The 57,671-nt window shown below is 35.9% G+C and carries 59 protein-coding genes (2 of these 59 running past the window's edge); 39 read left to right on the top strand and 20 right to left on the bottom strand.

All coding sequences use genetic code 11. The features are described 5' to 3' along the window. The 19 genes from AC1RNS_RS08205 to AC1RNS_RS08115 form a co-directional block, all read left to right on the top strand. A protein-coding gene (locus AC1RNS_RS08205; RefSeq protein WP_492991814.1) for a phage portal protein crosses the window boundary here: on the top strand, positions 1-686 show its 3' portion. The gene continues 508 nt to the left of window position 1, outside the view; 686 of the gene's 1,194 nt are visible here — the last part of the coding sequence; its start codon lies beyond the left edge, outside the window; the stop codon is at positions 684-686. Next, a complete protein-coding gene (locus AC1RNS_RS08200; RefSeq protein ID WP_492991813.1) occupies positions 673-1,329 on the top strand; it encodes an HK97 family phage prohead protease in 657 nt (218 codons plus the stop codon). The genes AC1RNS_RS08205 and AC1RNS_RS08200 overlap by 14 nt, the downstream gene beginning before the upstream one ends. Position 1,330: 1 nt before the next feature. Continuing rightward, positions 1,331-2,599, top strand: coding sequence for a phage major capsid protein (locus AC1RNS_RS08195; RefSeq protein WP_492991812.1), 1,269 nt, complete (start codon positions 1,331-1,333; stop codon positions 2,597-2,599). 17 nt (positions 2,600-2,616) lie between these two features. Continuing rightward, a complete protein-coding gene (locus AC1RNS_RS08190) occupies positions 2,617-2,895 on the top strand; it encodes a hypothetical protein (protein ID WP_492991810.1) in 279 nt (92 codons plus the stop codon). Continuing rightward, positions 2,892-3,218, top strand: a complete 327-nt coding sequence (locus AC1RNS_RS08185; RefSeq protein WP_492991809.1) for a head-tail adaptor protein — start codon at positions 2,892-2,894, stop codon at positions 3,216-3,218. The genes AC1RNS_RS08190 and AC1RNS_RS08185 overlap by 4 nt, the downstream gene beginning before the upstream one ends. Further along, on the top strand, positions 3,190-3,561 hold the full coding sequence (locus AC1RNS_RS08180; RefSeq protein ID WP_492991808.1) for an HK97 gp10 family phage protein: 372 nt from the start codon (positions 3,190-3,192) through the stop codon (positions 3,559-3,561). The genes AC1RNS_RS08185 and AC1RNS_RS08180 overlap by 29 nt, the downstream gene beginning before the upstream one ends. Then, positions 3,558-3,890, top strand: a complete 333-nt coding sequence (locus AC1RNS_RS08175) for a hypothetical protein (RefSeq protein ID WP_492991807.1) — start codon at positions 3,558-3,560, stop codon at positions 3,888-3,890. The genes AC1RNS_RS08180 and AC1RNS_RS08175 overlap by 4 nt, the downstream gene beginning before the upstream one ends. Further along, the gene (locus AC1RNS_RS08170; RefSeq protein WP_492991806.1) at positions 3,883-4,761 is read left to right on the top strand and encodes a major tail protein; all 879 of its coding nucleotides are present in this window, start codon (positions 3,883-3,885) and stop codon (positions 4,759-4,761) included. The genes AC1RNS_RS08175 and AC1RNS_RS08170 overlap by 8 nt, the downstream gene beginning before the upstream one ends. A gap of 3 nt (positions 4,762-4,764) precedes the next feature. Further along, positions 4,765-5,118, top strand: coding sequence for a hypothetical protein (locus tag AC1RNS_RS08165; RefSeq protein WP_492991804.1), 354 nt, complete (start codon positions 4,765-4,767; stop codon positions 5,116-5,118). A gap of 264 nt (positions 5,119-5,382) precedes the next feature. Beyond that, positions 5,383-9,828 carry a hypothetical protein gene (locus tag AC1RNS_RS08160; protein WP_492991802.1) on the top strand — a complete coding sequence of 1,482 codons (4,446 nt, stop codon included), beginning with the start codon at positions 5,383-5,385 and terminating at the stop codon, positions 9,826-9,828. Then, the gene (locus AC1RNS_RS08155) at positions 9,825-11,846 is read left to right on the top strand and encodes a phage tail protein (RefSeq protein ID WP_492991799.1); all 2,022 of its coding nucleotides are present in this window, start codon (positions 9,825-9,827) and stop codon (positions 11,844-11,846) included. Before AC1RNS_RS08160 ends, AC1RNS_RS08155 begins: the two co-directional genes overlap by 4 nt. Further along, positions 11,830-12,039: a hypothetical protein gene (locus tag AC1RNS_RS08150; RefSeq protein ID WP_492991798.1), complete on the top strand. Its 210-nt coding sequence runs from the start codon at positions 11,830-11,832 to the stop codon at positions 12,037-12,039. Before AC1RNS_RS08155 ends, AC1RNS_RS08150 begins: the two co-directional genes overlap by 17 nt. Continuing rightward, positions 12,039-12,854 (top strand): phage tail family protein, encoded by an 816-nt coding sequence (locus AC1RNS_RS08145; RefSeq protein ID WP_492991797.1) that lies wholly within the window; start codon positions 12,039-12,041, stop codon positions 12,852-12,854. Before AC1RNS_RS08150 ends, AC1RNS_RS08145 begins: the two co-directional genes overlap by 1 nt. Positions 12,855-12,866: 12 nt before the next feature. Beyond that, a complete protein-coding gene (locus tag AC1RNS_RS08140; RefSeq protein WP_492991796.1) occupies positions 12,867-14,513 on the top strand; it encodes a hypothetical protein in 1,647 nt (548 codons plus the stop codon). Positions 14,514-14,524: 11 nt separating this feature from the next. Next, positions 14,525-14,821 (top strand): hypothetical protein, encoded by a 297-nt coding sequence (locus AC1RNS_RS08135; protein WP_492991794.1) that lies wholly within the window; start codon positions 14,525-14,527, stop codon positions 14,819-14,821. After that, positions 14,821-14,979: a hypothetical protein gene (locus AC1RNS_RS08130; RefSeq protein WP_492991792.1), complete on the top strand. Its 159-nt coding sequence runs from the start codon at positions 14,821-14,823 to the stop codon at positions 14,977-14,979. Before AC1RNS_RS08135 ends, AC1RNS_RS08130 begins: the two co-directional genes overlap by 1 nt. Before the next feature lie 90 nt (positions 14,980-15,069). Continuing rightward, positions 15,070-15,357, top strand: a complete 288-nt coding sequence (locus AC1RNS_RS08125; protein ID WP_492991790.1) for a hypothetical protein — start codon at positions 15,070-15,072, stop codon at positions 15,355-15,357. Next, the gene (locus tag AC1RNS_RS08120) at positions 15,347-15,607 is read left to right on the top strand and encodes a phage holin (protein ID WP_492991789.1); all 261 of its coding nucleotides are present in this window, start codon (positions 15,347-15,349) and stop codon (positions 15,605-15,607) included. The genes AC1RNS_RS08125 and AC1RNS_RS08120 overlap by 11 nt, the downstream gene beginning before the upstream one ends. Further along, positions 15,607-16,347 (top strand): peptidoglycan recognition protein family protein, encoded by a 741-nt coding sequence (locus AC1RNS_RS08115; protein WP_492991788.1) that lies wholly within the window; start codon positions 15,607-15,609, stop codon positions 16,345-16,347. Before AC1RNS_RS08120 ends, AC1RNS_RS08115 begins: the two co-directional genes overlap by 1 nt. Positions 16,348-16,440: 93 nt before the next feature. Here the strand turns inward: AC1RNS_RS08115 and AC1RNS_RS08110 are convergent, their stop codons facing one another. Beyond that, entirely contained in the window at positions 16,441-16,986 is a 546-nt protein-coding gene (locus AC1RNS_RS08110) for a hypothetical protein (protein ID WP_492991787.1), read from the bottom strand. Positions 16,987-17,113: 127 nt separating this feature from the next. Between AC1RNS_RS08110 and AC1RNS_RS08105 the strand changes: the two genes are divergently transcribed. Then, on the top strand, positions 17,114-18,100 hold the full coding sequence (locus AC1RNS_RS08105) for a tyrosine-type recombinase/integrase (protein WP_492991786.1): 987 nt from the start codon (positions 17,114-17,116) through the stop codon (positions 18,098-18,100). 920 nt (positions 18,101-19,020) lie between these two features. On the opposite strand, the gene AC1RNS_RS08100 is transcribed toward AC1RNS_RS08105, so the two are convergent. From AC1RNS_RS08100 to AC1RNS_RS08090, 3 genes are all read right to left on the bottom strand, one after another. Next, positions 19,021-19,707, bottom strand: coding sequence for a DUF3600 domain-containing protein (locus tag AC1RNS_RS08100; RefSeq protein ID WP_492991785.1), 687 nt, complete (start codon positions 19,705-19,707; stop codon positions 19,021-19,023). After that, positions 19,700-20,224: a sigma-70 family RNA polymerase sigma factor gene (locus AC1RNS_RS08095; protein ID WP_492991784.1), complete on the bottom strand. Its 525-nt coding sequence runs from the start codon at positions 20,222-20,224 to the stop codon at positions 19,700-19,702. The genes AC1RNS_RS08100 and AC1RNS_RS08095 overlap by 8 nt, the downstream gene beginning before the upstream one ends. A 505-nt stretch (positions 20,225-20,729) precedes the next feature. Then, positions 20,730-21,818 (bottom strand): serine hydrolase domain-containing protein, encoded by a 1,089-nt coding sequence (locus AC1RNS_RS08090; RefSeq protein WP_492991783.1) that lies wholly within the window; start codon positions 21,816-21,818, stop codon positions 20,730-20,732. Between the two features lie 406 nt (positions 21,819-22,224). Between AC1RNS_RS08090 and AC1RNS_RS08085 the strand changes: the two genes are divergently transcribed. From AC1RNS_RS08085 to AC1RNS_RS08055, 7 genes are all read left to right on the top strand, one after another. Continuing rightward, entirely contained in the window at positions 22,225-23,010 is a 786-nt protein-coding gene (locus AC1RNS_RS08085; protein WP_492991782.1) for a CPBP family intramembrane glutamic endopeptidase, read from the top strand. Positions 23,011-23,546: 536 nt separating this feature from the next. After that, positions 23,547-24,113, top strand: a complete 567-nt coding sequence (locus AC1RNS_RS08080; protein ID WP_492991781.1) for a TetR/AcrR family transcriptional regulator — start codon at positions 23,547-23,549, stop codon at positions 24,111-24,113. A 113-nt stretch (positions 24,114-24,226) separates the two neighbouring features. Beyond that, complete coding sequence (locus tag AC1RNS_RS08075; RefSeq protein WP_492991780.1) at positions 24,227-27,409, top strand: bifunctional cytochrome P450/NADPH--P450 reductase; 3,183 nt, start codon at positions 24,227-24,229, stop codon at positions 27,407-27,409. Between the two features lie 51 nt (positions 27,410-27,460). Continuing rightward, positions 27,461-28,033 (top strand): RNA 2',3'-cyclic phosphodiesterase, encoded by a 573-nt coding sequence (gene thpR / locus AC1RNS_RS08070; protein WP_492991779.1) that lies wholly within the window; start codon positions 27,461-27,463, stop codon positions 28,031-28,033. 869 nt (positions 28,034-28,902) lie between these two features. Next, positions 28,903-29,937 (top strand): ABC transporter permease, encoded by a 1,035-nt coding sequence (locus tag AC1RNS_RS08065; protein ID WP_492991778.1) that lies wholly within the window; start codon positions 28,903-28,905, stop codon positions 29,935-29,937. A gap of 1 nt (position 29,938) precedes the next feature. Next, entirely contained in the window at positions 29,939-30,625 is a 687-nt protein-coding gene (locus AC1RNS_RS08060) for an ABC transporter ATP-binding protein (RefSeq protein WP_492991777.1), read from the top strand. 177 nt (positions 30,626-30,802) lie between these two features. Beyond that, on the top strand, positions 30,803-31,087 hold the full coding sequence (locus AC1RNS_RS08055) for a hypothetical protein (RefSeq protein ID WP_492991776.1): 285 nt from the start codon (positions 30,803-30,805) through the stop codon (positions 31,085-31,087). A gap of 224 nt (positions 31,088-31,311) precedes the next feature. On the opposite strand, the gene AC1RNS_RS08050 is transcribed toward AC1RNS_RS08055, so the two are convergent. Genes AC1RNS_RS08050 through AC1RNS_RS08035 form a run of 4 tightly spaced genes read right to left on the bottom strand, consistent with a single transcriptional unit; the run spans position 31,312 to position 33,436 of the window. Further along, entirely contained in the window at positions 31,312-32,127 is an 816-nt protein-coding gene (locus AC1RNS_RS08050; protein WP_492991775.1) for an SDR family NAD(P)-dependent oxidoreductase, read from the bottom strand. Positions 32,128-32,145: 18 nt separating this feature from the next. Beyond that, complete coding sequence (locus tag AC1RNS_RS08045; protein ID WP_492991774.1) at positions 32,146-32,547, bottom strand: hypothetical protein; 402 nt, start codon at positions 32,545-32,547, stop codon at positions 32,146-32,148. Between the two features lie 47 nt (positions 32,548-32,594). Continuing rightward, positions 32,595-32,840 carry an SGNH/GDSL hydrolase family protein gene (locus AC1RNS_RS08040; protein WP_492991773.1) on the bottom strand — a complete coding sequence of 82 codons (246 nt, stop codon included), beginning with the start codon at positions 32,838-32,840 and terminating at the stop codon, positions 32,595-32,597. After that, a complete protein-coding gene (locus AC1RNS_RS08035; RefSeq protein WP_492991772.1) occupies positions 32,837-33,436 on the bottom strand; it encodes a TetR/AcrR family transcriptional regulator in 600 nt (199 codons plus the stop codon). The genes AC1RNS_RS08040 and AC1RNS_RS08035 overlap by 4 nt, the downstream gene beginning before the upstream one ends. Positions 33,437-33,674: 238 nt before the next feature. On the opposite strand from AC1RNS_RS08035, the gene AC1RNS_RS08030 reads away from it, so the two are divergent. Beyond that, positions 33,675-34,766, top strand: coding sequence for an S-layer homology domain-containing protein (locus AC1RNS_RS08030; protein WP_492991771.1), 1,092 nt, complete (start codon positions 33,675-33,677; stop codon positions 34,764-34,766). A 64-nt stretch (positions 34,767-34,830) separates the two neighbouring features. Here AC1RNS_RS08030 and AC1RNS_RS08025 read toward each other — a convergent pair whose 3' ends face one another. Next, entirely contained in the window at positions 34,831-35,577 is a 747-nt protein-coding gene (locus tag AC1RNS_RS08025; protein ID WP_492991770.1) for an arylamine N-acetyltransferase family protein, read from the bottom strand. Between the two features lie 197 nt (positions 35,578-35,774). On the opposite strand from AC1RNS_RS08025, the gene nagB reads away from it, so the two are divergent. Further along, positions 35,775-36,488 (top strand): glucosamine-6-phosphate deaminase, encoded by a 714-nt coding sequence (gene nagB / locus AC1RNS_RS08020; protein ID WP_492991836.1) that lies wholly within the window; start codon positions 35,775-35,777, stop codon positions 36,486-36,488. 147 nt (positions 36,489-36,635) lie between these two features. On the opposite strand, the gene AC1RNS_RS08015 is transcribed toward nagB, so the two are convergent. Next, complete coding sequence (locus AC1RNS_RS08015) at positions 36,636-37,520, bottom strand: DMT family transporter (protein WP_492991769.1); 885 nt, start codon at positions 37,518-37,520, stop codon at positions 36,636-36,638. Between the two features lie 120 nt (positions 37,521-37,640). Here AC1RNS_RS08015 and AC1RNS_RS08010 point away from each other — a divergent pair, with 120 nt between their 5' ends. After that, complete coding sequence (locus tag AC1RNS_RS08010; protein WP_492991768.1) at positions 37,641-38,543, top strand: S66 peptidase family protein; 903 nt, start codon at positions 37,641-37,643, stop codon at positions 38,541-38,543. A gap of 51 nt (positions 38,544-38,594) precedes the next feature. On the opposite strand, the gene AC1RNS_RS08005 is transcribed toward AC1RNS_RS08010, so the two are convergent. After that, on the bottom strand, positions 38,595-40,181 hold the full coding sequence (locus AC1RNS_RS08005; RefSeq protein ID WP_492991767.1) for a catalase: 1,587 nt from the start codon (positions 40,179-40,181) through the stop codon (positions 38,595-38,597). A 467-nt stretch (positions 40,182-40,648) separates the two neighbouring features. Here AC1RNS_RS08005 and AC1RNS_RS08000 point away from each other — a divergent pair, with 467 nt between their 5' ends. Next, complete coding sequence (locus AC1RNS_RS08000; RefSeq protein WP_492991766.1) at positions 40,649-41,290, top strand: hypothetical protein; 642 nt, start codon at positions 40,649-40,651, stop codon at positions 41,288-41,290. Between the two features lie 69 nt (positions 41,291-41,359). Here the strand turns inward: AC1RNS_RS08000 and AC1RNS_RS07995 are convergent, their stop codons facing one another. Further along, positions 41,360-41,869, bottom strand: coding sequence for a hypothetical protein (locus tag AC1RNS_RS07995; protein WP_492991765.1), 510 nt, complete (start codon positions 41,867-41,869; stop codon positions 41,360-41,362). 15 nt (positions 41,870-41,884) lie between these two features. Then, a complete protein-coding gene (locus AC1RNS_RS07990; protein ID WP_492991764.1) occupies positions 41,885-42,574 on the bottom strand; it encodes a B3/B4 domain-containing protein in 690 nt (229 codons plus the stop codon). Between the two features lie 59 nt (positions 42,575-42,633). On the opposite strand from AC1RNS_RS07990, the gene queG reads away from it, so the two are divergent. Further along, a complete protein-coding gene (gene queG, locus AC1RNS_RS07985) occupies positions 42,634-43,764 on the top strand; it encodes a tRNA epoxyqueuosine(34) reductase QueG (protein ID WP_492991763.1) in 1,131 nt (376 codons plus the stop codon). A 191-nt stretch (positions 43,765-43,955) separates the two neighbouring features. Further along, the gene (gene trmL / locus AC1RNS_RS07980; protein ID WP_054772331.1) at positions 43,956-44,429 is read left to right on the top strand and encodes a tRNA (uridine(34)/cytosine(34)/5-carboxymethylaminomethyluridine(34)-2'-O)-methyltransferase TrmL; all 474 of its coding nucleotides are present in this window, start codon (positions 43,956-43,958) and stop codon (positions 44,427-44,429) included. 126 nt (positions 44,430-44,555) lie between these two features. Here trmL and AC1RNS_RS07975 read toward each other — a convergent pair whose 3' ends face one another. Beyond that, the gene (locus AC1RNS_RS07975) at positions 44,556-45,401 is read right to left on the bottom strand and encodes a VOC family protein (RefSeq protein WP_492991762.1); all 846 of its coding nucleotides are present in this window, start codon (positions 45,399-45,401) and stop codon (positions 44,556-44,558) included. Between the two features lie 415 nt (positions 45,402-45,816). Between AC1RNS_RS07975 and AC1RNS_RS07970 the strand changes: the two genes are divergently transcribed. Together AC1RNS_RS07970 and AC1RNS_RS07965 are read left to right on the top strand one after the other, a co-directional pair. Next, positions 45,817-45,990 (top strand): hypothetical protein, encoded by a 174-nt coding sequence (locus tag AC1RNS_RS07970; protein ID WP_492991761.1) that lies wholly within the window; start codon positions 45,817-45,819, stop codon positions 45,988-45,990. A gap of 84 nt (positions 45,991-46,074) precedes the next feature. Next, positions 46,075-46,905 carry an aldo/keto reductase gene (locus tag AC1RNS_RS07965; RefSeq protein WP_492991760.1) on the top strand — a complete coding sequence of 277 codons (831 nt, stop codon included), beginning with the start codon at positions 46,075-46,077 and terminating at the stop codon, positions 46,903-46,905. A 65-nt stretch (positions 46,906-46,970) separates the two neighbouring features. On the opposite strand, the gene AC1RNS_RS07960 is transcribed toward AC1RNS_RS07965, so the two are convergent. From AC1RNS_RS07960 to AC1RNS_RS07950, 3 genes are all read right to left on the bottom strand, one after another. Next, on the bottom strand, positions 46,971-49,145 hold the full coding sequence (locus AC1RNS_RS07960; RefSeq protein ID WP_492991759.1) for a 5'-nucleotidase C-terminal domain-containing protein: 2,175 nt from the start codon (positions 49,143-49,145) through the stop codon (positions 46,971-46,973). A gap of 270 nt (positions 49,146-49,415) precedes the next feature. Continuing rightward, positions 49,416-50,255, bottom strand: a complete 840-nt coding sequence (locus AC1RNS_RS07955) for an RluA family pseudouridine synthase (RefSeq protein WP_492991758.1) — start codon at positions 50,253-50,255, stop codon at positions 49,416-49,418. Positions 50,256-50,310: 55 nt separating this feature from the next. Then, the gene (locus tag AC1RNS_RS07950) at positions 50,311-50,736 is read right to left on the bottom strand and encodes a disulfide oxidoreductase (protein ID WP_369593763.1); all 426 of its coding nucleotides are present in this window, start codon (positions 50,734-50,736) and stop codon (positions 50,311-50,313) included. Between the two features lie 197 nt (positions 50,737-50,933). Here AC1RNS_RS07950 and AC1RNS_RS07945 point away from each other — a divergent pair, with 197 nt between their 5' ends. Together AC1RNS_RS07945 and AC1RNS_RS07940 are read left to right on the top strand one after the other, a co-directional pair. Then, positions 50,934-52,049 (top strand): GAF domain-containing sensor histidine kinase, encoded by a 1,116-nt coding sequence (locus AC1RNS_RS07945; protein ID WP_492991757.1) that lies wholly within the window; start codon positions 50,934-50,936, stop codon positions 52,047-52,049. Between the two features lie 11 nt (positions 52,050-52,060). Further along, the gene (locus AC1RNS_RS07940) at positions 52,061-52,708 is read left to right on the top strand and encodes a response regulator (protein WP_492991756.1); all 648 of its coding nucleotides are present in this window, start codon (positions 52,061-52,063) and stop codon (positions 52,706-52,708) included. Between the two features lie 59 nt (positions 52,709-52,767). Here AC1RNS_RS07940 and AC1RNS_RS07935 read toward each other — a convergent pair whose 3' ends face one another. After that, positions 52,768-53,886 (bottom strand): response regulator, encoded by a 1,119-nt coding sequence (locus AC1RNS_RS07935; RefSeq protein WP_492991755.1) that lies wholly within the window; start codon positions 53,884-53,886, stop codon positions 52,768-52,770. A 627-nt stretch (positions 53,887-54,513) separates the two neighbouring features. Here AC1RNS_RS07935 and AC1RNS_RS07930 point away from each other — a divergent pair. Beyond that, complete coding sequence (locus AC1RNS_RS07930; RefSeq protein ID WP_492991754.1) at positions 54,514-55,434, top strand: helix-turn-helix transcriptional regulator; 921 nt, start codon at positions 54,514-54,516, stop codon at positions 55,432-55,434. Positions 55,435-55,515: 81 nt separating this feature from the next. Continuing rightward, on the top strand, positions 55,516-56,256 hold the full coding sequence (locus AC1RNS_RS07925; RefSeq protein WP_492991753.1) for an effector binding domain-containing protein: 741 nt from the start codon (positions 55,516-55,518) through the stop codon (positions 56,254-56,256). Positions 56,257-56,274: 18 nt separating this feature from the next. On the opposite strand, the gene AC1RNS_RS07920 is transcribed toward AC1RNS_RS07925, so the two are convergent. Together AC1RNS_RS07920 and AC1RNS_RS07915 are read right to left on the bottom strand one after the other, a co-directional pair. Further along, positions 56,275-57,183, bottom strand: coding sequence for a cation diffusion facilitator family transporter (locus AC1RNS_RS07920; RefSeq protein WP_492991752.1), 909 nt, complete (start codon positions 57,181-57,183; stop codon positions 56,275-56,277). A gap of 197 nt (positions 57,184-57,380) precedes the next feature. Then, a protein-coding gene (locus AC1RNS_RS07915) for a hemolysin family protein (protein ID WP_492991751.1) crosses the window boundary here: on the bottom strand, positions 57,381-57,671 show its 3' end. 1,047 nt of this gene lie beyond the right edge of the window; 291 of the gene's 1,338 nt are visible here — the last part of the coding sequence; the start codon falls outside the window, past its right edge — the gene reads right to left on this strand; its stop codon occupies positions 57,381-57,383.

Raw genomic sequence — 57,671 nt, 5'->3', positions numbered from 1 at the left:
ATAGAGCTTTATTAAAGGTGTTGAGTATTAATGATTCATTAATGCAAGGGCTGGAGAAGGGCATGAAAGCAAGTTTGTCGGTGCGAGGAATTATTAAAATTAATACAATGCTAGAAACAGAAGAACAAAAAAAGGAACGTGCACGATTCGAACAAAACATTGCTGATTCTAAAACTGGAATCGTACCAATAGATTTGAAAAATGACTACATTCCAATTAATACTGATCCAAAATTAATAGATAAGGATACACTAGAATTTTTAGATCAGAAAATTTTACGTAATTATGGCGTTTCAACTGCAATCCTCTCGGGCGATTTTAATGATGAGCAATATCAAGCTTTTTATGAAAAAACATTAGAGCCTTTGTTAATTAGTTTAGGACAAGCTTTTTCTAAGACAATTTTCACAGCAAGAGAGTTAGATGTAGGAAACGAAATAATATTTTACCAACGTGAAATGATGTATTTAAGCACTAGTGCAAAAATGAATTTATTAAAAACTGCTGGAGAACAAGGATTATTATCAGATAATCAGAAACTAGCATTGATTGGTTATCCTCCAATTGCCGGAGGGGAAAGACGTACTCAATCCTTGAATTATATTGATGTGAATTTAGCGAATGCTTATCAAATGAGTAAGAAAAATATAGGAACAGAGGGAGGCGATCCAGATGAGCAACAGTAAATTGCCTACGAAAGTTGAGCCTGTAATAAGGCATTTTAGTTTAAAAGATTTAAGGGCGAATGATGAAGGTAATTTTATCGAAGGGCATCCAGCAATCTATGACCAAGTTACAAACATTGGAGGATGGTTTAATGAAGTCATTGAGCGAGGCGCGTTTGATAATTGTAATTTCGATGATGTGTTGTTTAGTGTAAATCATGATCTGAAAAAAATTCCTTTAGCTCGCAGTCGTAGAAATAATGGTAATTCAACGATGCAACTTCAAGTAAATGGAGCAGGGTTATATATTCGAGCGAATCTTGATATAGAAAAAAATAATGAAGCAGGTGCGTTATATAGTGCTGTGAAGAGAGGAGACATCGACGGGATGTCTTTTATTTTTTTTGTAGATCAAGAAAAATGGGAAGAACTGGACAGTGATATGCCTACAAGGCGTATTCAAAAGATTAAAAGAGTAATTGAAGTAAGTGCAGTCAATTTTCCTGCTTATTCAGGAACTGACATAAATGCTCGTGACCAATCTGTGCTGGATAGCGCAGAAAAAACATTGGAGAATGCTAGGTCTCAGTTGGATAACTCGAAAGGCGAGCTTGAAATTTTACAATTAAGAAATCAAATTTTAATGAAAATGGAGGAAGTATAAAATGAAAAAGAAGTTACTTGCACTATTAGCTAAAAAGGAAGAGCGTAAAAAACAATTAGGTAAGACTGCTGAATCAACTGAATCGGTAGCCGAATTACGAAGTATTAATGCAGATTTGGAAACCTTAAATGCTGAGATTGCAGAGTTGCGCAGCATGGTGGATGCTTTGCCTGATGAAAACGAAGAAAAGGGTGAATTAGGTGGACTTGAACCACCTGAACAACGTAATGCTCCGCAAGGTCAAACGAATATCATAGGGACTTATGGTGTTGGTGGTGGTAATGGAAATAGTAATGAATCTCGTTCAGTTGATCCACATGATACGCCTGAATATCGACAAGCCTTCATGCAATATGTAACAAAAGGTATTAAAAATGACCAATTAGAGTTTCGTGCAGATGCTACTACGGGTACAGGCGATATTGGTGTGGTTATTCCAACAACAGTTTTAAATAAAATTGTTGAAAAGATGAAGGATTATGGTCGTATTTGGGCGCGTGTAACTAAAACAAGTATGCAAGGAGGCGTAGAAATACCACTGTCTACTGCAAAACCTGTAGCGACATGGGTAGCGGCTGGTACTATGTCAGATAAGCAAAAGAAAACGGTGCCAGGTAAAATTGTATTCTCCTATCACAAGTTGCAATGTCGAGTAGCAGTAGAGCTTGTGGCGGCTACGGTAGCTATGCCAGTATTTGAGCAAACAATTACTGATAATATTTATGAAGCTATGATTATTGCTCTAGAAGAAGCAATTATTAATGGCAGTGGAACAGGGCAACCATTAGGTATTACAAAAGATTCAAATATACCTACAGAACAAATTATTGATGTTACGCCTGCTGAATATGGAAAGTACAATACTTGGACTGACCTATATGCAAAAATTCCTCGTAGCTATCGAAACGGTGCTGTATTAATTATGGCAGATGCAGATTGGAATAAATATATTGTAGGCATGGTTGATGATGTAGGACAACCTATTGCTCGTGTTAATTATGGCATGGATGGTATCCAAACTGAGCGATTACTAGGAAAAGAGGTTATTCCTATTGAGGATCACTTGCCAAGTATTGATGATGCACAAGAAGGGGACATTGTTGGTATTTTAGTGAAATTGTCTGATTACATGGTGAACAGTAATATGCAGCTATTCTACAAACGTTATTTCAATGAAGACACTGATGAGTATATTAGCAAATCAACTTTAATTTGTGATGGTAAATTAGCTGATCGTAATGGTGTCGTTTTAATTCGTAAAGGCGCTTAAAAAGGATGGTGGGCTGAATGACAACAGATCAATTAGTGATGGAGTGTAAAAAAGGTCTCAATATGTCATTAGAAGCGGATGAAACCATTGATGGAGCCATTAAACAAAAATTATTAGCTGTGAGAGCATATTTACTTGGTGCGGGTGTCGCATCTGGACGATTAGATTCAGATTTAGGAATTGCTGTGACAGTTGTGGGTGTAACAGATTTATGGAATTTAAACGCAGGAGAAATTAAATTTTCTCCTGTTTTTAATACACTCGCAACACAATTAGCACTAGGAGGCTCAACATGAGACGTGATAGTGTTATTTATTTTTTACCCACTAAAATAGTGCAAGATTCAATCGGAAACGAAAAGGAAGAATTCGGAGAGCCAAGAAAGGTACTTGCTGAAAAGAATTCAGTACGACAATCAGAATTTTACCAAGCTGCTACATCTGATTTTAAGCCTGAAATTGTATTTAAAGTGTGGACGCATGAGTATAAGGGTGAAAAATTCCTTAGTTATAAGAATCAAATATACCATATCATTCGTACTTTTGAAAAAAGCTTTAGAGAGCTTGAATTAGTTTGTGAGGTGAAGATTGATGGCAACGCCTATATCGGGAATCGCTGACGAAATAGCAAGGCAATTGAAAAGGTATAATCTTATCTTAAAAGAAGATATAGACGCAGCTTCTAAGGAACTTACTAAAGAGGCTGTGGATGAGCTTAGAAATAGTTCGTTAACACCTAGATTAACAGGTGACTACGCTGAAGGATGGAAACAATCAAAAGTAAAAGGGAATTGGGTGGCTCATAACGAAACTGATTATCAACTTACTCATTTATTAGAAAAGGGACATGCGAAAGTTGGGGGTGGTCGTGTTGACCCGTATCCACACATTGGACCCATTGCTAGAAAAGTAGGCGATAAATTTGAGGAACGAATTGACGATATTGTGAGGTTAAGAGGATGACACTAGAAGAACTTAAACTAAAATTAGATACTCTTGGCTATCCAGTCGCCTATTCACATTTTAATTCAAAAAAAACACCACCATTTATTTGTTATGTTGTTATAAATGGTGACACATTTAATGCAGACAATTCAGTTCTTTCTAAATACACTTATGTGGATATTGAATTGTATGTTGTTGAAAAAAATGAAAATGCAGAGAAAAAAATAGAAGATATGTTAGCAGAAAATGAACTCCCTTGGGATTATAATGAAATTTTCATTCAATCCGAGGGAGTTTTTAAGTGCACATTTTCAATTACTTTAATTAGGAGGAATAATAATGAGTGAAAAAGTTTCATTTGGTTTAAAAAACGTTCATTACGCAAATTATGAGATAGTTGCTGGTGAGCCAGTTTTTGAAAAACCTGTGCCATATCCAGGTGCAGTTGAAATAACTAATGATCCAAAAGGGGAACAAGCAGAATTTTTTGCAGATAATACAACTTATTTTGTAACAGTATCTAATCAAGGTTATGAAGGTTCTTATACATCTGCTGAACTACCAGAAGATTTTCGTGTTAATGTCTTGGGTGAGACGCGTATTAATGGTCTATTAGTCGAAAAAACAACAGCAAAAGTAAAGCCGGTTGCTTTGTTATTTGAATTTGATACTGATAAACGAGCACGTCGTCATGCTTTATTAAATGTAACCTTTAATCGCCCTTCATTTGGTTCCAAAACGAAAGAAACATCAGCAGAAGTTAATACAAATGAATTGACATATGCAGCAGCACCATTAAATGAAATAACAAAGGTAACAACATCAGATGTAACGCCAGCAGAAGTTTATGATAACTGGTATGAAGAAGTCCAATATGAATATATGACAACACCTATAGACCAGACTCCATTAACTGTGACGGTTGTTCCTGCTGATGAGGCAACGGATGTCTCTACTACGACTCATATTGTATGGACGTTTAATAAAGCTATTAGAGATACAGATATGACAAGTGCAAATTTTGTTGTTATGGATTCAACTAGTGAAATTACTGGAACATTATCATTAAGTACAGATAAAACAACAGTAACATTTGCACCAACAGCACCTTTAGTAGTATCTACTTCATATGTAGCGATTGCAACTAAAAACATCAAAGATGCTAGTGGTAATTCGTTAGCAGCTAATAACATGACAAACTTCACTACGGAGGTTTAATCAATGGAAATTACATTAACTATTGACAGTAAACAAATACCTTTTAAATCAAATGGCGCAGTCACAAAACGTTATATGATGCAATTTCAACGTGATATGTTGAAAGATATTTTAAGTATGGGTGTTACAGAGAAAAGTTTCGATGACATGTCAGAAGGTGAAAAAATCGCATGGATGCGTGATAACATTGACTTCAACATGTTTTACGATATTGCATGGGTATTTGCAAAGACAGCAAACAATGAAGTTCCAGATCCGCTGGCTTGGCTAGAATCCTTTGATGTGTTCCCGATTTTAGAAATTATTGAGCCGTTGCAAGGATTACTCGAAAAAACAATAGGTTCTAAAAAAAAGTAATAACTAACAGTGCTAATAGTACAACTGGTCATATTAGCACTGAACAATTTTTAGTGTTGTGTCGTGAATGTAATCTTTCACATGATGATTTGGAAACGATGACTTTTGGTATGTGTTTAGATTACATTGATGAATATTTAGAAATGAAAAATCCAAATAAAGAAAATAAGAATATACGCAAAGCATCACAGGCGGATTTCGATTCATTCTAACACTTGCCTTTTGGCAGGTGTTTTTTGTTTGACTAAAAGGTAGGTGAGAGGAATGGCAAATAACAGAATCAAAGGTATTACAATAGAACTTGGCGCTGATACAACAGGTTTAACAGATGCGCTGAAAGATGTAAATAAAGAAAGTAGTAAGGTGCAAAGTGAACTAAAAGAAGTAGAACGAGCCTTAAAATTTGATCCAGGTAATACAGAGCTAATAGCTCAAAAACAACAGCTTTTAGCAGAACAAATACAAAACACAAGCCAAAAATTGGACGTCTTAAAAGAAGCTCAATCACAGGTTGAAGCTCAATTCCAACGTGGGGATATTGGAGCGGAACAATATAGAGCATTCCAACGTGAACTAGCGACAACCGAAGCTCAATTACGACAGTATCAAAATCAAATGGATGCAACGGCAGCCAATCAAGATCGTTTAGCTCGTACTACAGGAGAACTATCAGCATTTTTTCAGGCAACTGGTACAGAAGTTAACCAATTCGCTGATGTCCTAGGTACACGTTTATCTAATGCTATTAGGGATGGTTCTGCAACCTCGGACGAAATGAATCGTGCTTTGCGTTTAATGGGGCAACATGCTTTAGGTGCTGGTGCGGATATTGACCAAATGAGACAGGCTTTAAGACGTGCCAGTGAGGGCGCTAATCTCGATGAAGTAAGACAAGATTTAGCGCGAATCACTCAAGAAGCTAATCAAGCTGAGGATGCAGTAAATGGTTTTGGACAAGAATTATCGGGTGTTGTTGCAGGTTTAGCGGCAGGTGGAGGCATTGCAGGAGTTTTAAGTCAAGCATTAGATGTTGCTAGTTTAAATACTCAGATTGATATATCTATGAATCTGAATGAAGCCGATACAAAAGCAGTTAGACAGTCCATCATGGAAACGACAGCCGCGATTGGTGATGAAGAGGCTGCATACGAGGGTGTACGAAGACAGTTATCGTTGAATAAAGATGCGTCTATGGAAACTAACCAAGAAATCATAAAAGGTGCGGCTACTATTGCGTATGCATACAAGGAAATAGACTTCAAAGAGTTGATTCAAGAATCGCATGAGATTGGGAAAGAACTTGGTATTTCGCAAAAGGAAGCTTTAGGACTTGTAAATGGTTTGCTTGATGTTGGATTTCCACCAGAGCAGCTAGATATTATTGCTGAGTATGGCAGTCAACTAAAAATGGCGGGGTATACGGCTGAACAGATTCAAGGAATAATGGCAGCAGGAGTCGACACGGGAACTTGGAATATCGACATATTAATGGACGGATTGAAAGAAGGGCGCATCGTCGCTGCTGAATTCGGTCAGGGTATTGATAAATCTATGCAAGATGCAATAAAAGGTACAAATATCAGTGCTCAACAATTAGAAAAGTGGGGTCAAGCAGTAGCTACAGGTGGTCAAGAAGGCGTTAAAGCTATGCAAGAAATGAACTTAGCGCTTTCGTTAATTGATGACGATACCAAGCGTAATGAAATAGGCGTAAAGATGTATGGTACGCTTTGGGAAGAGCAAGGCGGCAAGATATCACAAACTATTCAAGGCATGAATGAGCATATCAGGACAGCGGCACAAAACACTAAAGAATTAAATAGTGATACAGCTAAACTTGAGTCCGATCCTGCATATCAACTAGCAGTAGCAATAGGTAATATAAAGGAAGCATTAGCGCCTGTATTAGCAAGTATTGCAGAATTTGTTGCCAAAATAGCTGAATGGGTCAGTAATAATGCAGAATTAACAGCTGCAATTGTCGCGATAGTTTCTACAATAGGTATTCTTGTAGGTTTATTTGCTGCGTTAATGCCAGCTATAGGAGGACTTGTCACCGCATGGCCCGCATTAGTTGCCGCAATTGGAACTATATCAGCACCTATAGCATTGGTCGTCGCCGCAATAGCAGGAATAGGCATTGCTTTAGTGGCAGCATATCAAAATTCTGAGACGTTTCGGGAAAATGTACAAGTAGTTTTTTCAAAAATAAAAGAAATTGCAGTCACAGTCTTTGAGGCAGTGGCTTCTTTTATTGGAGAAAAAATTGCACAGATAAAACAATTTTGGGATCAAAATGGAGCTCAAATTTTGCAAGCTGCACAAAATTTATTTAAGGGAATACTTTCAGTAATCGAATTTTGTATGCCAGCAGCGCAATTAATTATAGAAACAGTATGGACAGCAATAAAAAATGTGATTGATGGAGCGCTAAACATTATAATGGGCGCAATTAAAATTTTTTCAGGATTATTTACAGGAGATTTTTCAAAAATGTGGGAAGGCGTAAAACAAATCTTTAAAGGAGCCATTGATTTAGTTGTTGGTTGGATGACTCTTTCGTTCTTCGGTGGTATCAAAACTATTGTTATGAATCTCGCTAAAACAGGTGTAAGCCTATTAAAAGGCATGTGGGACGACATAGTAAAATTCTTTACCTCTATGGGTTCAAAAGCGTCCTCCACAGTTTCTAGTTTTTCGACTTCTGTGCTTAATTTCTTTAAAAATTTGGCTACGAATGCAGGTAGCACCATCTCTAATATGGTTACATCTGTAATAAATTTTGTTAAAAATCTTGCTACCAATTTTGTAAATACAGTTTCTACTATGCGGACAAACGTAGTTAATAAAATGACTGAAATTAAAGATGGCATGATAGAAAAAGTAAAATCGTTACCTGCACGATTTAAATCCATCGGTGAAGATATTATTAATGGTCTTATAAAAGGTATTTCAGCTATGACAACCAATGCACTTGAAGCAATTACTGGTGTTGTGGATGGCGTAGTAAATAAAGCAAAGAGTTTATTAGGAATTAAATCACCATCAAGAGTATTTGCTCAAATTGGTGCATGGACAGCTCAAGGATGGGCAATAGGTATTGAAGAGAAAGGCAACATGGTAAAAAATGCAGTGAGCGATATTGCCCTTACCGCACAAGATATTGCAGAGCACTATGTAAATGAAGAGAAGAAATTACGTAGTGGTGCCAATTCAGAGATTGCAAAAATTGAAAAAGACAAGGCTACTGAAATTGCTAAAATCGAAAAACGCATGCATGAAGATGTTTCGAAAGCTCAACGTGCAGCTTCTAGTAAAAAGAAAAAGACTACACAAGATGATGCGCTTAAAATCCAAAGAATTAAAGAAGATGCAGCTGCTAAAATATTAAAATTAGAAACTTCTTCTGATGAAAAAATTAAGAGTCTGAAATCAAAGTCGACAAAAGAAATCGTTGAACTTGAAAGCAAAATGAATAAAGATTTGCTAGAAGAAACGAAACGTTATATTGACGATAAAAAGTCGTTAGATCAACTATCGTTGGTAGAAGAATCTCAAATTTGGGAACAATCTATGAAACTATTTGCGGAAGGTACTCAAGAACGTATAAAAGCTCAACAAGAGTACAAAAAAGCTGTAGAATCCGTGAACAAAGAGATTACAGGTATCAATGGTGACTATTCCTCAAGAGTAATAAAAATCAATGAAGATTTAATTAAAAGTGAAGAAGCTGTTACCAAGGCATATGATGACGAGTTGGATAAACGCACTAAATCCTATTTTTCATGGAAAGGACTTTTTGAAGAGTTCAAAGTTGAAATGGGTATAACTGGAGAGCAATTAATAGCTAATCTATTTTCGCAAGTAGATGGTTTTAAATTGTGGCAAAAGGAAATTGAAAAAATCTCAGGTAGAGCAATTGATAAAGGTTTACTTGAAGAATTACGCCAGATGGGTCCTAATGCTTTGCCAGAGTTAATTGCTCTTAATCAACTAACTGACTCGCAATTACAACAATACAGCGATTTATATAAAGAAAAGTCAAAACAGGCACGTACACAAGCAGAAACTGAGCTTAAAGGTATGAAAGATGATGCAGACAAACGAATTTCAGAACTAAGAAAGGCAGCTAATGACCAACTTGATACGTTGAAAAAAGAATGGAATGACAAGATTAAATCATTAACAAAATCTACATCTACAGAGTTATCCACTCTAGAACAAATTGGAGTAGATGCAGGTAATGGTTTATTAAATGGTCTCTCTTCTACATCTGAATCCATTCGAAAGAAAGCTTTAGAAATCGCTGAATCAGTAAGTAAAACAATTTCTGGAGCACTTAAAATTAAGTCTCCTAGTAGGGTTACGATGGGCTTTGGTGTAAATATCAACGAGGGTTTAATTAAAGGTATTGAACAGTCTCAAAGTAAGCTACAAGGGGCTATGAATAGTGTGTATGGTTCATTAGCAAGTAGTGCGAATAAGTCTCAAGCAAATCAAATAGCACAACAGCAACAAATTATTAACCAATCAAGCAACACAGATTTGTCAGGGTTAATTGCTGCTATTGTCCAGTTAGCCTCACGTCCAGTAGAGGCAGCACTATATGTGGATGGTCAACCAATGGCTAATGCAATAACACCATTTGTAAGTAATATTATGGGAAATGATTATAATTCAGCACTAAGAAAAAGCGGGTGGAAACAATGATTGTAACAAGTCTAGCTGAGGATACAGAATTGTTAGTTGATTATCATAGTTTAAAAAGAACAAGAAAGACTAACAGTGATTATTCAATTTCATTTGTTATTTTAAGGACAGAAAAAAATTTACATTCATATACACTTGTAGAAGAAGAAAGTATTATTAAATACGATGGACAGCAATATCGAATAAAAGATGTGACAGAAGTACTTGCAGGTGTAACGCCTATAAAAACAGTACAAGCGGATCACATCTTTTTTGATTTGGTTGATACCTATAAATATGATTATTTAGAGAATACACAGCATCTACAGACATGCCTAACATTTGTGTTAGATGGGACAGAATACACATTTGAGGTTATTGACTCGTTTTCCAGTGCTGTTTTTGACAAGTTTGGGGATGACAATGCATTGTCATTGGTTCAAAAAGCCTTAAATGTTTTTGGCGCAGAAGTACAAATCAACAATAAACATTTAAAATTTTATCGACAAATTGGTACAGATACAGAAACGCAAATACGCTATGGTTATAATGTCAAAGCGTTAGAAAAGTACGTAAATACAAATAATCTTTCCACTCGTATTCGAGGGTTTGGAAAGAAAAATGAGGATGGTAGTTACGTTGTAACAGCTGAGTACATTTCGCCCAATGCTTCCATTTATGGTATTCGTGATGCAAAGCCAGTCTATGACGAACGTTACACCGTCTACGAGGAATTATTAGCCAGAATTAAATCAGAGCTAATAGACGAGCCTCAAGTGAGTTTTAAAGTCGATGCCTTAGAGCTTAAAAAAATGGGCGTACTTACAGAGCAATTAAATGAAGGTGATAGGGTCTTTGTTATATATGAACCACTAGGCATTGATTTAATAGCGAGAGTACTTGAAATAGTAGATTATCCTGAATCACCGAAGCCAGCCGAGTACACTTTCGGCAATTTCAGAAATAACTTTACTAATGAAATGGCAGGATTCCAGAAGACGAAAGATAATTTAGATGCTATTTTAACTGGTAAACAAAAATTACCTTACAACGTATTGGATGATGCTGTATTACGAGCTACAGAAGCTTTAACATCAGCTATGACCGAGTTAGTTTTTGATAATGGTATTATTGCTCGCGATCCATCTAATCCAAATAGATTAGTATTAATTAATTCTAAGGGTATTGGAATCAGTGACAACGGAGGAGCTACATTTAAAGAAGCCATAACAGCAGATGGATTTGTTTTATCTGCTGGAGCAATCGGGCAGTTAAAAGCTAATAATATTGATGTCACAGGACTGATAATGTCTATAAATGATGAAGGTACGACTACCATAGATGGCGGTCGTATCACAACAAATAGTATTGATGTACAAAAACTTATGGCTGGTATATTAACAGGTTTTATTATTCAAACGGATGATAATCCATTCGCCCCACGTATTTATATGGGCGGGTCTAGATTCGAAGCTTCAAATGGCGATAATATCATCACGATAGACACGGAAGCTTGGGGAGCCAGTACAGCATTAATTTTGAAAAATGGGTCTTCTATACTTACGATGCAAACTTACGATGATAGAACTTCATTCACAGGAACAGGCGAAATAGAGATATGGAATCCGGGTGGATTGTATGTTGTGACCGATTTAAATGTAGCTGGCTCAAAAAATGCAACTGTAACAACATCAATTGGTAATGTAAATGTTAGTGCATATGAAACAGCAGAGTACTATTTTGGTGATCTTGGCAGAGATGAAATTGTGGATGGTCAATGCATTATAGAAATAGAATCATTGTTTAAAGAAACAGTAAATACAAATATTGATTACGAGGTTTTCCTCACGCCTTATGGACGTGGGGTTATTTATGTTGATTCAGAAGAAATGACATCAGAACATTTTATTGTTCGAGGGGATGACATTCCATTTGCTTACGAGATCAAAGCAAAACGTAAAGGGTATGAGGACGTCCGGTTGGAATTAACACACGAAAGCGAGGTAGAGGACATTGTACAAAATGCTTCGCAAAAATAAAGATGGTAGTATCGAAACCTTTCATGTTGAAGATTTAAAAACTAAACAGATGCTAGACACCGAACGCAAGAAAGAAAGGTTTCTAAAATCAATTGTGATTACTGAAAACAACAGGAAAAATGATCTCAGGTTACGTCAAAAATTAGCCGGTGATTTACGTAAAATTAAGATTGCTAGAAAAGAGGTGCTGTGATGATTATTCAATTATCAAATGGTACTCAGTATGACATCTCAGATTATGGCTTAAAACGATTGTTTCATCGTATACCATCATTAGATATAAATCACATTACCGAACCTGTAGAAAGAAGAGGAAATATAGTAGTAGGTACTCAATATCAACAAAGAGTAATAACAGTAACAATTTTGTATATTGTTAAAGATATTTTCAGTTATGACTTACTACGAGACGAATTAAATGCTTTGTTCGCAAGAGATGAGGCATTTTATATCCTATTCAAGCGTGAACATTGGAAACGATATAAAGTACGTTTAGCACAGCAATTTTTGATAGAACCAAATCAAAGTATGGAAAGCTTTGAACTTCAATTCAGGATGGATGATCTATTTGCCGAGTCGGTAGGTACTTCGCTAGATCTACAGAATCGTGGGGAGTGGGATGCAGATATTTGGGGATTTGGTTCAGGTATTAATTATGATACGCAATACAAATATACATTCAATACAAATAATTTTGTGGTGAAAAACATCGGTAATCATACAGTTGATCCATGTATATCAAATTTAGAAATCACATTGAAAGGAACGTTTGGAAGTTTTGCGCAAATCACAAATTATACAACTGGTGATGTATACCGATTCAATAATGCTTTGTCATCATCGGATACTTTAAAACTCATAGGTATACAAACCCTGAAAAATAGTTTAAGTGCTTTTAAGCACACTAATCATAAACTATTAACCTTAGTACCAGGAGATAACATTATAACTGTCGATGGTGGTACTGTAGATATTGCTATTTTTGATTTCCGATTTTTATATAAATAGGAAGGTGATAACATGACGATATTAGATAGATTAGATTCCAATTGGTCGCGAGAAGAACGTGAAAAAGTAAATGATAATTGGACAATTATTGAGAGTTATTTATCTAATTTACAGGGTCAAATTAATTTTCTTACAGGTAATGTAAACGTACAAGGACTTATAGACCAATTAAAAAGTTTGTTAAGCCAAGGAACTATAATCTTAGATGAATTAAAATCAGCCTTGATTAATGTAGAAGAGATTATTGTAGATGCTCAAAATGCTACTAACGATGCCAATGATGCAGCACAAAAAGCTTTAAATGCAGTTGATGAGATTCAAAGTATGCTTGATAATTTTCAAGTAAGGGGAACCTACGATAATGATACTGTCTACTCAAAAAACAATAGTATTTTTTATGAGGGTAGTTCTTACATTTATAAAAATAATACACCTAGCAAGGGGAATCCTCCTCCTAATTATCCGACAGTTGCAAATGACCATTGGCAAATGACTGCTGCTAAAGGTGCAAGTGGTGATGGTGCTGTATCAAAGGTAAATGGAAAAGAGCCGGATGGCACAGGGGAAGTTATTTTAACAGCGAGTGATGTAGGAGCAGCAAGTGCTGAACAATTGGACCAACTTGAACAGACAACAGAAAATCATATCGGCGACAATGCTAAACACTTACAACCGGGTCAAAGCGATAAGATTAATAACTCATGGCAAAAAAATACGTATAATGACACGGTTATTAGCAATTTAGGTTCAAAAACAGTAACAAGAGTATTTTCTATAGCACCTAGCGATTGGACTTCTAGCACGAATGTAGAAATTGCACAAATATACATCCCGATAGTCAATTTTTCTGGAATAATTAAAGCATCTTATGCAACAACTGGCTACAGTTCTAATGCAAATGGTGGTGCAGAGGTACTTTACAATGTAGCAAAGTTTAGCAATGAGATTGTGTATAACACTAAATGTATAGTAAGCATTTCTCCACAATTCGCGGCTAATTATGCCATTGCAGACATTGATAAAACGCAGGACGCTATTACAATCAACTTCTACAAGGCTCCTACAGCAAAAAATCCCCTTATTGTCAAAATAGAAATGGTTGGGGTTTACGATACAATATTTAATGAATTGGGTTCAGCGGTTGTAAATATATATGATACAGGTTCACCAAATGGAGCTGGATACCCTTGGACACCACAGAAAGACCTTGACAAGCGCATCACAGAAAATTTTACCTTGTTCAGTAGTTTTAAAGCTAAAATTGCATCTGCTACTACTGATAAAGGTGTACCTACTAATGCAGATGCAACAGGCGACCAAATGGCTGCGAATATTAGAGCTATATCTGGTGGTAGAAAAGAAGTTCAAGGGAGTTTTAGCGTACCTACTCTTGCACCTAAAGCAACAAGCCAAAACTATGTGACACCACTAGTAGATTTTCAACCTATGATGGCATACACAGATGAAGTCGGAGCTGTTATTTTTAATGCCACTGAACGTTGGGAAGGAACTGACGCATATAGTAATGGTTTTCACACATTAAGAGCAATACCAGAACAAGTGGGCAATCAATGGAGAGTTACTTTTAGATTTTATAACGCGTTAAATTATAATTCTGCCGCAAGAAATATACCATATATACTTTTATCACAATTATAAGGGGGGATTATATGCAAATATGTAATAGAGTAATTTTTGATAAACCAACTGGTGTAATAATTTATCAAACAGGAGAGCATCAAGGGGAAGTATCTCCACACCCTGATATTACAGAGGTTGATTTTATTGATATTCCTTTTGGCGTCATAGATTACAAGAAAAATTACATTGAATCAATTGATGTATTGACACTAAAACCAATTATCAAAATGTTCCCAAGCCAGGAGGCAGAGGAACAAAAGCGCATCCTAGAACTTGAAGATGCTTTATTATTACAAACAGAAAATGAAGTAGGAGGGATATTATAATGGTTAATCAAATCGTTGTAAGAATAGCAGCAGAACGTATTGTGTCGAAAGGTCTTAATCCAAAAACAAACAAAACTTATGTCATTGACGACATCACGAATCAGGATTACAGACAAGCCGTAGAGGATTATATTTTAATTACTAATGAAGATGTCTAATCGTTCCATATTGTTCAATAATTAAATACAAATTAGTAGCCGTCCTGAAAATTCAGGACGGCTTTTAATATTGATGAAAGTAGGTGTTTTATGAGTATAGAAATGTCTCTGCTTATTGCTGTTATCGGAGCGGCAATAGGCATAATGGGAGCAATTACAGCATTGAAAAAAGATAGTAAAAGTCAAGGTGTAATAGAAGCAAGTATATCATCTAAAGTGGATTACATTGCTCATGGAGTAGATGATATAAAACTAGAAATTAGAGATCAGGCACGAAAAATTGAAGCACATAACGAGCGCTTAGCGCGGGTAGAAGAATCAGCAAAATCAGCACATAAACGAATTGATAAAATGGAGGAAACAGCAGATGAAAATTAATTGGAAAGTACGTCTACAACACAAACAATTTTGGATGTCATTAATTGCATTACTTATCGTGCTCGCTAATCAATTAGCGGGCATTTTTCATGTCGATATAACAATTTACAATGACCAAGTGACAGCCATTTCAGAGACGATTCTAAGCATTTTAGGCTTACTTGGTATTATTATCGACCCAACAACAAGAGGCGTCTCAGATAGTGAACAAGCTATGAATTATGGTAAACCAAAGGACGGTGCTCAATAATGGTAGTTATTCGAAAAAAGCTAGTATCTGATGCTCAAGCAGCAAAGGTCACAAACGGAAAAGGTAATACCAAAAGAAAAGTAGTTGTTCATGGCACAGATAATTACCGTACAGGGGCAGATGCGGATGCACATGCTCGCTTACAAGCGAATGGCAATAGTCGATCTGCTTCATGGCATTGGCAAGTTGATTGTAATGAGGCTGTACAATCGTTTGAACATACTTGGAAATGTTGGGCTGCTGGAACAGCTAAAGGTAACTCAGAAGGTATACATGTTGAAATGTGTGTAAACAGTGATGGTGATTATAAAAAGACTTTAGAAAACACTGCTGCTTTAATTGCTAAGATTTTGAAGGATGAGAAACTAACTATAAATGATGTAGTACAACATAATTACTATAGTGGTAAGAACTGTCCTCGAGAAATCCGTTCAGGAAACATACCTTGGAGTGAGTTTTTGAAGATGATTCAGAAAGCAGGCGTTGTACAGGTGCCTAAACCAACTACAGATAACAATAAGTATCGAATACTAACAGGAACATATGGTACATTACAAGCTGCTGAAAATGTACTAGATGTGTTGAAACATCGTTTTGGATGGTTAGCTTATATTGAGCAAGACAATAAGCAATGGCGTATTAAAACAGGTACATTTACAGGTATGACAGCAGCGCAATCAGCTGCGGAAAAAATAAAAGTAGCTAAACTTGCGCAAGTAGCAAATCCAATACCAGCTTAATATTACTGAAACTAAGATAGTTTAATCAGTTTTCAGTCTTAGTCATTATCATTTTTCAAAATAAATAGCCACTCAATTGAGTGGCTAAATTGTTTATTGAATTGGAATCGTGAAAGAAACATCTTGAGTATCGTAAGAAGTATCATCATAGACATCACCAAACATTAATTTAACTTCTTTCACGTTTTCTACATCAATTTCTTTTCCATCAGGAGCTAAGAATTCAAGAACTGCTTCTTTCTTCACTCCTCCTTGAATATCTCCTGAAACATCACCATCAGTTAGGAACATGTTAGCATCTAATTGCATATCACCTACTACTAAAGAACCTTGGTCTGGATAGAAGGTAACTTTAGTATCCTTTGTATTCTGAACATTTACACCAACTTGAATTTTCTTTTTTGTAATTTTAATTTCACCAAGTCCAACTTTTAAGCCTAAAGCATCGACGCTGTGTGCACTAGCATCTACTTTCTTAGAGCCATCAGTTGCTTCATTTTTGTTTGATGAAGTTTCAATTTTTTCTCCAGAAGTTCCAGTAGAAGGTTTGTCATCATCAGAACTGCACATAGCTAAGGCAATAATTAATACAACCAATAGTATTAACCCACCACAACCAAATTTAAAAAATTTCTTCATTGTAGAAACTCTCCCTTTATATGTAATATTAATGCTCTTAAAGACTATATCAAATTTCCTATATTGTGTCAGTAATAAATTTGTAGAAAAATTTAAAAAAGCATAACAATATCAAAGGAGGTAAGTTATGTCAAAACTACACTTATTAAATGAAATAATTACAGTTGTTAAAATGATTTCTGGAGAATATGACGAGACAAAACTTGCTTTGTATCTGGATGATTTGTTATCTACATATTCCATTGAGGCAAAAGATGAAATAGATGTATCTGAAAGTAATGAAAATCTACTAACGATGTATGTCAACTCTATTAAATTAGAAAATTATTCCACATCAACTATCTCCAATTATCAATATGAATTAATACGTTTTATAAAGTTTATTCAAAAAAATATTTTACGTGTCCAGACAGCAGATATACGGCAATACCTAGCAGCACAAAGCCATTTAAAAAGCGGAACTATCGCAACTAAAATAACAATTATTAGCTCATTTTACAATTGGTTAGTGCAAGAAGAAATGCTACTGAAAAATCCAACTTCAAAGATAAAGACCCCTAAAACTCCTAAAAGGCTTCGAGAAGGATTAACTATTGAAGAATTAGAACTTGTTAGGGAATCTTGTGAAACAATACGCCAACGAGCTTTGATTGAAGTATTTTATAGCACAGCTTGCCGATTGAACGAATTAAGCTCGTTAAATATAAAAGATATAAATTGGCAAGATATGAGTGTAATAGTTTTTGGAAAAGGGAGTAAAGAAAGAAAAGTATTTTTAAGTTTCAAGGCATTATATCATTTGAAAAGATACTTGAAATCACGATCAGACGATTGCGAAGCGTTATTTATTACGGATCGTAAACCATACAGAAGATTAACTAACAGGGGAATACAATATCAAATAGATAAAATAGAACAATCATCACAAGTTAGTAAGCCTTTAACACCACATGTAATGCGTCATACATTTGCTACACTCGCAATGGATGCAGGAATCGAACTAGCCGACTTACAACATCTCCTGGGGCACGAAAACCCATCTACTACGCTCAGATATGCACCAGTAAGTGAAGAGAGAAAAAGAGATGCGTTTAAAAAGTACCATGTGCAATAAAAAAGTAAGACCATAATTAAAACATGGTCTTACAATGCACAAAAAATAAAAATGCACAAATTATGCACATGGATGTGAATAAATGCTGATTTATCAACACTTCAAGGGTATATATTTACCCCGACCACCGGTATCATTTTAATCGTTGATATTTAGCGTTCTATGCGTAGAGCGCTATTTTTACGTTCAATGTGTGTAATATTAGTCGTTTGCATTAGCGAACATGGACCGTTTTTCTAATTAACGTTAGAAAGGCGGTTTTTTCTATGTCTAGACGTAAAAATGAATTAATCGGTAGGGAACTTGATGAGGTGAGTCGTTTGGTATCAAAGCAAATAACAACGATGATTAGGTCTTGTATTTACAAACGAATGGTAAACAGACTACAACAATCAATACAAAACTACAATCAATTCGATTCGATTTTTCATTGGCTGTTCGAAAATAAATACTTGGCCGTAAATGACCTGGCGTGATCGTAAGAATAGCGTTGAAACATTTACAGTTAAACAGTTACATGCGTTGTTTAATGCGACTGACAAAAGTAAACAAAAAAAATTTGTAAAAAAAGATTTTACAACTCCAAATGAAAACAGTATGTCTCCAAGCCACACTTTGAGAAGATTTGTGCTTAAATGTAGCACAGTGCTTTAATTTAAAATTTTATTTATTGAATACAAAGAAAAATCCCTGCTTTCAATAAAAAAGTAGGGATTTTTGTAAAATAGGGGACCTTTTTGAATATAAAACGCACTGAAATGGATTAAACAAAATATGATTTCAATCTAAAAATCAATCAGTTTTTATTAAGCTAATGCACTCGAGATGTTTATTTGTAATTAGCTCACTGTTATGTTTCAATAAAACAAAATGAGATTAACTTGTTATGTTTTATTACCCAGCTATCTTCTAGCTATAATTCAATTTCCAATTTGTTTTTCATTTACATAGTTTAAGTATTCTTGAGCTTCAATGAATTTCTCTTGTGACTCTGCAGGAATTAAAGTGTCATCCAGAGCACCTGTTACTCCTAATTGTGCCCTAATCGTTTCATAGTCTAATAAGGCTTGGATGTATTGTTCATACTCTTCAGTTGTTAGAATCTCTTTGCTTGATGGTAGTCCGTTTAATTTATCAAAGAATGGTTGAATTTCGGACAATGCTACTTTAATTTCTTCTAATTGTTCTGCAGGGAGATGAGAATAATCTATGTTTCCATTTTTATCGCCATATTCAATTTTTGCGCTTGTAAATACACTTAATAAATTTTTAAATTGTTTAAATTCTTCTTTTCCTAGATCGCCTTTCGCTTGATCTAGCTTTGCATTAAATAATAAATAACTTTCCATCGTGACATTTATCGCATGTTTTTTTAAATTATCAAATGAGCCATATAAATCATCGGCAAGTAATGCTTGATAAGCAAATGCACCTGTTGGAATCATTAAAGAAGCAGAAATAACAGCTATTGCCAATCGTTTTTTTACAAAACGATTCAGTTTGCCCCCCATTTCAGACTTTGCTTTATTAATTCCCAACTTACTTCTATCATGAATCTCTACAGGTATTTCTATTTTTGATAGCTCTTGCTTAAGGTGATTATCCATAGTTACCTACCTCCTTTAAATTTTGACGAAGCTTGCCCAAAGCACGGTATAGGACAGATTTTACGGTTCCAAGTGGGATGTCTAATATCTCTGAAATTTCCTTTAATGTACGATCATCGTAATATTTTAGTAAAATGACACTCTTTTCATCCTCTTTTAAAGTATCAATTAGTTCGTGTAAAGATACAGTAAGTGCAATATCTTCATCTTCTGACCCAATCAGCACTTCAAAGTTTGATTTTAGCGGAATTACCTTTTTGTTTTTATTGATTAAGTTCAATGCACAATTAATCGTAATTTTCATGAGCCAAGTCTTAAAATACTCTGTTTTTTTCAATGTACTGATTTTCTTAAATGACTGATAGGCCACTTCTTGAACGAGATCTAATGCATCTTCTTTATTTTTTACATAGACATAAGCCATTCTATAAATATCTGTTTCATACTGTTGAAAAAGCATTAAGTAGGCTTTATCATCACCTTTTTGTGCTTTCTTTACTAAACGTTCAAGTTTCATCTTAATCCCTCCTTTCGTTTTGGTTTTCATCTATTAGACAAACGGTAAGGTGATTTGGCTTAAATTTTTTTAATTAATTTTATATATTGTGCTTTGGGAAGGTCTAATAGATGTGAACACTTTGTCAAAATAATAAAGTTACAATAAGGCTTTTCAAATTTTGCAGAAAACACTGCAGGTATACTATCTGAATAAAGACGAGTATAAATAGACAATTTATTTACACTATAAATCTGCATTTTTCAACTGGCTTCTCAACTTCAACTAATAGGGACTCTAGTTGAACCCTAAATCATACAAAAAGAGGAATTCGCACTTAGCGAATTCCTCTTTAAATTTCTTTATTTACTGTTATGTATGAAGATTAATTGCTAAAAAGCATAAAATATGTTTTGCTAGTATGAGTTAATTTCTTCAAATAAAATGCAGCATTCAAGCCATCGCTAGTGAGAAGGGCTTGAATTTACTATATTATTTTATCAAACTTGAGAAAAAGCTATTATAATTAAAGTTTCTCTTCCCATATCCAAATTGGCTCCTGAAGAACGATGGATGTTAGATTTCGGTTGATTCTTTTTGAATTCACCGTCATCTCATTGCTAAGAACAATCACTGTTAAGTCCTCGTCATTTAGCTGTGCAACATAATGACGGAAACCACTTGGATAACCTCCTGAATGCCCAACTGCTTTTTTCCCCATGACATCTTGAGTATACCATCCATATCCATATTGATACGGAAATTTTTTAGCATGGGTTGTACTCATCAGTTCTGATGTTTCCTTGCTTATCAATACATTATTATTTAAGGCTCTGTAAAACAGTTCTAAATCTTCTACTGTAGAAATGATATCCCCAGCTGCATACGCTGCAGAATTATGCATTAAAGGACCAGCTTTCCCCTCTACATGTCCTTCCGCCTTTGGTATATCAGTTGCAACCATAAACATAGAATTAAACATGCTGCTTGGCTCAAAAATATGCTCTTTTATATAATTTGCATATGGCTGTCCGCTGACTTTTTCAATAATAAGCCCTAACATTACATAACCAGTATTACTATAACTAAAGCTTTTACCTGGGGTAAACCCTAATTCAGAACCGCTAACCGTATTAACAATATCATTTGGATTCCATTCCTTGCTGTAGTCAAATTCGAAATCCGCCTTTAGATAATCAGGAATTCCCGAGCTATGGCTTAGTAGATGATTTATTGTAATAGACTCTCCGTTCGGAAAATCAGGAAAGTATTGTGAAATTGGATCATCTAAGTTTAAAAGTTCCTTTTCCACTAGTTGCATGACTGCTACTGCAGTGAATGTTTTGGATAATGAAGCAATCTGATAGAGTGTGCTTGGGCTATTTGGTAAATCAGTGGCTGCCAATCCGTAACCTTTTGTAAATAAAATTTCACCTTCCTTTGCAATGAGGACGGTTCCCTGAAATTTTTCATTTGTCAAATATTGATCGATTTTTTCAGAAACGCTTCCAGATAAATCACTATGGTTATTACGTCCAAATAATAGCAAAGCTACTATAGATACGATTACAATCACAAGAATCGTAATAGAGAAAAATTTAAAGAATTTTTTCATATAATACCTCTCAATCTATTTCTTCATATCTTATTAAACACTTCCTATTATAAGACAGAATTCGACATAACACACGAATATAATGGAAATATTACCAATATATTTATAATCTTAAATTCTCGAAATGATTTTAGGGTTACTAAATGGACATGTACTAATTTCAGGTAAGCTGAAAAAAAAGTGGGGAAGGAAAGTTTGAAGATTTTAAAGCAAAGATCTAGACGATAAATCTAGAATCGAAGAATATAAAATTTTTTGGTAGAAACAGTTAAAAGTTGAGTTATCAAGTGTAATGGGTAGTACATATGCCTTATAATAAAAAATAAGCTTAGAGCCATAATATTTGTACAAATTATAAAAATTAACCAAATTCCCTGTAAAATAATTAATAATGGAGTGTTATTAGATGTCAATATGGTTACAAATTTTGTTATTTGCTATACCAGGCATTACGATATATTATGGCGTATTTTATGGTACTCCAAAACTAGTGAGGAAAGGTATTCCATTAATTTATTCTTTTTGGTTTTGGTTGTGGATTCCAGCCCTGCTGTTATTACCTTTATCCATAGGCTTGTACATTGTTTTTGAAGATGGAACGTTAACTATCAACGCAATAAATCAAAGATTCCGTTTAAATCCAATAAGCAGAGATGATTGGCTATGGATTGTCCTGGCGGTTATATTAACTATAGTTTTTGACCAAATTTTAGAACCCATAGGAAAAGTATTAGCAAAGTATAAACTATTAGCACCACCTAGCTATTTACCAGAACCGTTTAATCCCTTAAAAAAATTCAATATTCCCCCGAAAGAATTTTTTGGTGTTTCATTAAAAGGTAACTGGAAACTACTACTGGTTTTTGTACCCATTCACTTAATTGCAATGTTCAGTGAAGAAATGATGTGGCGAGGATATCTTTTACCGATACAAGAATCAATGTTTGGAGATATGGCTTGGGTACTAAACGGGCTGCTATGGGCTTGGGTGTTACATATAGCATTAAAATGGCACGTTATTGGAATGATTCCTAGTATGCTGATAGCCCCTTTAATTGCACAATATACTCAATCTACTTGGGCATCATTTGCAGTTCATGCCATTGGAAATGCACCGTTGTGGATCATACTTCTAATTGGGATAATAAATACAACAAGAATATCAAATGAAAAGCAAAGAAAAAATCCTTAGGCATATAGGATTTTTTCTTTGTCCTTTAATTGTAAATAACCGTCTAATTAATCTTTTATTCAAATTAAACTAAATTAAGCGATAAAACTTTTATTTATGAACCCTAAGTAAACAAGTAAGTCAACCGACGGACACGGATCATTTCTTAAAATGGATTAATCCATTTCTAGCAATAAAAAATCTATTCCATGAACATCAAAGTTGGGCAGTTAATGAAGTTCTAAAATATAGCTGTGAATGAAGGCGAAAAGCTCACCACATGTTTGTCACAGCTCTGTCATTGAAGTGAGTTTGGTAGTATTATACAATAGGAATGAACGTTCATTCTTTATCTTTATTCAGCAGAATACCCCCACCACTATAGGTGTTGAGATGAATACGGTTTTGGTTTCTTTTCAGGGGTGTCCAAACACCTACTGAATGAAGATAATGCCTCGGCGGATGTCGCGGATTTTCAAAGGAATGAATTGTGTAGACACAATTCAAAATCCGGACGCAATTACGCCAAGGCGAAATTGATTTGGAGGAAAATTAATGTGACGACGAATAAGAGAGAGAATATAATGAGGGCTTCCTTGATGCTGTTTACTGAACGTGGTTTTGATGCGACAACTGTTCCAATGATTGCTGAAAAGGCACAAGTTGGTGCGGGCACAATTTATCGTTATTTTGAAAATAAAGAGGTGCTGCTCAATTCGCTGTATCGGGAATGTGTGGAACAACTATATCAAACATTGACGAAGGATTTTCCTGTATCCGCCTCAGTTCGCGAACAGTTTCATCATTTGTTTCAGCGGTTAATCCATTTTGGTCAGGAAAATAGAGAGAAGTTAACTTTCATTGATTCACATATGGAGCCAAGGATATTAGATGAAGAAAGCCAAAACAAGTTTTATGAGTGTTTAGGTTTCTTACAGAAATTTATCATTGAAGGGCAGCAGCAGGGGATTATCGTACAATTGCATCCTGATGCTCTAATTCCGATTTTTTATGGCACGATTATTAAATTGTTTAAAGTGACACGAGATAGCGACTTGGAAGAATCCGCTGATTTGTTTGCTGGCATTGAAGAATGCTGCTGGAATGGCCTTAAAATTCATTGACTTTTAAGATAGGTAAATCTTATAAAATTGTACGGTAATAGAGTCACAATTACCATACAATGCAATATACGGAATGAACGTTCATTCCGTTCTAAAATAGGAGGTATAGTGTAATGACAATAATGATTCCACAACCTAAAACATATGGACCATTGGGAAATATTCCACAAATGAATCCCAATACACCGTTCCAATCATTGATGAGCATGGCTCAAAAGCATGGTGAAATTTTTAGATTAAAGCTACCAGTTGGTAATTTACACATTGTCTCTGGTTATGAATTAATGAAAGAATTGGCTAACTCTCCGCGCTTTGGAAAAGTGGTCGAAAAAACAGTGTTGGAGAAGGTACGTACTTTAGGAGGAGATGGGCTATTCACTTCAGAAACAAATGATCCAAACTGGCATAAGGCTCATAATATTTTGCTTCCAAGTTTTAGTAGGACAGCCATGCGTGGCTATTTCGATATGATGCTAGATTTAGCAATGCAGCTTATACAAAAATGGGAGCGATTAAATCCAGAGGAAGAGATCGATATACCTGAGGATATGACGAGACTCACACTTGATACAATTGCTTTATGCGGATTTAATTATCGCTTCAATAGCTTTTATCGAGAGGATTCTCATCCATTTGTAGCAAGCATGGTTAGAGCATTGGATGAAGCATTGAATCAGGCACAGCGACTGGGTATACAGGATAAATTAATGGTTAAGACAAGAAAGCAGTTCAAGCAGGATATCGATTTTATGTTTTCGCAGGTGGATAAAATCATTGCCGAACGCCAAGCTAATGGCTCGCAAGGAGAGAAAGATTTATTGTCTCATATGCTTCACGGCAAAGATTCTGAAACAGGCGAAACGTTGGAAGCGGAAAATATCCGGTATCAAATTATTACTTTTTTAGTTGCTGGGCATGAGACGACAAGTGGTCTTCTTTCTTTTGCGATTTACTATTTATTAAACAACCCAGATAAATTACAAAAAGCCTATGAGGAAGTAGATAGTATTCTTACAGATCCAATCCCAACCTATGAGCAAGTTAAACATCTTAAATATATCCGAATGATTTTAGATGAGTCTTTACGTCTGTGGCCTACCGCTCCTGCATTCAATCTTGAAGTGAAGGAGGACACAGTATTAGCTGGTAAATACGATTTGAAAAAAGGAGATCGGCTAACAGTGCTTATACCTCAGCTCCATCGAGATGTGACTGCATGGGGAGAGGATGCAGAATTATTTCGACCAGAACGCTTTGAAGATCCAAGCAAAATTCCATTTGATGCTTATAAACCATTTGGTCTAGGGCAGCGTGCTTGTATTGGACAACAGTTTGCTTTGCAAGAGGCAACACTTGTGCTAGGGCTAATCCTTAAAAATTTTGAGCTAATTGATCATACGCAATATAAGCTAAATGTGAGAGAGTCACTGACGGTGAAGCCTAATGATTTTAAGTTAAAAGTACGTGCTCGTAAGAAACAAAAGAGGCATTTTATTGAAGCAAGTAGAAATAGTTTGAGCAAAGAGTCTGTGATAAAAACGATTGAGGAAAAAGTAATCGAAGCTCAACATAATACACCGTTATTAGTGTTATATGGCTCAGATTTAGGGACAGCAGAGGGATTGGCAAGGGAGCTTGCTGATGCTGGACGTGCTCAAGGCTTTCAAAGCAAGGTCGCATCTTTAAATGAATATACGGCTCAACTTCCAAAAGAAGGAATTGTCTATATAGTAACGGCATCGTACAACGGGCTACCACCTACTAATGCTAGTCAATTTGTTCAATGGTTAAAGGAGGAACAGATTGATTTAACAGGGGTTCAGTATTGCATCTTTGGCTGCGGGGATCGCAATTGGGCAAGTACTTATCAAAAAGTGCCGATGCTAATTGATGAGCTAATGGTATCCAAGGGAGCACAGCGTATAGTACCACTTGGAGAAGGAGATATGAATGGGGATTTTGAAACAAATGTCGAGGAGTGGCAGCAGGAGCTATGGCCGTCTGTGATGCGGACAATGGGGCTAGAGATAAATGAAGAGGTCAAAAAAACATCTTCTTCTCTATCCATGCAGGTAATCGATCATCAAATAGATACACCGCTTGCTAGAACTTACAATGCCTTAAATGCGAAGATTGTCAAAAATCAAGAGTTGCGACGTAGTATGGAAGGAAGTACGCGGCATATAGAAGTAAAACTGCCTGAGGGTGTCACATATCGTGAAGGTGACCATTTAGGTGTCTTTCCGCGAAATGGACAGGTGTTAGTGAATCGAGTACTGCAACGTTTTCAATTGAATGGTAATGATTATGTTATTTTAACAAAAATTGGTCTGAGTATGGCTCACCTGCCTCTAAATCAACCAATTAAATTATTCGAGCTACTGAGCACGAATGTTGAATTGCAAGAGGCAGCAACAAGGACACAATTACGAGAACTAATTGCAACGACAGACTGTCCACCTCATAAGAAGGAGCTAGAGGCTTTATTGGAGGAACATGCCTATCACCAAAAAATATTGAAGAAGCGGATATCGATGCTTGATTTGTTAGAGCAATATGTAGCTTGTGAAATGACATTTGAACGATTTTTGGAGCTACTGCCACCACTTAAAGTGAGGTATTATTCAATTTCAAGTTCACCAAGTACACAACCAGAACAGCTTAGTATTACGGTTAGTGTAGTACAGGGACCAGCGTGGAATGGCAAAGCTGAGTATCAAGGAGTGGCATCTAACTTTTTAGCTGATACGTCAATAGGAGATTCAATTGTTATGTTCATTCGTTCACAACAATCAGATTTTCAGTTGCCCACTAATCCTGCCACCCCAATTATTATGGTTGGACCAGGTGTTGGAATTGCACCTTTCCGAGGATTTTTACAAGCACGCCTTATGTTGAAGAATGTAGGGGAACAGCTTGGTGAAGCTATTCTTTACTTTGGCTGTCGTAATGAATCAGACGATATTTATGCCGAGGAGTTAGAGCATTATGAGCAAGAAGGAATTGTAAAGGTTTATAAGGCTTATTCACGAAAAGATGGGCAGTCGAAGGAATATGTGCAGCATCTAATGGGGCAGACTGAGTGTGCACAGGAGCTCATTAAAATACTAGATCAAGATGGGCATTTCTATATATGTGGAGATGGTGGTAAAATGGCTCCAGATGTTGAACACACATTACTTATGGCATACCAGGTAGTCCATGATGTGAATGAGTCTGCAGCGAAGCAATGGCTAGCTGGTCTTAAAGAACAAGGTCGTTACGCAATGGATGTGTGGGCAGGTAGTAACCAATAGCTGCTAATAGTAAAATAAGAAAAAGCATGATCCTGATGAGAGGTATAAAATATGAACAGACATTTTTTTATTGCCGTTCCATTACCATTACCTATTAAAACTATTCTTAATGAGGAATGTGAAACCATAAAAACAAATATGCATTTTAAACGATGGGTTCATCTGGAGGATTATCACATTACATTAGCTTTTTTAGGGAATGCAGATATGGATCGATTACAAATGGTAATGATGGAAATAAAGGAAAGACTAATGATGGTTCCTCCATTTGAGTTGAAAATTCGAGGATTGGATACTTTTGGTAGAAAAGAATATCCAAGAATTTTATGGGCTAGTATTTTTGAATCTCAGCCAATAAATAATGTGAGAGACATTGTATACAAGGAATGTGTAAAGGCAGGATTTGATTTAGATAATAAACCTTTTGTTCCACACATAACAGTAGCAAGAAAATGGAATGATACACATGGTAAAATGCCTATTGACGTAGTGATGACTGAAGAGGTAGAGCTTCCAAAGTTTTTAGTAGAAGAAGTGGTGCTATATGAAACAAAAATTGAGGAAATTCCAAAATATCATCGAAAGGCTGTAATTCGTTTAGATGACCTGTCTTCACAGTTGTAATAAATTATCAATACCCATAGTTCATAACCTTAATTTAAGGTTTATGAGCTCATGTTGTTGAAATACTATTATGTCAATGAAATCAATGTGACAAATTAAAAAGTATAGCCCTTTTTCAAAACGAGGGGTTGATCTCCGTTCCGACTGAGTGCTTTGCCGCTGACGCTTCGCTTTCGCGCAGAGCAGAGCTTCCTGGGGGCGTCCGATGAGCCGCTTCACTCGCTCGCTCCAGGGTCTCATCTGTGACGCTGAGTCCCCGAGGAGTCACTCAGTCTACACTCCAATCAACCACTGCTCATAGTATATTTTCTTCTGGTATTTCATACAAATTTATAGTAATAAATTGAAGTCTTAGACATCACTATGTTGCGAAAAAATGGAGCTTTGGTAACATTTTTCTATGGGAAAGCAGCTTCAGCAATATAGTGGCTTTATGTAAAGTGACAAAGTAGTTTTATATTTAAAATGAGCACTATAGAATTGTGCCACTATTCTATCCATTTAATGCTGGTATGTAACAGGCTTACTTTACTTTTGAGGTAAGAAAATATTTAAAGTTATACACTATTGCTGATTGGAGTGTAAGGCTACTCGACTCCTGTGGGATAGCGAGACAGACGAGACCCTGCACGGAGCGTCAGCGCAGGAAGCGGCTCGTCGCTCGCCCACTGGAAAGCGAGTAGCCTGGAACGGAAATCACCTTCATTTTGACTAAATATTCACAAAGAGTCCCTTGACCATTTAGTTTTTCAACACTATGAGCTCATAACCTTAATTTAAGGTTTATGAGCTTTTTTAATATTTAGTTCACCCTCCGTTCATTTAAGAATTTTAAGCTTAGGGTATTAAAAAGAACGGAGGCATTTAATATGAATCTCGCTTGGAAAGAAATAAAGAAAAATAAAGGAAGGTTTTTAATATTAGGCTCAATTGTTTTTCTTGTTAGTTTATTAACTTTTATTATTTCTGGTTTGGCCAATGGATTATCACAAGATAATGCCGCTTTAATTAAAGATTTACCACAGGGGCAATTTTATTTAAGTAAAGATGCGGATAAAACATATAATCTTTCAAAGATAGATCGTAGCACTCAAAATGAAATATTAAGCAATGAAAAGAATGCTGTAGCTTTTTCAATACAAATGGGCTTTTTAAATGATAAGGACAATAAGCAGCAGAGTGTTGCCTTTACTACTGCTACTGCTTCAACGCTATTTGCAAATGTGAAACATGAGGAAGTGATTTTAGATAGCTCTTTAAAAGACAAAGGAATTAAAGTAGGAGATAGATTAACGAATAATCAATTTAATGGCAAATTCGTCGTCAAGGGATTTGTAGAGCAAAAAAAATATAGTCATGCGCCAGTCGCTTATATAAATAAAGAAGATTATCAAGAAATATACCGTGCTGATGAAATGCAGATGATTTTTGTACCAAATGGAGATTCTTCAAAAGAGTTTGCTGGATTACAATCATTTTCCAATAAAGAATTTCTTCAGACAATTCCAAGCTATAACGCGGAACAAATGTCTTTAAATATGATTGTATGGTTTTTAATAGTCATTAGTGGGATGCTGTTTGCAATCTTTTTCTACATGATGAATGTCCAAAAAATTGGTTTATACGGAATCTTAAAGGCCATTGGTTTAAAAACAGGCAAACTATTCAAAATGATATGGACACAAATGGCCATCATTACAGTTATTTCTCTTGTTTTATCTGTTGGCTTAAGTCAGGCATTTAATTTAATAACGCCAAATGGAATGCCTTTCTCTTTAACGATCACAACTACCATTCAGCTATCGATTGTGTTTTTAATTATTGGATTTATTGGTGCTACAATTTCAGGAATGCAAATTAAAAAGATTGAACCATTACAAGCGATACAACAAGGAGAGGCTTAATATGACTTTATTTAAAATCAATGGAGTTCGAAAAACATTTACAAATGGAGAAATAGAGGAAGAGATACTTAAGGGAATAAATCTTTCTCTAAAAGAAGGGGAAGTAACAGCAATGGTTGGTGCGTCTGGATCTGGTAAGAGTACGCTTCTAACAATAGCTGCTGGACTTCAGCCAACATCAGATGGGCAAATTATCTTTGAGGGGAAAAATATGTCCATTATGAGCTCTGAAGAGGTTCGAAAAGTACGAGCAAGTAAATTTGGGTTTGTCTTTCAGTTTGCACATCTTGTCCCATTCCTAACAGTTGAAGAGCAGCTACTGTTAATGCTAGATGTTTCTGAATCAAAATTAAAGAAACAGGAGCAAAATAATGAAATTAATCGAATACTAAAATTAGTAGGGATGGACCATCGGAAAAATGCTTATCCTTCGTCATTGTCAGGTGGTGAGAAGCAGCGTGTTGCTATTGCCCGGGCAATCATCCATAAACCAAAAGTCCTGTTTGCAGATGAACCAACTGCGAGTTTAGATTCGCAAAAATCAGAAGAGGTCATGTTACTTATTAGAGATTTGACTAAATCATTAAATATAACTACTTTAATGGTGACACACGATGAAGAAATGCTGGCTTATACGGATCGTATTATTAAAATGAGTGACGGTGTCATTTTACAAGATGTTATTTAGATAAAATGCTACAACCATGTTTTAATGGTTGTGGCGTTATTTTGATTAAACAGGTTTTCACCATAATGTGGGGCCGATTTAAGTCAATGATAGTTTTTTTAATAAGCCTAGTGTTAAGTTACCAAATCACTAAACAAATGAAGCATATTGTAGAAGGAAAGAAGGAGGTGATTTGACATGGCGTTTGTTATTGCCTTATTAATTGTATTAGCAGGTTTAATAGCGGTATTTCAATTAAGCGAGGGAAGGTCAGAAAAAGGGAAATATATCGTTTGGGGTATTATTACAATGCTAATATTTGCACCGTTTTTGTCTTTTTTAATTGGCGTAACGTATGGAATGCTGGTTAGAAATGGTTGGGCAGCATCGATGATGATGTTATTATCTCCTGTTATTTTTGTTATAGGACTTATTATATTACTTTTAGGTATTTATAAAAACGATGAGGAAGAGCATAAATAACTAGTTGCTTGCCTCTTTAAAGGGGGTAATCCATTCAATGTATTAGTTATCTTAAAGATTAAGGTAAAAAACCGCGAGACTCCTATGAATTGTTTTTGCGATAAATTGTAAATGGAAAATATAGCGAAGGAGACATAAGCCTTCGCACTCAGCAACCTATTTTTTGATGCGATTCATGCCTTGGTGGTTGAAAAGCATAGCGGTTTTTTACCAATTTAATATGTTTACGTTAATCGTGCATTTCGGCTTACTTTACAGACCATTCTCATTAACGCTCGGTGTAACGAAGGGAAGAGTGTAAAGACAATATCCATTGTTTTACGCATTGGCATTGGACAAATAATTGGCTTATTTTTGTGCACGCCTGCAATAGCGATTTTTGCTAATTGCTGAGGAGACATCATTTTTTGCTTTTTCAATTGCTTAGACATCGCTGTTTTATCGATATTAATAGCTGTTGCCTTATCAAAAATAGGTGTATCAACAAAAGTCGGGCATAAGGTGCTTACCTTGACACCATATTCCTCAGCTTCATAATGGAGTGATGTTGTTAAACCTACAACAGCATGTTTTGTCGTTGAGTATGCCGCAGAAATAGGAGATGGCCCTAACCCCGCTGCTGATGACGTATTGATAATATGTCCAAATCCTTGTTCTTTCATGATTTGATAGCCAACTTGTGTACCATAAACGACGCCCCATAAATTAATATCCACAATGTCTTGCCATTCGTCTATCGACATATCGTAAATTTCACCATACATTGCTATTCCAGCGTTGTTGAATAAATAATCTAATCTTTGAAATTCCTCATATACATTTGTAATAACATGTTCAACACTTTTGTAATCGGTTACATTTAGTTCAACAAATCTAGCATTTGAGGCATCTTTATTTAGTTCTGCCTCTAGAAGATGCCCATCTTGTTTGTTGATATCTGCAATAAATACAAACACATGGCGATCTACTAACTCTTTACAGATAGCCTTTCCTATACCTGATACACCACCAGTAACAATCGCAATTTTTTTCATATTCATCACCTCTTGTTTGAATTTCTAATGAACAGTGACTTCCTGCAATAGAAGCTGTTCAATTACAGTTGTGTATTCATCCACGACTAGTTCAGCTCCTTTACTATTTAAATGAACACCATCCAAAGTAAAATGTAGCCCTCTTTTTTGAGATAATCGATCAATTCGCAAAGGATTTTTATAGAACAGTACATCTTTCATCACTTTCAGAACATTAGTGTTAATATAATCTGAGCTATTAATTTGTTCCAAGTGACTTTCAAAAACCTTGTGCATATTTAAAAAACTAACATTTGCATACTTAGAAGAGATAGAATGAATAATGGAGGAAAGCTCTTTTAATTCCATATTTGAAGCACTTCTTATTTCCTCTCCTACTAAAGCTGGTGTTACTAAAACGACATGTTTCGAAGATGCTAAAATCATTTCTAAAACATTTAAATAGTTTTCTTTAAATTTTTGATAATCTTCTGTTACCGGCTTGCCTGTACTTTCAAAAGCTTTTCATAAGCATCATTAACACCAATCCAAAGAAAGCTGAGGTCATAAAAACTAACAAGCTTCGTTTTCTCTAATCGAATGTGTAAGCTTTTAACTGTCTCACCTGGTTTACCAAGATTATCAAATTTTATATGTGGATGTTTTGCTATTAATCTTTTGAAAAATGAAACCCCAGGTCGCCCTTCTATTAAGCTGTCCCCTATACAGGCAATTTTCATTTATATCCACCCTTTTTGATTTCCTTTAAAAAAATGGTTATTGCTTGTTGGAAAAGTGGCTCTAACTCTTTAAGCTCTTGAGTATTTGTAAGCTGACATAAGCCTCCTAGCCAAGTGCCTAGTAGAATTGTCCATTCATCAATATTCCCAGTAATAAATTCCCCTCTATCAATTCCTTCTTGAAGAATTGTACGATATGCACCCATCGGTACAGCCGCTAAATTGAATAATTGTTGTACGGATTCAGGGCTAGATTTAGGATTGGCAGCTAGTTCTTGCCCAGATCTTAATAAAGGTGTTTGGTAATGATAGAGAACATGCATAGCCATGCCATATAATTTTTCTGTTGCCGTGGAGTAGGTAAATTCTTTTTGAAGCCATTTACTGTGCCAATCTTGCATTGTTTGTTGAGCTAAGAGAACAAAAAGCTTTTCTTTGTTTTCAAAATGATAATAAATATGTCCCTTGCTGTAGCCTGAAGCGGTTGAAATATCTCCAACTGATGTTTGATTATAGCCTTTTTGAGAAAACAAACTAACCGCATGTTGCATCATTTCAACCTTTGCTTTTTCACTATCATAACGTCTTTTATTCAAGAATTTTCTCCTTTTTAGAAATTGAACGGTTGTTCTAATTTAATTATACGATATTTTATTCATAAATACATAGGGAAATACATTAGTCATTATGTTGTCACATTGCGAACTAGAGTGTCTGTTCGTTATAATGGTTAAATTTTGAATTATCACTGTAATTGCAGAGTATTATGTTAGGAATTATTGGAAATGGTGTCTAAAAAGTATATGATGATTAATGAGAAAGCGAGGGAGAGATATGAAACAGATATTGAAAATAGCATGTGTACTATTTCTAGCTGTTTGTTTAATACCACTAGAGGGTGTACATGCAGCAAGCTTTAAAGATGTGTCTGATGATAATACTTTGATTACGGAAATTGATCACCTAGTGGAAAAAGGAATTATTAATGGTTATCCAAATGACCTATTTAAACCGAATGCCTATGTAACAAGAGCGCAGGCGGCTGTTATGTTAACACGCGCTTTAGGATTGCAAACAGCAAATGTGAAGGATCCAAAGTATCAGGATGTACCGACTACACATGCCTATTTTAAAGATATTGCAGCAGTGCACAATGCTGGCATTTTCGATTCGGCGCAGAAATTTAATCCAGAGGCTACTCTTTCAAGAGGGGACATGGCGATTGTGCTGCAAAGAGCATTTAAATTAAAGGAATCTGAGCGATATTATTTTTCAGATGTGACAGAAAAAACGAAGGGCTATAAGGAAATTTACACAATAGCAAGTAATAATATAACAAGACGCTATACGGATGGCTCATTTAAGCCTGATTTACCTTTAACACGAGCTCACTTTTCAGCATTTTTGGCTCGCGCATTAACGTTATCGAATTCAGATCTTTTAAAAGATACTAAATATGACTACATATATTCATATTATTCGTTGAATGATAAGAATCGCTATACATTAAAATATGAATATAGTCATAATAACAATAAGAATGATGTATGGACAATAACTGATTTAAATTCAAACGAGTTATTTGATGAAGAGTATCTATTAAGTGAGAGTCTTCATTATGCTCAGGGATTGGCGAGTAATGAAAGTACACATTATGATATATATTTCTCACTACCGATTAGAATTGGTGTTATTAGACATGAAGATGATGGTGGAGTTATTTCAGGCATACGAATTACTGTTAAAGCAACAGATGGCACTGTCCGAGCAGGTGGTGTTAACTATAATAATGTCATTGTTATAGAGGAAAAATCCGTTTACAGTGATAATGTATGGACATATTACTTTGTAGATGGTATCGGATTAGTTAAAGAGCTTTACAATGATGAGGTTATTTACGAGCTTCTTGATCGTACTGAAAATTAACTCTTCGTAACAGAAAAAGCAAGTCTTCTATTAATAAGAAAGCTTGCTTTTTGTTATGAAGTATCTAATCCAATGAAATATGAAAAAAGCGATGAAGGGCTTGTAGCCATTCCTTTTCGTTTTGAGTTGTATAGGTTGTTAAGGATTGTCCCTCGTATATTCGGAATTCATTGTTAAGCATAGTATGTCGACCACGAGGAGTACGAATCATAGCGATTTTATTTTTTTGTTTAGAAAGTCTTGGAGCGAACTTTGCATCATTTGCGTCGTCAAAAAAACTATAGAGTAAACGCCAAGTATGTTTTGTTTGCTCATACAGCATCCATCCGTTTGCATCATCTTGTTCAATTTTATAAAGTTCGTTGCCTTCACGATGTAGACGACCTGCTATTAGTGGAACTGGCTTACAGGGAGCTAGTGCACCCACGCCAACATCAGAGATATAGGATTGACCAGCGTAATTGACAAGCAATAACTGATGCATAGGTACATCTTCGATAGATGTATCTGCTTTAAGATTTCGCCAAAACTGTGCATATCGATTTGTCACAGAAAAACCAAGCTCACAGAGTAGCCAGCTAAATAAAATATTTAGTTCAAAGCAATTGCCTCCGCGTTTATGAATAATTATTTTTTGAAATATATCAGGAATAGAGAAGGAGATGTCTTGTTTCAAAGCAACATCTAAGTTTTCATACGGGATAGAATTTAAATGCCTTGTTTGCAGCTGCCCAAGTAGTTTAATAGTCGGCTCAGTTAAAGGACCTTGAAAATGAATATGTTTTAAATATTGCAATATTTGCGAATTCATACGATACTATCGCCTCACTTCCTTATTTATTAACATAACCCAAATGGCTTGAGATTACACGTACAAACTTTTTAAAAGAAAATAATAGAAAAGTAGATAGATAACTAGTAAAATTTAAATATTAGCTACTATTTAGTAAATTAATTTCCAGTTAAGTTCATAATAAATATTGTAAGGTAGGTATATAAATGACAACAATGAAATGGATAGAAGTCAATTCGTATGATGAAATGAGCGAAGTGGCAGCGAATATTTTTACAAAGCAATTACAGGAAAAGCCTGTTAGCATTTTAGGACTAGCAACTGGTGGTTCACCTGTAGGAATGTATGAGGAATTAGTGAAGCGTCAACAAGCTGGACAGGTCTCATTTAAAGATGTTATCACGTTTAACCTAGACGAATATGTAGGTTTGGATCAAACAAGTCCAGCCAGTTATTGGACGTTTATGCATGAGCAATTATTTAATCATGTAGATATAAAAGAAGAAAATATACATTTACCTAACGGCAAGGCAGAGGATTTAGCTGCGGAGTGTGCAGCGTATGATGCTCGAATTAAGGAAGCAGGAGGCATTGATTTACAGCTTCTCGGTATTGGTGTTAATGGACATATTGGCTTTAACGAACCAGGAACACCCTTTGAATCACTTACGAACATAGTAGAGCTTACAGAATCTACTCGTACTGAAAATGCGATTTATTTTGATGATCCTAAGGATGTTCCGACACATGCTATTACAATGGGTATTCAATCGATTATGAATGCCAAGGAAATTGTGTTGATTGCATTTGGTGAGAAAAAGCTAGAGGCAATTGAACGATTAAAAAGTGGAATTGTAAATGAAGATTTCCCAGCAAGCCAATTACTAAATCATCCAAATGTAACGGTTATTTACGGCGGAACAAAATAGATGATAAGCGTAGATTTCAACTAATTGGAGTCTACGCTTATTTAATATTGAATAGAACCTTCATATTGACGGATAAAAATAACGAATTGCTAGAGAAGCCCCCCAACCGATGGATAGAATGATCAAATTAATGGATAGGATATAACTTTAGCCCACTCTTCTACCCGATACGATGACCCCTGCCACAACAGCAAGTCCCCCAACAATTTGAAAGGCATGAAGCTTTTCATCAAGAAACAGTACTGCAAAGATGGATGCAAATACAGGGATGAAGTTTAAATAAATACTTGCCTTATTTGCACCTAACTGTACAATGCCACTATTCCAGCTTAAAAAGGCAACAACGGATGCGAAAATCCCAACATAGAGAATGGCGGCTATTGTCGACCACTGCCAATGAATCGAACTTGTCAACGTTGCGGTTTCATAGATATAAAATGGTAATAGCATAATGGCTCCAGTAAAAATGGTTACTAGGAATGTTGAACGCCCTGGTAAGCGATTGGCGTAATGTTTAATGAGAAGTGAATAAATACTCCAGCAGAAGACTGCGACGAGTACAATTAAGTCACCTTTATTAAAGGTAAAATCAACTAGGCTTGCAATCGAGCCTCCTGAAATAATGAAAATGACACCACTAAGTGATAAAGCAGTTCCAAGCAGCTGATATTTTGATAGTTTTTCCCTCAAAAAAATAAAGGATAATATGTATATCATAATTGGTGTCGATGAGTTCATTAAGGATGCATTAATAGACGTTGTATAATGTAGACCGATATAAACAAGGGTATTAAATGCTGCAACACCTGTTAGAGATAAAATAATAACGATTGGCCAATTTGCCTTGAGCATATACCAATCATGCTTTAAACTCCGATAAGCAATGGGGAAAAATACGATAAAGGCGACACACCATCTTAGAAAGGCTAGTGTAAGAGGTGGGATATCTCCACTAACAGCACGCCCAATAACAAAATTACCACCCCATAAAAGAGTCGCGAGCAATAATAATACGTATGGTGGGATTTTCATGATGCAATAACTCCTTTAAATAAGAATATTATGGATAATTATAGTCACTATGGTGATGAATAATCAATGCCTCCTTATAATCAGTATGCTAGAATAAGGAAAAAGGGAGGAGGAATTCGGATGAAACGCACCGTACCACATTTGCAAAAGGGAGATACAGTTGGCATAGTGGCTTTGTCGAGTCTAGTGGAACCCGAAAAGCTAGGAGAGGCAGTATCCTTTCTTGATAATTTAGGTCTTCACTATATTATTGGAGATACGATTCAAGCAAAGCATGCTTATTTAGCAGGTAGTGATGAGATGCGACTAGCCGACTTTCACGAGATGGTTAGAAATCCAGAGGTCAAGGCCATTTTCTGTGTTAAAGGTGGCTATGGCTCTGCACGTATTGCTGAGAAAGTTGATTATACTTTATTAGAGGAGCATCCAAAAATCTTCTGGGGTTTCTCTGATCTTACATATTTACATTGTGCAATTAATGAATATGCTAATTTAGTAACGTTTCATGGACCTCTACTGATGTCTGTTGGAAGAATTGATGAGCTATCGAAAAAGATGTTTTTGCAATTATTTTCACCCATTGAAATACAATATACTGAAGAAATTTCACAATTAACAACAATAGCAAATGGTATAGCCCGCGGGCAAATTATTGGAGGAAATTTACGTCGTCTAGTAAGTTCAATTGGAACAAAATTTGAAGTCAGGACAGAAGGAAGAATTTTATTAATTGAGGAAATTGCAGAGTCCATTCCACGAATAGATTCAATGCTACAGCAATTAAAGCAGGCAAGAAAGCTTGAGCAGTTAGCAGGAATTGTAATTGGTTCATTTACACAGACAGGAGCGGATGAAGCAGCACTTCTAATGTTAATGAAGGAGTATTTTGGGGAGTTAGGAATCCCTGTGGTAGCAGGCTTTAAAATCGGTCATGAAACAACGAATATTGCTATTCCATTAGGGGTAGATGCCATTTTAGACGCACAGGAAAAGGTGCTAAAAATTTTACCTGGTGTGCATTAAAAAGCACTCTGCATTTGGGCATCAGTCCCTTGTGTAGAGTGCTTCTTTTTCTTAGTAAGGCTCTGCATCATGTCCCTTATTGATAGCATCTTCAGGAGCATCGTCACCATCAATATTGCCGAGGGGCTTTGATGTCGATGCGTTTTTTTCAGCCTTTTGTAATCCTTCTTTTAGCAAGCGACCATATTCTTTATCAGCTTCCTCTGCTAAAGCAATCATAGCCCTTTGAATTGCCATATTACATACTGACAAATCACGAATTAAGTTTTCAAGAAGCTCATCTCGCTCCCATTGCTCAAAATTCCGGTATGTTTCGCCAGCCTGTTTAGTATTGCTTTGACGATCAATAGACTCACGTACAAGATTGCCTTCAATATGTGGTGTATATTCTTTGTCTGTTTGAGTTGCTTCCTTTAATCCATTTAGCATGGAAGGCTCATAATTAATATGTGGATTTTGTCCAGGCGCTAAATCACGTTTATACATCATTTGACCGCCATTTTGATTGGTTGCTACTCGTTTTTTAGGAGCATTAATTGGTAACTGTAGATAATTTGCACCTACACGATGACGCTGAGTATCAGAATATGAGAATGTGCGACCTTGTAGCATTTTATCATCTGAGAAATCCAAACCGTCTACCAGTACACCTGTACCGAAAGTTGCCTGCTCAACCTCAGCAAAATAATCTTCAGGATTTTTATTTAACACCATTTTCCCCACTGGATACCACGGAAATTGATCATTCGGCCAAAGCTTTGTATCATCTAATGGATCAAAATCTAGCTCTGGATGTGGCCCGTCCTCCATTATTTGTACATTTAATTCCCATTCAGGATAATCGCCCTGTTCAATCGCATCGTATAAGTCCTGCGTTGCATGATTAAAATTCTTCTTCTGGATCTCCTCAGCTTCTCTTTGAGTTAAATTTTTTATACCTTGTAAAGGCTCCCAATGATATTTTACGAGGACAGCCTTGCCCTCACTATTTACCCATTTATATGTGTTAACACCAGAGCCTTGCATCATTCGATAATTTGCAGGAATACCCCAAGGTGAATAAACGAATGTGACCATATGGAAGGTTTCTGGAGAGCTTGCACAAAAATCAAAAAAGCGTTCCACATCCTGAATATTTGTAATGGGATCAGGCTTAAAGGCATGAATCATATCTGGGAACTTCATAGCATCACGAATAAAGAATATCTTTAAATTATTACCGACTAAGTCCCAATTTCCATCCTCTGTATAAAACTTTACAGCAAAGCCACGTGGATCTCGTAAAGTTTCTGGGGAATGACCACCATGTATAACGGTTGAAAAACGTACGAAAACAGGTGTTTTTTTACCTTTATCTCGAAATACCTTTGCTCTTGTATATTTAGAAATATGCTCATCTCCGACAGTACCATAGGTTTCAAAATAACCATGAGCTCCTGCACCACGAGCATGTACAACTCGTTCGGGGATTCGTTCACGGTCAAAATGGCTCATTTTTTCTAAAAAATCGTAATTTTCAAGTGTAGCAGGTCCACGATTACCGACGGTTCTTAAATTTTGATTGTTGGTAATGGGGTGCCCCTGTCGATTCGTTAAAGTTGTATCATCTTGATGAGTTGAATCATTTTGTTTTGTCATTGTTTGACCCCCTTCTTTTGGATATACCCATTCTGTCCTTTAGTAGGGCAAACTAGACATAAAAAAAGCTCTCCTACATACAAGATGTAAGAGAGCCTTTGGATGGTGTTTTCAAAAAATAATCAAGTTTTCTGAGTATAGCCTTTGCCTATAGTTGGTTATTGGTCATCGGTCATATGGTAACAGGTCACATGTTATTGGTTTAAGTTAAGTTAGCTTCATAAAAGCTAGATTGAAAACAACACATCCAAGATGGAGTACAAGACTCCATACATCTATTGTATACAGTTTCAGAGAATATGGAAAGCCTTAGCAGAAAAAGGACTAAAGGTAATATAAAATATTGTAAAATAGTTAATAATTACTATGGAAATATTAGTATTAGTTTATCATAATTGTAATGTGCGAATGCGGAAATATTTTGTAGAAAAGTATATTCAGAAATAAATTTAGGGGGAAATAAGATAATGAAGAAGGCTTTGTTTTTACTACTAGCTCTAATGCTAGTTGGGTGTTCTGGCGAAGGAGCCGAAAAGGATAAAGAGAAGAATGTAAAAGAAGAAAAGGTAGTAAAGGAAGAAAAAATTGTTCCAGTAAAATATGATGAGGTAGATACTGAATCAAAAGCTGCTGTAGAAAAGTTTGTTCAAAAATACAATGTCAGAGTCGATTTATATAAACAGGATACAGAGAATCCTATAACATTAGAGAAAATTCCTGAGCCAATAACTAGTGATTTAATGAAAGAGGACAAAATCCTTTCACAAACTCTATTGGATGCGGACTTTATAAAATATAAGGGTCATTATACAATAGTGGCTAAATATAATGAGGAAAAAAAATTAATTGGCTATAATATTTCCGTAGAAGGTATCCCTGCTAATGAGGTAAGTGAAGAGGGTGACGAATGGGAAGAAGGATTTTTATCAGCAATGTCAATTACTGATGCAATTGGCTTAAATTTAGATAAAAATGAAGAAGAGTTAGGGAAAGCTTTAGATGAAGAGAAAAAAAGTCATACATATACTGATTCTAATTATAATGTAACTTTCCTTTTAGCTGATATGGATTTAGGACAATTTGAAGTTAATTATGATTTAGCTAATTAAAATAAGAGTCTTTCATACAGTGTTACACCCCAAAAGTTATAAATTTAACATTTGGGGTGTTTTATTTGTTTAAAAATATTGAGAGTCATCGAAGCTAATAGTAACACTGTAGTTTTTTGCATTGATAAGATTTGATAATTTATGGGCGTCTTTTTCTAATTGAATGGCACGCTCACGATATTCATCTGGCTCATACATAGCAATCTCATAAAGCAATGTATTTTCTCCATAGCCCATTCGCACACTTTCTTTCTCATGCATACTAAATTGTTTGCAAAGCTCAGCATCAGCACGGAGCTGTGTTGCAAGCTCAATAGCTTCAACTAAAGCCAATGTTTTACCCTTAAAGTCTACTGAATTATTGATATTTGCTTCATAGACTAATCGATCTAATGTACGAGCGTCAAGACGTACTTGAGCTAATTCTGTCTCAATGACCTTCATTGCACGATTACTTGTTTTTGGGGCTTGTCCCTTCTCCACAGTTACAAAGGCACTACGATGTAATTCACTAATAAGCTCCTGAACTTTTTTTCCTAAAATACTTTTAAGTTTAACGGCTTCTGCAAGATTAATCATACAAACACTTCCTTTTTATAGTGTCGTAGCTGGTACTACGTTGGTTAATAGGGCAATATTATAGTCGCCTCCATGAATTTGATTAAACATTTTCCCTGCTGAGGCTAAAAGCTTAGCTGCATTTTCTTCTGTTAGTGATGGTCGAAGGTAGAAAATCTGTAGAGCCTCAATCGTTTCCTCTGAAACAGAAGTACGCTTAGAATCGACAAACGGTGACCCAAATGCTCCTTCAGCGTCTTTGCTATAGAGAATATTATTTAATGAGTTAAAGCGTCCGTTTAAGCCCTCATAGCCAGTTTCCTCTTCGCCAAGTGCAATTTCCACATCTCCTTGTAGTTTATCGACATCATATAAACCTACTGGAATTTCATATTGCAGGGAAAAGAAATTATTTAAATCTACTCCCGAATGATAAGGTGTTAAATAATTTTGCTTACTGATTCGACGCATTAAGCTTTCTGCTGAGTGACGGTACCGATTTGGATCAGCACCAAGCCTTTTCCAAAGTTGCCGCCATTCTGCAATTCCTTCTCGTTGTGTAACAGGGTTTTCCTGCATTTCTATATAGAGATTTTCTTGATACAATTGCATACGACCTTTAATCATTTGAGGCGATTCTGCTACAACAATTTTGGTATAATGGATAATGCCGAATTTTAGCTCGGGATGTTGTGTCAATAGGGATTGATTAATTGATATATCCATAAAACATCACCTACTTTATCTATTTCTATTATTGTATCATGTAAGGAGTTGGAAATAAAATGAACATACATGACCTGCAACATGAGTTTGTGGCGTATGCAATGTCCATTGGTATAGACAAAATTGGCTTTACAACAGCAGCTCCGTTTACAGAATTGAAAAATCGACTGCGCCGCCAGCAAGAGCTTGGCTATCAGTCCGGCTTTGAGGAAAGCGATATTGAAAAACGAACCGAACCCCTACAATTGTTAGACGGAGCAGAGAGTATAGTGGCGATAGCAGTAGCCTATCCGTCACGTATGCAGAATGTACCTGTTGGCAAAAAAGGAGTACGACGCGGGATTTTTTGCCGTGCTTCTTGGGGAATCGATTATCATACAGCATTACGAGAACGATTGACATTACTATCGGTTTGGCTAAAAGAGCGAGTAGAAGATGTCCGAATTGAATCAATGGTGGATACGGGAGCACTTGTCGATAGAGCAGTTGCTGAACGTGCAGGAATAGGCTGGAGCGGGAAAAACTGCGCCATTATTACACCCGAATTTGGTTCATATGTCTATTTAGGAGAGCTTGTCACAAACATCCCCTTTGCACCAGATAAGCCTATGGAGGATGAATGTGGAGACTGCCGCTTATGCTTAGATGTTTGTCCAACAGGTGCTTTAATAGAAGGAGGACAACTAAATGCTCAGCGCTGTATTGCCTTTTTAACGCAAACAAAGGGAACACTACCTGATGAGTTTCGTACACATATTGGCAATCGATTGTATGGCTGTGATACATGTCAGACCGTATGTCCAAAGAATAAAGGCAAAATCAATTGGATACATGAAGAATTTAAACCAGACCCAGAGCTGGCCAAGCCATTGCTGACGCCTCTTTTGAAGATTTCAAATCGTGAGTTTAAAGATAAGTTTGGACATATTTCTGGCTCATGGCGGGGGAAGAAGCCCATTCAGCGCAATGCTATATTGGCCCTTGCTCATTTTAAAGAAGAAGCGGCTGTTCCAGATTTAATTGCACTTCTGGAAAAGGATGATCGCCCTGTTATTCGAGGGACAGCAGCATGGGCTTTAGGAAAGATAGGGGGGGAAGAAGCCCATTCCGCATTACTTAAGGTGAAAGGTAAGGAAAGTGACGAAGAGGTACGCATTGAAATTGACAAAGGGTTACAATTTTTTCAATAGAGTGGATGAGTATCCCAAGATTGATTTAATAAGAGGAGCGCTCGAAAGCGTGGAGAACCGCTCAATACGAGGGAGAAATAGCTCAAAAAAACTGCAATAATATTTATTATAGGGAAGCACCACCCTAACAGTGCGATTTAAGATAAGAATTACTTTTTTATCTGAAATTTTTAATAAGGAAGTGTACCGTTATGCCACTGCATATCGTTTTATATCAACCAGAGATACCAGCAAATACAGGTAATATTGCACGTACCTGTGCCGGAACAAATACCTCACTACATTTAATTCGTCCTCTTGGCTTTTCCACAGACGATAAAATGCTGAAACGTGCTGGGTTAGATTACTGGCATAGTGTTAATGTTGTGTATCACGATTCACTAGAAGAATTTTTAGAAGCATCAAAAAATGGCGATGTTTATTTAATTGAAACGTATAGTGAAGAGCCATTCACAACACATGATTTTAGTGATAGAGACCGCGATATTTATTTTATGTTTGGGAAAGAAACAACGGGTTTGCCGAAGGATTTTGCTTATGAGCGTCGACATATGTGTTTGCGAATTCCACAGAGTGAGCATGTACGTTCACTCAATCTGTCTAATACAGCGGCTATTGTTATATATGAAGCATTACGCCAACAAGGTTATCCAGGGCTACATTAAAAAAGGCAGTTCTCCATCATGTGAGAACTGCTTTTTTGAGTTTGATGGATAGCACCTCAAAACTGATGGATAGAATCCACCAAGGGGATGATAGAACACAAAAACTGATGGATAGAATGCAATTTCCTAAAATTTTAATAAAATTTTATTGCCAGCAGGGTCCTCAGTTTGGAAACCTCCAGCGATGTCAGTAACAGGAGCACCAATAGCACGAAGATTTTCTTTCATTGTTGCTACTTGTTGTTCATTATCTAAACGCAGAGAAAAAGTTTTTAAGCCGACTTGATGTTCACCAAGCTTTGGCGCATTTTCTGAGTACCAAGTATTTAAGCCGATGTGATGATGATAGCGGCCTGTAGAAATAAATAATGCTTGTGCACCATAGCGTGTGACAATGTCAAAGCCTAATCCCTTTGTATAGAATTCCTCTGCTTCCGTTAAGCTAGATACAGATAAATGAATATGACCCATTACTGTACCAGCAGGAAGACCACTCCATGTATTATTACCTTCTGCTAAAATTGATTGAACATTAAGTGGCTCTGTAACCATATGCACTTGATTAGAATGCCAAGTCCATGTATTTTCAGGTCGATCAGCATAAATTTCAATGCCATTTTTATCAGGATCACTTAAATATAGTGCTTCACTGACATCGTGGTCAGAGGCCCCAAAATACACGCCATTTTTATGAAAATGACTAATAACATTTGCTAAATCACGACGTGTAGGTAATAGAAGTGCAAAATGATAAAGTCCAGTAGTAAATCTCGTTTTTTCTTCTACAGTTTCAGGTTGAACGATTGTTAGTAACGCTGTTTTTCCATCAGCAGTTAAAGTAGCTTTATAGGATTCTTGATGTAAGATTTTAAAGCCGATCACCTCTTGATAATAGGCTATTGAACGTTGTAAATCACTTACTTTAATTTCAACATTTGTGACATAAGTGTTTGGTTTTTCATGAAAATGCATAGAGAACCCTCCGTATATTAAAAGTTATTTTTAGTTATCAACTTACTTTATGTAAGTAAGTTTATTTTATAAAGTACAGAAAGTCAAGTCATTTTATTCATCAAAATAAAAGAGAAGTAATTCTTGAATAAAGAAAATCACTAAGCATATAAAACGCTTAGTGATTTTCTAGAGGTATTATTTGTCTGATTTGTAGTCGCCTTCGTAACCAGCAGTGAAAATAGCAGATAAGAATGCAACAGTTACACCAAGAATTAATAATAATTTCATGGAAGAACCCTCCTCATGTTTATAAAGACATCTCCATTTAGTATAGCTTATCTACTAGAAAAATAAAATGACATAGAAAAATAAAATATGTCAGAAATGGTTCAAGTATAACTATTTCGGGAAAACTATTAGAGAGGTGATGATAATGGAAAAAAAGGTTCCGAATATAGAAAATGGTACAATGGCTAGAAACTTTAAAGATTTGCAGGATTTAGGAAAGCAAATGGAGCATTTACGTGATGGCTTAGAGCTTGTGGAGGATGACCGTATTCCAGATCCTATCCAAGTAGATGATCCTGAAGATGACAAAAAGGACTAGTTATGGCTTCTCAAGAATTTTCCTTATTTTCTTAAAACCAATTTTTTGTATAATGGAACTAGGAAAAGAAAGGGGTTGTTATTCTTGATTTTACAATCAACAAAAACATTAACAAATGGTATAGAAATGCCTCGCTTAGGTTTAGGTGTTTATAAAATGACAGAGCGTGATGAAACATTGCAGGCTATTGATAAAGCACTTAAATTTGGTTATCGAGCTATTGATACAGCATCACTTTATGGCAATGAAGAGGAAGTGGGCGAAGCTATTCGCTATTCAGGTGTTAAGCGTGAGGATATATTTGTTACGACAAAGGTTTGGAATAATGACCAAGGTTACGATGAGACATTACGAGCATTTGAAGTATCGTTGAAAAAGTTAAATATGGATTATTTAGATTTGTATTTAACACATTGGGCAGTACCTGAAACATTTGAAGAAACATATCGAGCCATTGAACGCTTATATGATGAAAAGTTAATTCGGGCAACTGGTGTATCTAATCACCATGAGCATCATCTACAAAAGCTATTGGCAAAGGCAAATATACAGCCAATGGTTAATCAAGTCGAGGTGCATCCATATTTACAGCAAGATGATTTAAGAGCTTACTGTAGTGCGCATGGCATTGCTGTGACTGCATGGTCTCCACTTGGTCGCGGAGGTGTGCTTGATAACGCAGCTATTACAAAGATTGGTCAAGAAATTGACAAAACGGCTGCACAGGTAGTATTGCGCTGGCATTTACAAAGAGATACACTCATTATTCCAAAATCAGTTACGCCAAGTCGTATTGAGGAAAATGCACAGGTTTTTGATTTCGAGTTAACCTTAGCACAAATGGATCAAATAGCTTCTTTAAACTGTAATGAACGCTTCGGGCAGGATCCAGATAACTTTAAATTCGATTTTTAACTAAACTCTGCTATTAAATGAAAAAATCCCGCTCTCAAGTCTGATGGCGGGATTTTCAGGTTCTATTATTTTGATTCTTTTACATATGGAATATAGTTAGAAAGCATTTTTGCCATATGAGCACGTGTTGCGTTATTGCTTGGCATAAATTTGCCATTTGAACCACTAACAATCTTTAAGTCTTTCATAAGTGCGATTGCATCTTTAGTTTCAGTGTTGTATTGTGCAATATCACTGAAATCAGCTTTTAAGCCAGCTTTTGCATCATGTTGAAGATTGTATGCACGAGCAAACATTAATGCAAGTTGAGCACGAGTTACTTTTGTATTAGGATTGAATTTACCATTTGCACCTTTAACAATACCTGCTTCGGCAAGAGCAGTGATTTCCTTTTGTGTTGTAGGATTTACATTTCCAAGATCCGAGAATGTTGTTTGACCTTTTGCCTCAAGCTTTAATGCACGTGCGATAAATGAGGCAGCCTGAGCACGAGTTAAGTTAGCATTTGGTGAATATGTTGTTGCAGTCGTACCATTTGTTAAATCACGGTAATAAAGATCACGAACATAGCCCTCTGTTTCTGAGCCTTTTGCGATATCCTTAAATGGAATTGTTGCAATAATGCGCCCTTCTACTTTTGGATTAACATTTTTCAATGTAGTCAAGTGTTCGATGAACATTTCATAATCAATAGTACCAGGCTCACTTACACGTCCATCAGCATAAGCTTTTTCAAGTGTTTCGTAGCCGTCTCCACCTTTAGCGGTAAAGGTATTTGTTGCAGCTTTATAGTAAGTAGCTTTGTCTAGATCTTTACCATTTAATTTAATTGATTTTACTCGTTTACCAGCTGGACCTTTTCCATCGAATTCTACTTGTAAACCAGAGAAGTGTAGGAAGCCGCCAGATTCTTTCGGAAACTCTTTTACACTATGTTCAGCAATGTCATAGATTTCAGCACCTGTTAATTTTACGATACCAAGTGCATTTCCGAAAGGCATGACTGTCATTACTTCGCCAACTGTAATATCTCCAGCATCAATGCCTGCACGGATACCACCGCCATTTTGGAAGGCAAATTGTACTTCTGGATCAATCTTCTTGGCACCAGCAAGCATACCGTCTGTAATTAGGTTTCCAAGGTTTGTTTCACCAGCACGAACGCCCCAAAGACCACGTTTACCATCCAATACTGAAACAGCTGTATTTCCTGTTGATTGTTGTTTTACAGCTGAAATTTTTTCTGTATATGGAGCTAACATTTCAGTTGTTTCTGGGTCTGCTGCAACTGGATTTTCTTTATCATTTAAAGCGTGTAATTGCCCGAAATATTCAACAACCGCACCATTATCATTAAATGTTAAATCAAGCTCACCTAAATTCTCGCTATATTGACCTGTTTGAACGATAATTGTAGGATTTTTAAAGGATGTTTCTGCTTTCACAGCTTTGTCTAATTTAGTATGTGTATGACCACCAACAATAACATCAATACCTTCTACAGCTGCAGCTAGTAATTGATCGTTATCGAAATCTTTTGAATCATCAAATCCTAAATGAGTAAGGGCAACAATTTTATTAACACCTTGTTTTTCAAATTCTGCTACTGCTTTTTTGGCAGAGTCGATATAATTGGCAAATTGTACATTAGCAACGCTTGAAATAGAAGGAGTTTCTTCAGTTGTTAAACCAAAAATACCTACTTTTTCTCCATCGACTTCTTTAATAATACCGTTATAAATTTTCCCATTTTCGAAGTCTTTTGTGACTGTTTTAAATTGTAAGCCATCAAATAAAGATTCTTTTGAAAAATCAAGATTGGCCCCCAGTAATGGGAATTCTGCTCCTTTTACAAATTTCGCTAGAGCAGTATGACCTTCTGGGCTTGATCCTAAATCGAACTCATGGTTACCAAATGTCATAGCATCGTAGCCCATTAAGTTCATTAACTTCATTTCAACTTCTCCTGTGAATTCATTGAAGTAAAGCGTGCCAGTCAAAGCGTCACCTGCATCTAATAAAAGTGAATTATGATTTGCTGCACGTAGCTCTTTTATTTTTGTAGCACGTTGTGGAGCATACTCTGCATGTGAATGTGTATCATTGGAGTGTAAAATTGTTAATTTGAAACCATCTTTCGTAGCTGCTGGTGCTGTTTCCGCTGCATGGGCAGCAAAACCAGGAGTAGCTAATAAACTAGCAACTAGAGTTGTTGCTGCAATACTTTTAACCCATTTCATCAATGAATTCCTCCCTCATAATATGTCAGATGACTGACAATTTACTCTTATTCTATCATGAAAGAAATTCTTCGTCATTACCATTAATGGTAAATGTATATTAATTTTATTGTAAAAAATAGATTAAGAAATATTAAATAATATATTTATACTTTTATTGAAGTATAAGTAAATTGTGTATAAGGCTAAGTGAAAAATTTTTCACCTCAAAAAAGCGCGAGAAATCAACTTTTCTGATTTCTCGCGCTTTTTATGATTTTGAGCAAGGATTTACTGTTTGTCCTTTACAACAATTTGTTTATTTAAAAATGGATGTTCAAATTCTAACTGTATAGCATGGAGCTCATAGTCTCCACTTGCCGTTTCCCTAGCTCCGTACATTGTATCTCCAATAATGGGATGCCCGATATGAGCTAAATGTACTCGGATTTGATGTGTTCTGCCTGTTTCCAAAATGAGATGGACAATACAAGAACTCTTATAGCGAGCAACTACCTCATAGTGTGTTACAGCATGTTGACCAGTTTTGGAAACTACACGTCTTGTTGCGTGATGTCGATCTTTCCCAATAGGTTCGGTGATTGTACCTGAAGATGCTTGTAAATTTCCTTGTACCTCTGCAGCGTAAGTGCGAATAATAGATTTTTCTTCAATCATACGATCAAGGATGGACTTAGCGAGAGGATGCTTTGCCACCAGCAATAGTCCTTGCGTGCCTCTATCCAGTCGATGGACATGCTCTGCATAAACACCACTCTGCTTTTTAATATGTGCCATGACATGGTTCATACAAGTATGAGTATCACGAGCATCATTTGGATGTGTTGACATACCTTTTGGTTTGGAAACGATTAAGCAATGGTCATCCTCATAAATAATATCAATTGCACATACTGGTGTGGGTTGATAATTGGATGTAGGTATCGGAAACGTAAATTTTAGAATTGCACCTGCCTGAAGCGGGGCTTTCCATTGAACGGGCTCATCGTCCATCGTTGTAATTGCTTTTGACATTCGTAATTCATGAACTAATTTTTTACCAAGTCGCCAATGATTACGCAGCAGTTCTTCAATGGTTAAATTATCTTCATTAATTTCATAATGAAACATAGATCTTCCTCCGTAGAAAAGACCGTATTCCTAATTGTAGAACACGGTCTCTTAATTATTTTGCAGCTTTTACAGCCTTCATTACATAAAAGCTTGCCCCTGCAATTAAAATAAATGCAGTTAGCGCTAAAAATGGGATTGTGATAAAGCCTAACCAATTAATATATTGACCAGTACAGGAAACAAGACCACAAGAAGGTGCAGTATCCGCTAAAAAACTAAGCTTTTGAATTCCATAATGATAAAGTGATACACTGCCACCCATAATGGCAAAAACAGCTGTTGTAACCGCAATACGTGCATTTTTTTGTATAAAGGCAATTGTTGTCATGATGACAATTGGATACATGAAAATACGTTGAATCCAACACATTTTACAAGGTTCATAGTGACGAATTTCTGAAAAGTATAAGGAACCTAGTGTTGCAACGACAGAGACAATCCAAATAAATAATAAGCCATTTTCTACTTTTTTAGACATATCTATTCTCTCCTTTATTAAACCATATCCTTGTACGATTATAGTTGTTCTAGTTTTATATGTAAATTAACTTACACAAAATAAGGTATCTCCTTTTTAAAAAGAATTTCAGTCTAAAGTATGAACGACTTAGGCAGACGTTCAAGACTTTGAAATGTTATCATTAACATTAGTAATGCCGAAGAAGAGGTGTTTTTGTGAGGGAGAATGAGCATTCGAATATCAGTATTTTAAAAGAGATTGCAGAACTGTTAAATGAAGAAACTGAAATAGTGACAATGTTAAAGGGTGCACTTGTGAGATTTTTAAATGGGACAAACTTTGAAACAGGCTGGATTTTTTTTATCGATGAAAAAGGGCGATCGGAGCTTGTTGTTCATGAAAATTTGCCAGAAGCATTGGAATTTAAAAACTGCCATTATTTAAAAAAGGGAGGCTGCTGGTGTGTTTCTCGCTATCGTAATGAGGAATTAAAAAAAGCCTCCAATATCATTGAATGCCAGCGCATTGAGAGTGCGATTGCAGCAAATGTTGGTGATCACGAGGGCATTACACATCATGCTACAGTGCCTCTTCAGTCAGGACAAGAACGTTTTGGGGTCTTAAATGTTGCCTCAAAGGATACTGTGCGTTTTTCACAGGAGGAGCTAGCTTTACTTGAATCTGTCGCTTTTCAAATGGGTTCAGCCATTAAGCGAATTTTACTGACAAAGCAGGAGCAAGAAATGGCACTTGTAAAGGAGCGCAACCGTCTAGCTAGAGATTTACATGATTCGGTTAATCAGCTGCTTTTTTCAGTTACTCTAACGGCGAGAGCTGGTATTGAAATGACGAATGATCGTGCTATTAAAGAAACATTTAAGGAAATTCAACATTTAACACAGGATGCCTTAACTGAAATGCGTGCATTAATTTGGCAGCTTCGTCCAAAAGGCTTAGAGAATGGTTTACTTGAAGCGATTAAAGTATATGCTGAAATGCTCGGCTTAAAGTTGCATGTGACAGTTTCAGGTGTATTGCAATTCCCTTCACGTATTGAAGAAACATTATTTCGAGTAGCACAAGAAGCACTTAATAATGTACGTCGTCATGCAGGTGTGCTGGAAGCTGCATTATATATAACGGTTACGTCTACAGACATTTTGCTTGTGATTCGTGATGAGGGACGAGGCTTTGTCATTGATAATAACACGAGGTTACTTTCAATGGGCTTGCAGTCAATAAAGGATCGTGCAAAATCAGTTGGTGGTACAGCTGACTGGGTTAGTGAAATTGGCAAAGGAACAGAACTGTTAATCCGCTTGCCGTATTAGGAGGAAAGAGAATGATACGTGTATTAATTGCAGATGACCACCATGTAGTACGTCGTGGATTATTATTTTTCTTAAAAACGCAAAAAGACATTGAAGTTGTGGGGGAAGCAAAAAATGGACTGGAGGCAGTAACTTTAGCGGAAAGCATACAGCCAGATATTATTCTTATGGATTTAGTCATGCCTGAGATGGATGGTATTCAGGCAACTAAGCGCATTAAAGCGAAATTTCCACAAATTGAAATTTTGATGCTCACAAGCTTTTCGGATCGGGACCATGTCGTACCAGCTATGGAGGCAGGTGCTGCAGGTTATCAATTAAAGGACATAGAACCTGATGAACTGGTATTGTCCATTCGCCGAATAATGCGAGGCGAAAATACTCTACATCCAGAGGCCACATCGACGCTGGAAATGGATCGACAAGAAACTGAAAATGCACCTCATGTATTAAACCCACTAACACCTCGTGAACAGGATGTACTTGCAGAGCTGACAAAAGGGAAAAGTAATCGAGAAATTGCTTCCTCCTTATTTGTTACAGAGAAAACTGTAAAAACCCATATATCTAATATTTTCACGAAGCTACAGGTGCAGGATCGTACTCAAGCGGCTCTTTATGCTGTAAAGCACGGACTGACAGAGGGTAGTGGTGTGTAAAAGTGAGTTAAAACGGCGAGTTCCTACAAATTTGTAGTAGCCCGTCGTTTTTTTATTGTTTATTTTTGAATAAAAAATTTATTTGTAATTTCTAGTAATGTTGAGCTTGGCGTAAGGGCCAAATCTTCTTTTAACTTTTGTTCATAGTCTTGAAAAACTCTGTATGCCTGTTCATATAGCCCAGCGTTTATTAAAGTGTGTAAATAGTGTTCCAGTTTTTGTTCATTATATGGATCAAAATCTAGTAGGCTATTTAAGAAATCAAGTGCCTTTGTCGTATCCGTTAATACAGAAGCTTGAAAGCCTTTTTCTAATAAATCTATGTATGATTTAGTCAGTTTATCTTTATAGGCTGTCGCCCATTCATAATCGTCAAAAATAAGCAGCCCATTTTTATAAATGGAAAGACATTGATTAATTAATGAAATATGGGGGAATTCTTGCTTTAAAAAATCATCATAGTATCTCTGAAAATCATATAAATCGCAAAGAATGCTTGGCTTTTCAAAGATATAATATTTATTGGAAAATACTATACAGTTGGCATAACCTATATTGCTTAAGGTTTTTCTTAAATAAGATAAAGCTGTATGAAGATTCGATTTTGCCCTAACATAGTCTAAATCAGGCCACAAAATTTCTATTAAATAATCACGGTGAATAGGAATATTTGGATGTAAAATAAAATAAACAAATAATTCCTTTGTTTTCTCCGTTTTGAACGCAATTAAACTATTGTTACTATAGGCTGCAAATTGATCGAAGCATTGAACGTTTAGCATCGTTTTCGAAGCCTTCTGAATGAGTTGCTGAATGGAATATTCATGCTCTATTCGAGCAATAGCCTTTTCTAAACGAGCGTGATTAATTGGTTTAAGTAAATAATCAAGCCCTCCGATATCATATGCCTGTAACGCAAACTCTTGATGGGAAGTTATAAAAATAACACTAACATGTGGACGATCCGTTTTGATAATATCAGCTACTTCCAGTCCAGTTAGTTCATTGAGCTTTACCTCTAAAAAAATAGCCTCAAATTCTAATGCGGGAAGCTCCTGCAGAAAAGTTTCTACCCTTGTAAAGGTTTTGACCACCTGTATTTGCTGAAATGCTTGTAGTTTATTTTGAAAATAGTGTAATGCTAGTGGTTCATTGTCTATTAAAACGGCTCTAATCACATCAAAATCTCCTTTTTACAATTAAATTGAAAACCATTAAACTCTAGTTCATTGTGCTTGAAAAGGCTTCCTAATATATAGTGAGCACTAAAAAAGCGAATTTCGCTTAAATATAAAAATTTGACACTGAGATTTAGTACTCGTATTTCATTTTTCATAATCCTATTGAGGTTTCATAAAAACAAAGCACTAAATTCTTTGTCACAAATAGATACTATAGTTTTCAGCGCTCTATAAAGAGGATGGAAGTTTTGTCTGTTGTGTTAAGAGAATTGAAATAATTGTATAAGCGTTTATTATCAAACTATTCTTAATAAGGCGGGAAACAACATAGTTTTAATAGCGAAATCAATAAATTCCTCATAAATCCTTGTATTAAACTAGTTTTTTTCTTATATTGTAAAAATAGTATAATGATTGTAATAATTTATCAGGCGTTATTATAGTACATTCGACTTAAATAAAACTCAAAAAGTACTTAAAAAATACTTAAAATAGATAGGATATTAGTAATTAAAATGCAAAACAAAATGGTTAATTTGTGATGAAAAATGGTTAATTAATGACTAAAATGACATCATGCAATAAATATAGTAGCAGCCGAGATTGATAAAGGATGGGTTAAACATGAAATTAGAACGCCTTTTAATGATGACAATGATTTTAATAAATCGAAAAAAAGTGACAGCACAGGAGCTTGCTGAGTTATTTAATGTGTCAGTTCGTACAATTTACCGTGATATCGAAACACTTAGCTGTGCTGGAATTCCTGTTTTGAGTCAGCAGGGGGTTAACGGTGGAATTAGTTTGATAGAGGGGTATCGTGTCGATAAACAGGTTCTGACAAAGGAGGAGCTTACCTCGCTTTCCATTGCCATAAAAAGTGCACTTACAACCTATGACGATTCCTATGCAGAAGCAGTGCTCGAAAAGTTAACAAGTGTTGCTGATGAAGAAATAAAGCAATCCATCAACCAACTATTTATTGATCTTAGCCCTTGGGGACCATCTATTGTTTTTAAGGAGCAGATTACACTATTAAAAAAAGCCATTGAACAAGCACACTGTGTAAGCTTCACCTATTCTACGACACATGGTCAAGTAACCAATCGATTTTTAGAGCCACATACATTAGTACAAAAAGGAAAGGTATGGTATGTCTACGGATACTGCACATTAAGAGAAGACTTTCGCTTATTTAAAATAGCTAGAATGAAAAATATAAAAGAAGAAATGATAACCTTCCAGCGCAAAGAAGTTCATTTGTCTGAACTCCCATGGAACAAAGAGTGGCACCGTCCTCAAAATGTAATAAAGCTAAAGCTGTCATTCGATTCTACGATAACAACATTAGTAGAAGAAACATTTGGTGCTGAGCATACAGATCATGAAAATTTAACAGTTAACATTTCATTGCCAGAGGATGAATGGTTATACGGTTTTCTTCTAAGTTTTGGTCACCGTATAAAAGTATTAGAGCCATTCCATTTAAGAGCTATTGTGCATAAGCGAGCACAGGAAATTGTGGAGCTTTATAAAGATATTTAATTTTTGTTTTGAAAGATGACATACTGCTGTCAGGTTTCCTTTGCTATAGTCATAACAAATAGTATGAAGGGTGGATTAATGATGCAAAGTTATTGTCAAAGCTGCGGTATGCCATTAGCAGATGAAACATTATTAGGAACAGGTAAAGAAGGTCAGAAAAGTCAAGAATATTGCATGTATTGTTATGAATTAGGAGGGTTTAAACAGCCGAATTTGACAGTTGAGGAAATGGTTGAGATTTGTGTGCCACATTTAAAGGAAGATGGGATGGCAGAAGAAGAGGCTCGTCAAATGTTATCTTCTTTCTTACCAAGTTTAAAAAGATGGAGAAGAGAAGAAATAAAACAGCCAAAAATGATAGAACGAGAATCATTTCAAATCGTAGGAATTTCAGCTCAAACGAGTAATGCCAATGAAATAACGTCTCAAGCTAAAATTCCTCAATTATGGTCAGACTTTTATCAGCAAGAAGTGATTGGACAAATAAAAAATCCAGTCAATGAAGTATTAATCGGTTTATATTCTGACTATGAAACAGATGTTAATGGAAAATATTCTATTACCCTTGGAATGGAAGTAGCAGCGACAGATGAAGTGACACAAGGGATGGTCGTAAAAACAGTGCCAGCTGCTAAATATTTGGTTTTTACTTCAGATAAAGGGTCAATCCCAGACATTGTGATTAAGGTTTGGCAAGATATCTGGGCTTGGTTTGCAGGTTCAGAAGTAGAAAGAGCATACACAGGTGATTTTGAGATATACGATGAACGGTGTGCCAACCCACAAGAAGCACAGGTTGATATTTATATAGCAATCAAATAACAACAAATCTCCTACCATTTACTTGGTAGGAGATTTGTTGTCGTTTGCTGGAGGAATGATTTCAATATGTGGTTCAATATGCACGAGTACCTGACAGAATCGATTTTCACGAGTAATCGTTTTTTCAATCTCCTCTGTAATACGATGACTCTCAAAGACATTTAAGTAAGGGTCTACAGTGACAGTGACATCGATAAAGTACATATTGCCATGGGCGCGCCCCTTAAAGTCTAACAACTCGATTACTCCATCAACATTGCGAATAAGGACAGACAAAGTCTCAACTTCTTCGATATTAAAAGCATCTGTGAGACTTTGAACAGCCTCCCAAAAAATTTCAATTGCTGTTTTAATAATTAGAAGTGCAACGAGAAGTGCAGTAATTGTGTCGATAATAGGGAAACCGAAAATAGCTCCAAAAATTCCGATTGCTGTACCAATACTTACAAGAGCATCTGAACGATTATCATAGGCTGCTGCTTTCACAGCTGCACTTTTTATTTTTTTAGAAAGTGCTAAATTATAACGATAAACGATATACATCACTATGGCACTGCCAATTGCGACATAGGCAGTTAATAATGATGGTGTTGTATTAACTGGCTCCCAAAGGCCTTTTATCGAATTAATAAGTACCTGTAAGCCAACAATTAACATAATGAACGACGCAACAAGTGAGGCAACTGTTTCGGCACGCAAATGCCCATATTGATGATTAGAGTCAGGTGGAATTTGGGCAATTCGTAATCCAATAAGTACTGCAATAGAGGCGATAATATCAGTAGTATTATTTAATCCATCTGCCTTTAGCGCTTCTGATGCGCCTATATAGCCGATTGTTAATTTTATAGAACTCAGAACCAAATATGTTGCGATGGATAACCAAGCACCTTTTTCCCCTTGACGTAAATTTGTATAAAGCTCCATTTTGTTTCCTCCTTGCAAAACTTTCGGGCATTATAAAACGACTCCCTTCTGTGAAAGGGAGTCGTTGCTAAAGTTTATAATGTTATCTCTATATAAGCTCCCCGCCACTATAGGTTGTGAGCTGTATACATTTTTTATAGCCTGTATCTTTTAAGTGCGATGTTAATCGTAACACAGTAAATAAAACAAGGCAATTTTTAGGTACTTACTTCTTCATTTTCATTTGATAAATCACGTTCAGGTAATTTCAGAACTTCTAAGTATAAAATATGGTGACCATCTAATTCTTTTGCGATAAACTCATAGCCTTGCTCTTCAATGCTATCTCCTTCGACTGCATCAAAGCGCTTTGTCATAAACCAACCGCCGATTGTATCTATATCATCATCTTCTATGTCAGTACCTAGCATATCATTTACATTCTCTACTAGCATCTTTGCATCTAAAATAAAATGATCTTCTGCAATTTCTTGTACTTCTGGGATTTC

Source organism: Lysinibacillus sp. GW821-FHT14F06 (genome assembly GCF_058803665.1).
Note: the sequence above shows the minus strand (reverse complement) of the source record. Positions and strands in the feature narration are given on the sequence as shown.

Bases quoted from the DNA above. Each gene is read 5' to 3' on its own strand.
- AC1RNS_RS08200 (WP_492991813.1), top strand. From the start codon at position 673: ATGAGCAACAGTAAATTGCCTACGAAAGTTGAGCCTGTAATAAGGCAT.
- AC1RNS_RS08195 (WP_492991812.1), top strand. From the start codon at position 1,331: ATGAAAAAGAAGTTACTTGCACTATTAGCTAAAAAGGAAGAGCGTAAA.
- AC1RNS_RS08190 (WP_492991810.1), top strand. From the start codon at position 2,617: ATGACAACAGATCAATTAGTGATGGAGTGTAAAAAAGGTCTCAATATG.
- AC1RNS_RS08185 (WP_492991809.1), top strand. From the start codon at position 2,892: ATGAGACGTGATAGTGTTATTTATTTTTTACCCACTAAAATAGTGCAA.
- AC1RNS_RS08180 (WP_492991808.1), top strand. From the start codon at position 3,190: ATGGCAACGCCTATATCGGGAATCGCTGACGAAATAGCAAGGCAATTG.
- AC1RNS_RS08175 (WP_492991807.1), top strand. From the start codon at position 3,558: ATGACACTAGAAGAACTTAAACTAAAATTAGATACTCTTGGCTATCCA.
- AC1RNS_RS08170 (WP_492991806.1), top strand. From the start codon at position 3,883: ATGAGTGAAAAAGTTTCATTTGGTTTAAAAAACGTTCATTACGCAAAT.
- AC1RNS_RS08165 (WP_492991804.1), top strand. From the start codon at position 4,765: ATGGAAATTACATTAACTATTGACAGTAAACAAATACCTTTTAAATCA.
- AC1RNS_RS08160 (WP_492991802.1), top strand. From the start codon at position 5,383: ATGGCAAATAACAGAATCAAAGGTATTACAATAGAACTTGGCGCTGAT.
- AC1RNS_RS08155 (WP_492991799.1), top strand. From the start codon at position 9,825: ATGATTGTAACAAGTCTAGCTGAGGATACAGAATTGTTAGTTGATTAT.
- AC1RNS_RS08150 (WP_492991798.1), top strand. From the start codon at position 11,830: ATGCTTCGCAAAAATAAAGATGGTAGTATCGAAACCTTTCATGTTGAA.
- AC1RNS_RS08145 (WP_492991797.1), top strand. From the start codon at position 12,039: ATGATTATTCAATTATCAAATGGTACTCAGTATGACATCTCAGATTAT.
- AC1RNS_RS08140 (WP_492991796.1), top strand. From the start codon at position 12,867: ATGACGATATTAGATAGATTAGATTCCAATTGGTCGCGAGAAGAACGT.
- AC1RNS_RS08135 (WP_492991794.1), top strand. From the start codon at position 14,525: ATGCAAATATGTAATAGAGTAATTTTTGATAAACCAACTGGTGTAATA.
- AC1RNS_RS08130 (WP_492991792.1), top strand. From the start codon at position 14,821: ATGGTTAATCAAATCGTTGTAAGAATAGCAGCAGAACGTATTGTGTCG.
- AC1RNS_RS08125 (WP_492991790.1), top strand. From the start codon at position 15,070: ATGAGTATAGAAATGTCTCTGCTTATTGCTGTTATCGGAGCGGCAATA.
- AC1RNS_RS08120 (WP_492991789.1), top strand. From the start codon at position 15,347: ATGAAAATTAATTGGAAAGTACGTCTACAACACAAACAATTTTGGATG.
- AC1RNS_RS08115 (WP_492991788.1), top strand. From the start codon at position 15,607: ATGGTAGTTATTCGAAAAAAGCTAGTATCTGATGCTCAAGCAGCAAAG.
- AC1RNS_RS08110 (WP_492991787.1), bottom strand. From the start codon at position 16,986: ATGAAGAAATTTTTTAAATTTGGTTGTGGTGGGTTAATACTATTGGTT.
- AC1RNS_RS08105 (WP_492991786.1), top strand. From the start codon at position 17,114: ATGTCAAAACTACACTTATTAAATGAAATAATTACAGTTGTTAAAATG.
- AC1RNS_RS08100 (WP_492991785.1), bottom strand. From the start codon at position 19,707: ATGGATAATCACCTTAAGCAAGAGCTATCAAAAATAGAAATACCTGTA.
- AC1RNS_RS08095 (WP_492991784.1), bottom strand. From the start codon at position 20,224: ATGAAACTTGAACGTTTAGTAAAGAAAGCACAAAAAGGTGATGATAAA.
- AC1RNS_RS08090 (WP_492991783.1), bottom strand. From the start codon at position 21,818: ATGAAAAAATTCTTTAAATTTTTCTCTATTACGATTCTTGTGATTGTA.
- AC1RNS_RS08085 (WP_492991782.1), top strand. From the start codon at position 22,225: ATGTCAATATGGTTACAAATTTTGTTATTTGCTATACCAGGCATTACG.
- AC1RNS_RS08075 (WP_492991780.1), top strand. From the start codon at position 24,227: ATGACAATAATGATTCCACAACCTAAAACATATGGACCATTGGGAAAT.
- thpR (WP_492991779.1), top strand. From the start codon at position 27,461: ATGAACAGACATTTTTTTATTGCCGTTCCATTACCATTACCTATTAAA.
- AC1RNS_RS08065 (WP_492991778.1), top strand. From the start codon at position 28,903: ATGAATCTCGCTTGGAAAGAAATAAAGAAAAATAAAGGAAGGTTTTTA.
- AC1RNS_RS08060 (WP_492991777.1), top strand. From the start codon at position 29,939: ATGACTTTATTTAAAATCAATGGAGTTCGAAAAACATTTACAAATGGA.
- AC1RNS_RS08055 (WP_492991776.1), top strand. From the start codon at position 30,803: ATGGCGTTTGTTATTGCCTTATTAATTGTATTAGCAGGTTTAATAGCG.
- AC1RNS_RS08050 (WP_492991775.1), bottom strand. From the start codon at position 32,127: ATGAATATGAAAAAAATTGCGATTGTTACTGGTGGTGTATCAGGTATA.
- AC1RNS_RS08045 (WP_492991774.1), bottom strand. From the start codon at position 32,547: ATGATTTTAGCATCTTCGAAACATGTCGTTTTAGTAACACCAGCTTTA.
- AC1RNS_RS08040 (WP_492991773.1), bottom strand. From the start codon at position 32,840: ATGAAAATTGCCTGTATAGGGGACAGCTTAATAGAAGGGCGACCTGGG.
- AC1RNS_RS08030 (WP_492991771.1), top strand. From the start codon at position 33,675: ATGAAACAGATATTGAAAATAGCATGTGTACTATTTCTAGCTGTTTGT.
- AC1RNS_RS08025 (WP_492991770.1), bottom strand. From the start codon at position 35,577: ATGAATTCGCAAATATTGCAATATTTAAAACATATTCATTTTCAAGGT.
- nagB (WP_492991836.1), top strand. From the start codon at position 35,775: ATGAAATGGATAGAAGTCAATTCGTATGATGAAATGAGCGAAGTGGCA.
- AC1RNS_RS08015 (WP_492991769.1), bottom strand. From the start codon at position 37,520: ATGAAAATCCCACCATACGTATTATTATTGCTCGCGACTCTTTTATGG.
- AC1RNS_RS08010 (WP_492991768.1), top strand. From the start codon at position 37,641: ATGAAACGCACCGTACCACATTTGCAAAAGGGAGATACAGTTGGCATA.
- AC1RNS_RS08005 (WP_492991767.1), bottom strand. From the start codon at position 40,181: ATGACAAAACAAAATGATTCAACTCATCAAGATGATACAACTTTAACG.
- AC1RNS_RS08000 (WP_492991766.1), top strand. From the start codon at position 40,649: ATGAAGAAGGCTTTGTTTTTACTACTAGCTCTAATGCTAGTTGGGTGT.
- AC1RNS_RS07995 (WP_492991765.1), bottom strand. From the start codon at position 41,869: ATGATTAATCTTGCAGAAGCCGTTAAACTTAAAAGTATTTTAGGAAAA.
- AC1RNS_RS07990 (WP_492991764.1), bottom strand. From the start codon at position 42,574: ATGGATATATCAATTAATCAATCCCTATTGACACAACATCCCGAGCTA.
- queG (WP_492991763.1), top strand. From the start codon at position 42,634: ATGAACATACATGACCTGCAACATGAGTTTGTGGCGTATGCAATGTCC.
- trmL (WP_054772331.1), top strand. From the start codon at position 43,956: ATGCCACTGCATATCGTTTTATATCAACCAGAGATACCAGCAAATACA.
- AC1RNS_RS07975 (WP_492991762.1), bottom strand. From the start codon at position 45,401: ATGCATTTTCATGAAAAACCAAACACTTATGTCACAAATGTTGAAATT.
- AC1RNS_RS07970 (WP_492991761.1), top strand. From the start codon at position 45,817: ATGGAAAAAAAGGTTCCGAATATAGAAAATGGTACAATGGCTAGAAAC.
- AC1RNS_RS07960 (WP_492991759.1), bottom strand. From the start codon at position 49,145: ATGAAATGGGTTAAAAGTATTGCAGCAACAACTCTAGTTGCTAGTTTA.
- AC1RNS_RS07955 (WP_492991758.1), bottom strand. From the start codon at position 50,255: ATGTTTCATTATGAAATTAATGAAGATAATTTAACCATTGAAGAACTG.
- AC1RNS_RS07950 (WP_369593763.1), bottom strand. From the start codon at position 50,736: ATGTCTAAAAAAGTAGAAAATGGCTTATTATTTATTTGGATTGTCTCT.
- AC1RNS_RS07940 (WP_492991756.1), top strand. From the start codon at position 52,061: ATGATACGTGTATTAATTGCAGATGACCACCATGTAGTACGTCGTGGA.
- AC1RNS_RS07930 (WP_492991754.1), top strand. From the start codon at position 54,514: ATGAAATTAGAACGCCTTTTAATGATGACAATGATTTTAATAAATCGA.
- AC1RNS_RS07925 (WP_492991753.1), top strand. From the start codon at position 55,516: ATGCAAAGTTATTGTCAAAGCTGCGGTATGCCATTAGCAGATGAAACA.
- AC1RNS_RS07920 (WP_492991752.1), bottom strand. From the start codon at position 57,183: ATGGAGCTTTATACAAATTTACGTCAAGGGGAAAAAGGTGCTTGGTTA.